We start from the raw sequence: 56475 nt of genomic DNA, 5'->3' as shown, positions 1-56475 counted from the left end.
ACGCTGCAGCAGGATCCGGATCGGCAGCCGGTCACTCGGCTCGACGAGGTGGAACTCCGGGCGCGAGCCGGGGCGCGCGGACCAGCCCGTGAAGGCGGGCCAGAACGCCTTCTCCGCCTCCCACACCGCCGGCGGCACGTCGAGGCACACCTGGTCGAGTCGGCTCGTCGTACCGTCCGGAGCGACCAGCGGCTCAGGGCGGAGCTTCTCGCCCGCCCACGGCACCACGCAGAACAGCTGTCCGCCCGGCGAGCGCATAACCTCCAGGCCCTCCTCCGCGAAGACCGGGGTGGCCCCGAGTTCGCACGCCTCGCGCGCCTTGGCGACGACATCGTCCACGGAGAAGTCGAGGTGCGCGCCGCCGGGTCCTTCGACCGCCTGCGCCTTCAGGAAGGCGTCGGCGCCGTCCGGCAGCAGCGTCACGAACTGGTCGTCCTCGCCCCGGAACGCGGAGAGCCGTGTTCCGGTGACCGCCGCCCAGAAGGCATGGGCCCGCGCGAACCGGTCCTTGGGCCGGTCCACGAAGGCGTACACCCAGTTGATCACTCCGGATGACACCGTCGTACTCCTCAGGTCGTCGCGTCGGCCAGCGCCAGCTCGTGCAGCTGGTCCGGCGGGCCGGGCCTTGCGTAGTACCAGCCCTGCGCCGTGTCGCAGCCCAACTCTCGCAGCTGATCCGCCTGGGCGCCCGTCTCCACGCCCTCGACCGTGACCGCGAGGTCCAGGCTGTGGGCGAGCGCCACGATCCCCTCGACGATCTTCAGGTCGACGGGGTCGGCCGGGAAGTGCTGCATGCCCTGGGTGAAGGAGCGGTCCAGCTTGAGGACGCTCACCGGCAGGCGGCGCAGGTTGGCGAGGTTCGAATAGCCCGTGCCGAAGTCGTCGAGCGCGATGTCCACGCCCATCTCGGCGAGCCGCCGCAACGGCTTGAGCAGGTCGTCGTCGGCGCCGATCAGCGCGGACTCGGTCACCTCCAGGCACAGGGCGCCCGGTTCGAGCCCGGCGCGCTCCAGGATCTCCACGGTGTCCGAGACGAGACCGGGGTGGTTCAGCTGCATGGGCGAGAGGTTCACGTTCACGCGCAGCGGCCCGGCGTCCTTGTGCCGCGCCACCCAGGTGCGGGCCTGGCGGACGGATTCCTCAAGGACCCAGCGGCCGAGCGGCACGATCAGACCGGTGTGCTCGGCGAGCGGAATGAACCGGTCCGGGCCGATGATGCCGTGCTGCGGATGCAACCACCGCACGAGCGCCTCCGCCCCGCGCACGCTGCCGTCACCCAGGTGCACCAGGGGCTGGTACTCGATGAAGAACTCGCCGCGCTCCAGGGCGGCGGGCAGCGCGGTGGTCAGGCCGTGCCGGGTGATGGCGCGGGCGTCGGCCTCGGGGTCGGCGAGCTCGAAGCGGTTGCCGCCCGCGGACTTCGCCCGGTACATCGTGATGTCAGCGCTGCGCAGCACCTCGGCCGCGCCACGCTCACCGGCCGGGCCCTCGACGATGCCGATGCTGCCGCGCACGGTCAGCTCGCGGCCCTCGACGCGGATCGGCGTGGAGAGCGCGTGCATGATGCGCCCGGCGAGGTCGTCCACCTCGGCCTCGGTGTCGCGGCCGGTGGTCAGCGCCACGAACTCGTCGCCGCCGAGCCGCGCGACCATCTCGCCGGGCGCCGTGGCGCACGACTGGAGCCGGTCGGCGACCTCGACGAGGAGCCGGTCGCCCGCCGCGTGCCCGAGGCTGTCGTTGACGGTCTTGAAGCCGTCGAGGTCGAGATAGCAGAGCCCGAAGCGTGCGCCGTCGCCCGCGGCGAGGGCCTTCTCCAGGCGCTCGAAGAACAGGGTGCGGTTGGGCAGGCCGGTGAGCGCGTCGTGCGTGGCCTCGTAGCGGAGGCGCAGATTGAGCAGCCGGCGTTCGGTGGTGTCCTCCATCAACGCCAGTTGGTACTGCGGCACTCCGTCCGCGTCACGCAGCAGCGAGACGGTCAGGTTGGTCCACAGGGCGGTGCCGTCGGGGCGGTAGAAGGCCTTCTCCACGCGGTAGTGCTCGCGCTCCCCGCGCACCAGCTCCTCGTAGAGCTTCCATACGTGGGGCGAGTCCTCCGGGTGCGTCCACTCCGCGACGTTGCGTCCGCGCAGCTGGCTCTCAAGGCCGCCGAACATGCGGATCAGCGCGTCGTTCGCCTCCAGGACCGTGCCCGTGAGGTCGGCTATGCCGATGCCGATCGCCGCACCGTGGAAGACGGCACGAAAGCGCGCCTCGCTCGCGTGCAGGGCCTCGGCGACCGCGCTGCGGGCGTCCAGGGCGGCCCGGGATATCGCCTCCTGCTCGGCGAGGGTCCGCTCGCGCAGGGCTGCCGCGAAACCCGCGGCCACGGCGTGCTGCAGGCGCGCGGACCGGGCCCGCAGCTCCTCCTGGGGTCCGTCGTCGCCGCAGTACAGGACGAGGTAGGCGTCCACGCAGTCGAGCGTGCGGCTCAGCGCCTCGGGATCGGTGCAGTGCGTGCCGACGAGCGCCGCGCCGATCGCCTGGCCCTCGGCCGCGTCGAAGATCCGCTCGTGCAGCGCGGCACGCAACCTCCGTGCGAGCGGCACCAGTTGCAGCTCGAATTCGGGACGGGTCAGCGACGTCGCCGTCACGGGGAAGATGGCGCGGCTCCAGATGGTGGCGAACCTGCGCACTCTGTCCTCGGGGCCGTCCGGTTCCCCGCTCATGCCCTGCGCCCCACGCCGGCGAACCCGGAGAAGGCATAGGGGTCCTCCTCCTCGGGCGCGGTGTCGGGCCGCCAGCGCGGCATCGGCACGAGGCCGGGTTCCACCATGTCGTATCCCTCGAAGAACCGCGCGATCTCCTCGCGCGAGCGCATGATCAGTGGATTGCGGATGTCCTTGTAGACGCCGACGGCTTGACCGGCCTGCTCGGCGGGGATCGGCATCCCTTCGTACGAGGCGTGCGTGAGGGCGATCACGCTGCCGGGCGCGAGTGCGTCCCGCAGTTCGGCGACCGCTGTACAGGGATCGTACGCGTCCTCCACGAAATGCAGGACGGCGACGAGGAGAAGGGCGACCGGCCGGTCCAGGTCGAGCAGCCCCGCCACCTCCGAACTGCCCAGAATGTCCTGCGGTTTGCGCAGATCCGCGGCGACGACGGCCGCCTTATCGTCGCCGTCCAGGACGGCACGGCTGTGCGCCACGGCGACCGCGTCGTGGTCGACGTACACCACGCGGGATTCGGGGTCGGCCCGCCGCGCGACCTCGTGCACATTGCCGAAGGTGGGGATGCCCGAACCGATGTCGAGGAACTGGGTGATGCCCTCGTCCACGGCGAAACGCACCGCTCGGCGCATGAAGGCACGATTCGCCTGCATGATCTTGGGCAGCCCCGGCATGAACTCCATGGCCCGGCGGGCTGCGTCCCGGTCGACCTCGAAGTTGTGCGAACCGCCCAGGTAATAGTCGTAGATGCGGGACACGCTGGGCATCGTGATGTCGATGCCCTGCGGGGCCCAGGCGGGACGCTCCATCAGGACTCCAAGACGTAGGCGAGACGAGCCGGTGTTCGAAGGTGAGGCTACTGATCGTCCGCCAAGGGAGCGAGTCAAAACGGAAATTGGGCGTCCGTTCTCGGTCACTGCCTGTGGCAAGTGCCGAATTTCAACCCAAAGAACCGGTCCGTTCCTCCCCGGGAGGGGGAAAGGAACGGACCGGTAGACCGTACGCGAGGTACTTCTGACCGACCCCCCTTCGTGGCTGACTTCGTCTTCGGACTAGCCCATCGACGCCGACTGCTTCTGTACCTCTATTTCCCGTACGTCTATTTCCTGTACGCCTTCTTCCTGTACGCCTACTTCGGGGCGCCGACAGGCTTTCCGTCAGGGCCGGCGGCGTACCAAGTGCCGCCCACGCCCTGGCCATTGGTGTCGCCGGGCTTCTTGTCACCGGCGAAGGTGTACATCGGCCAGCAGTCGATGGTCTGCTGCCGCTGCCCGTCGGGGCGGTCGAAGACGACGAACCCCTTCTTCAGGATCCCCTTGGTGTCGTTCTTGGCCACGGGCGGAACCACCGGCCACTTCTCCAGACAGGCGCCGGTGCACGCGGACTTCATCGGCCAGGCGGAGTCCTTGGTGAAGCGGTAGACGGTCATGCCGTTCTTGTCGACGACGATCTCCCCGAGCTTGGGGTCCTTGCGGGTGGAGAGACCTGCCGGATCGACGGGAGCCGTCTCGCTGGGCGGTTCGGCCTCGTCGGCCGCGGGCGCGGCCTTCTTGCCGTCGGGGGCGGCCGCGTACCAAGTGCCGCCCACGCCTTGGCCCTTGGCGTCACCGGCCTTGGTGTCCTTGGCGTACCGGTACATCGGCCAGCCGTCGATGGTCAGCTGCTTGCTGCCGTCGGATCGGGTCACCTCGCCGAGCAGGGACTTGTCGACTCCGGCCGGGGCTGCCGCGCCCTCGGGGGAGGCGACGGGCCAGGTCGACGCGCAGGCGCCGTCACAGTTCGACTTGGGGGGCTGGGCCGTGTCCTTGTCGAAGCGGTAGAGCGTGAAGCCCTCGCTGTCGGTGACGACCTTGCCGAGCTTCTTGCTGTCCCACACGGCGAGCTGACCGGCGGCCTTGGCCTTCCCGGCGCCTTCTTTCGCATCGCCCGTGTCGGCGCCGTACCCGTCCCCTGCCCCGTACCCGTCCTGTTCGGCCGGGGCCTGGTTGCCGACGTTCTGCCCGTTCGGCGACTGGTCCCCCTTCTCCTGACCACACGCCGTCGTCAGCGCCAGCATGGCCGCAGCTGTCGCTACGAGTGAGGCGCTTCGCCAGGTCTTCATCGGTAACTCCCGCTGTCTGCTTGGGTGTCGCGCCGCTGAGTTTGCGTCACGCATGGCCCTAGGTACGGGTGGGGACGTCTGATGCGTTCAACCTGCGTTCAAGATTCTTTTCTGCGTCAGGCTCACGCCCGCCCGTTCGTCGGGCTCGCTCCCGCCCATTCGTCAGACTCACGCCCGCCCATTCGTCAAGCCCACGTCCGCCTGTTCGTCAAGCCCGCGCCCGGCGTCTCCTCCCTTCGGGTCACAGGAGGGCGGCATCGGCGTGGCAGGGCGACGCGCTGCCCATGATCCCTGACGTGCATGGATCCACTAGGGCCTCGTCCGGACTGGTCACACGCTTACTGGCGCTCCTGGTGCTGGCCTGGCTGCTCGGTGCGCCGGCGGCTGCCGCGGCGCCTGCCGGCGCACCCGCCATCGCGCCCGCCGACAACTGCGCCTACGCCTCGATCGGTGACGCACCCGGCGGTGACGCCGTGGCCGTCGCGGGCGACGGAGTGGTCTGCCGGGCGGGCCCCACCCGTCGTCCGAAGCCACCGCCTCCACCCCCGCCTCCGCCACCACCACCGCCGCCCGCTCCGGCCCCGCCGCCGCGCCCGGAGCCGCCCGCGCCGGAGCCACCGCCTCCCCCGCCACCGCCGCCGCCACCTCCCGCGCGGCCGACCCCTCCTGAGCCCACGCCGCCCCCGCCCCCACCCCCGCCGCCCAGTCCGAAGCCGACCCCGTCCCCCCCGGCCAAGGTCAAGCCCAAGCCGGTGAGTTACCCCTCGTACCGCATCACGGCACGCAAGGCGCCGCCCCGCAGCGGCCCGTCCCTGGTCTCACTCACCCTGCTCGTCACCGCGCCCGCGGTGCTCGCCGTCGCCGCGCTGCGGCCGCGCTGACCCGTCGGAGGTCCCATGTCGGAATGGCTTGTTCTCACCCTCGCGATGGTGGCCGCGTGCGGCGTCGTCCTGGTCGTCACCTTCCTGCGGCACCGCAGGACCAGCCCGGATTACGACGCTTCGGAGACCCCGGACGTCATCGAGTACATGACGATGATGATCGGCGTGGTGTATGCCATCGTCCTCGGCCTGGCCATCGCCGGTGTCTGGGAGGCCCGCAGCGTCGCCGAGGACCATGTGCACACCGAGGCCCAGGCGTTGCACGAGGTGTCGGAGCGTGCGCGGGTCTATCCGGACGACGTCCGTGAGCGCATCCGCACGGATGTACACGCCTATGTCAGCCATGTCGTGACCACCGAGTGGGACTCGATGACCGACCGCGGCGAACTCACCGACCGCGGCGCCCAACTCCTGGACCGGGTACGCCACGACGTCACCGACTACCAGCCCAAGTCCGACTTCGAGGCCCAGGCCTATCAGCCGCTGGTCGACCAGGTCGCGATCGCCGACGACGCGCGCAACTCCCGCGGCGACAGTGCTGGGGCGACCATGCCCGGCGTGGTCTGGTTCGGTCTCATCACGGGCGGTCTCGTCACCGTCGGCATGATCTTCGCCCTGCAGATCCGCCGTACTCCGCGCGAACTCATCCTCGCGGGGCTGTTCTCGGCCTTGATCGCCTTCCTGCTCTTCCTCATCTGGGACTTCGACGCCCCCTACAGCCGCGGCGTCGCGGCAACCCCCGATCCGTTCCGCGCCCTCTTCGACAACCTCGGGGGATGAGGGATGCGCGGCCCCGCCCTCAATTCCCGGGCGGGGCCGCGACTCTGACGGTCACTCACTCCGCGATGACCGTCGCGACCTGGGTGAGGGAGTCGATCCGCCAGTCAGCGGCTTCGACGACGGCCTGGTCGTCCGCCCACCAGTGACCCCAGGGCCCACGCCGGATGTGCGCGACCCGCAGCCCGGCGGCCTTCGCGGGGTAGATGTCGTTCGCGGGGTGGTCCCCGACGTACAGCGTCCGCTCCGGGGCGGCCTGGGCCACCTCGATCACCTTGGCGAAGAAGGCGGGGTCGGGCTTCGCCACGCCCCACTCCCCCGAGGTCGCGACGACATCGGCGGGCAGGTCGAGGCGGCGCAGCAGCTCGCCCACGCGCTCGGTGCGGTTCCCCGCGATGACGACACGCAGCCCCTGGTCGCGCAGCCCGCCGAGCGCGGGGCGCACGTCAGGGTAGAGGTCGGTCTCGGCCAAGTACTCACCGCGCCCCGCTGCCTCGCGGGCCTGATGGGCGGCGGCGACGTCTATGTCCGGGCTGAGCAGCCGCAGCGCCTCGGTGTTGTCGCGGCCCCGCGTGACGACACCTCCCACGAGCGCGGAGACGGTGTGACGGGGCACGCCGAGCCAATCGGCCCAGGACGCCCAGTAGCGGTCATCTTTGGTGAGGGTCTCCCCCACGTCGAACACGACGGTCTCAATCATCGGGCACAGCCTATGGCGCGACCACGTCCGACCGGCCGTCTGACCCGCGCCGGGAATCCCGGCGCAGTGGGGTACCCCGGTCTTCCGGGACCGGCTTCGCACGCAGGTCCGTAAACCATGCTGCGCGGCGGCCCCGTACAGCGCACTCTGGTGGCATGACCTGGCAGACACCCATCATCGTCCACCCGCCCGCTTCCGACGGCGGACGGCGGGTCACCGTGCGCGGGCGGGCCGTCGGTGTCGCGCGCGACGATCATGACCTGGTGGAGTTTCTGCGCCGCGCGGGCCTCGGCGACGCGGACATGGCCCTGGACGATCCCCACCTCGTGGAGTGGCGAGGCGGCGCGGCGCACGTGTGGGCGCCCGGCTCCTGACGGACTCACCCGCGTCGCCCCTTCGCGTCCGGGCCCGCCCCGACCGGCGGCGCCCGGTCCGGACTTCGCGCCGCGGAGCGCGAGTTGCCCCGGCCGGCCACGGAAGGGGCCGGGCACACGAGTGGCGTTCTGACCTCACCGGGCCGGCCACCGCCCCGGGACCGTGCGGATCACCTGCGGGAGGCCCTCCCCGTACGGCGGAGTACGGAGGATCGCCAGGGCGGGCCCCAGTGGGGCCCAGCTCCCTCGCTGCCCACCTCCACGGACGCAGGGTCCCGCCCCGCCTGCGCCTCTACACGCCTCGCCCCCGGAACCCCGTCACCACGCCCGCGACACCCCGCCCGTTCCCCTGTGCGGCCCACACCGTTGCCCCGTTCGCGCGACATAGATCGCGGGCGCGTGGGTCCCTGCTTAGCGTTTGCGGCATCGAGGTGCATATCAGGTGAAAGCGGAAGAAGGTCCGCGGCTGCTCCTCGGGGACCCGGAGGAATCATCATGCGCGCGATACGCGTCGCCTCGGCCGCTCTTCTCGCCGCCACGACCCTGACCCTCGGCGCCGCCACCGCCGCGCCGGCCGTCGCCGACGAGGGTGACGGCGGCAACAACATCACCTCGTTCGGCTTCCGCGTCACCCCGTCCACGATCGCCGCCGGCGGCCAGGTCCAGCTCAGCGTGGACGGCTGCGAGGGCGACGCGAAGGTCACCTCCGGCGTCTTCGACGACGCCCACATCCCCAAGGGGCAGAATTCCGTCGCCGCGATGGTCTTCCCCGACGCCAAGCCCGGCGCGATCTACGAGGTGACCTTCGACTGCAAGGGCGAGACCGGCACCACGGACCTCACCATCGCCACGGGCCGCCCCACCCATCACCCCACCTCCCACCCCACCGGCCCGGTCCACCACGGGGTCAAGGCGGGCGCGGGCGGCAGCTTCGGCGGGCTCGACCTGCACGAGATCGCCCTCGGCGGCGCCCTGATCCTGGGCACCCTCGGCACCGCGTACCACTGGACGCGCCGCCGCACCGGGGACGGCAACAACTCCTGACCCGCCCGCCGCCCGACCGGCGCGGAAGGGGGACGCGCCGGTCAGGTAGGCGGAACAGTTCAAGCCCGGGGTACGAGCACCCGGCGTACGAGCGCCCGACGTGCGAGTGACAGGCGCACCGAGGCCGGGCCCGCGGTCAGATGCCGCGCCCCGCGTTCTCCGAGCGGCGGCGCATCCAGAACACTCCGCCGCCGACCAGGGCGGCCGTCACGAGCGCCCCGCCGATCGCCATGTCGGTGCCGGTCGCCCCGGAGCTGCTGCTGCCGCCGAGACCACCGCGGACGCCGCCGTGGATCACGGTGAACGCGTCGGGCTTGGTCAGGGTCTTGCCGCCGCAGTGCACGGTGATGCTGTGGGCACCGGGGCTCGCGTGGTGGTAGACCCTGGGGTTCGCGCTGGCCGTGCCGCCGTTCATGGTGTGCAGGGGCGTGTTGGGAAAGGCGTTCGACGTGACCTTGCTGCCCGGAGACGAGCAGGACGAGCCGTCGACCGTGACCGTCAGCTGTCCCCCGCGGGGGATCACGCTCGGCATGGCGACGATGTTGGACGGGTCGGCCCAGGCCGATGCCGTCGGGGCGGCGAGGCCGACGACGGCACCCGCGGTGACGGCGACCGCGAGGGCACGAGTGGTGCGCATACGAGAAGTACGCATGTGAATCCTCCGCGGAAGGCGCCCCGGGGTAACCGTTCCCCGGTCGATCGGCGAGAGCGCCTCCCAGACAGACCCTCAGTTGCCCTGCTCAGACCCGCATTTCGGCGATCGGCCGTCCTGGTGAGGCGACACGCCGAAGCGTGAACGTACAAGCCGATATTGCCGCAGGTCACGGACCGTCAGAAATTTCCTGCCGACCGCGACTCGGATGGCGCATGCCCGGTATGGGCGCCACCCGTTCGCTTCCGCTCTGTCGCCCGTCACGTGCGCCGCGCTTAGCGTTCTTGTACGCGCAACGGACGCGGTTCGAATGCCGCGTTGAGAGGGGATCAGAGAATGCCTTCGTCCCAGCCGGCCGATGAAGAGGAATCGCAGCGGAAGCGCGCGCCGTGGGGCGTGATGGCACTCGTTCTGCTGACCGGCCTCGCGCTGATCCGGAATGGCTCAGGGGAATTCGACGTGGGTCCGCCCCAGCCCGCTTCGGCCGCCGCCGCGGACCAGGCGCCCGACGGCGCGAAGCCGAAGGTCGCGCCGCTGACGTTCTCGCCCGCCGAGCGCGTGGGGATCAAGGGCATCCGGGTGGAGGCGCCGGTCATGCCGGTCGGGCTCGACGAGGACGGCTGGGTGGACGCTCCTCCGGCGGAGGACCCGAATCTCGCGGGCTGGTTCACCGGCGCCGTGTCGCCGGGCGAGAAGGGCACGTCCGTGATCGTCGGCCATGTCGACAACCAGCAGGGCCCCGCCGTCTTCTACGGCCTGGGTTCGCTGAAAAAGGGAAATCGCGTCGAGGTCCTGCGCAGGGACCGCAAGACCGCGGTCTTCGAGATCTATGGAATCGAAGTCTTCGAGAAGGACAATTTCCCGGGCAGCCGCGTCTACAGCGACAAGGGAGCTCCGGAACTGCGCGTCATCACCTGCGGCGGCGGATTCTCCAAGCGGTCCGGTTACGACGGAAACGTCGTCGCCTTCGCCCGCCTGGTGGATGTGCGCTGACGGCGAATGCGTCGGCGGAACACGGCGCCGGGCGGGCGACATTCTTTCTACATTGCGTGGCGGCTCGGCACCGTGATCCGGTAACCCGAGTCGATCAGCTCCGGCAGATACGTCCGCAGGGCCGCGACGCTCTGGGAACGGTCGCCGCCCGCGTCGTGCGAGAGGACCACGACCCCGGGCCCCGCACCGGCCCGTACGCGCCGGACGATGGTTCCGGTGCCCGGCTCCGTCCAGTCCAGGGTGTCCACGGTCCAGGCGAGCGGCTCCATGCCGAGGTCGGCGCCCAGTTGGAAGGCGTTGCGGTTCCAGGCGCCGTAGGGGGCCCGGAACCAGGCGGGGGCTTCGCCCACTGCTTCCTCCACGACGTCGCAGGTGCGCTCGATCTCCTCGCGCATCGCGCTCCGGCTCATCTTCGGGAGGAGCGGGTGCGTCCAGGTGTGGTTGCCGATCAGATGCCCGTCGTCGGCCATCTGCCGAAGCAGGTCCTTGTTGTCGACGGCCATCTCGCCGCAGACGAAGAACGTGGCACGGACGTCGTACTTGCGCAGGGTGCTCAGGATGCCCGGCGTGTAGCGCGGGTCGGGTCCGTCGTCGAACGTCAGGAACATGCTGCGGCCCTGCCCGTCCATGCGCAGGATCGGCGCCTTGCGGACGCGGGGCAGGGCGCGCGCGGCGCGTGGCGGGCCGTTGCCGGCCATGGGCTGGAGGCGGTACGCGGAGGGCTTGCGGGCGGGCGCGGCGGGCGGGCCGCCGGCCGCGGAACCGCCGGAGGCCGTGGGCCCCGGCGTCGCCGTACGCTCCGTGCCCGCGCATCCGGCGGTCGCGACCAGACCGAAGACAGCGGCGCCGCGCAGAAGTGCGCGGCGCCCTGGAGTCATTTGATCCTTTTTCATTACTAATCCGTCGCATGGCGGAAGGCCGACGCCGGACAGCAACACCACGGCGTGCGACGAAAGCACCCGATGGGACCAGCGGAGACAAAGGGAGACAGGGGAGAGACAAGGGCTCAGCGGCGGCGGACCTTGGCCCTGGGGCGAAGCCCCGGACCCGGCCGTGGGCGCCGTCAACAGGAATCGTGCTCTCCGTTAACCTCTCGGCTGTGACTGAAGACCACTCCCATCAGTTCGAACGCGGGACCGACGGCCCGAAGGTGATCGTCGTCGGTGTCGACGGATCGGACTCCTCGCTCCGGGCCGCCGCCTATGCCGGAGGCCTCGCGCGACGGCAGCGCGCCCTGCTCGCCGTCGTCTACATCCAGCCGGTGATGGCCGCGGGCGCCGCCCTGGGCGCCCCGGTGGCCGAGGCGACCGACGAGATCGCCGAGGGGCTGATCGCCGAGATCAGGGAGTCGGCGGAGCGGGTGAAGGACATATTCGACGTGCGCTGGGAGTTCCACACCTTCCGTGGCGACCCCTACAGCGGCCTGGTCACGGCGGCAGACGACCTCAAGGCCGACGCCGTCATCGTCGGCGCCTCCGAGCAGGCGGGACACCGGATCGTCGGCTCGGTCGCGGTACGCCTCGTCAAGGCGGGCCGCTGGCCCGTCACCGTGGTGCCGTAACCTCCGGCGCCCGGACTGCTGAACCCTCACACCCATGAGGGGTGTGGCGTCTTCCGTCCCGGCCGCGCCTGCGCCATCATGATCCGCCATCAGCCGACTGCCGTCCGCGAGAAGGTGGAGCTCATGGCGGGACTCCGGATGGGGCACGGCGTTCTGCGCCGCAAGCCCATCGAACACATCGACGAGACCGAAGAGGGAGCGGGTGGCGGGCTCTCCCGCTCGCTCGGCCTCTGGCAGCTCACCGCGATCGGCGTCGGCGGGATCATCGGCGCCGGCATCTTCACCCTCGCCGGGACGGTGGCCAACGGCACGGCCGGTCCTGCCGTCCTCATCTCCTTCCTCATCGCCGGAATCGCGAGCGCGGCGGCGGCCTTCTCGTACGCCGAGTTCGCGGGCCTGATCCCGAAGGCGGGATCGGCGTACACCTACGGCTATGTGGTCCTCGGCGAGCTCACGGGCTGGTTCATCGGCTGGGACCTGCTCCTGGAGTACACGGCGATCGTGGCGGTGGTCGCGATCGGCATCTCCGGCTACTTCAACTTCCTGCTCAACGACATGGGCGCGCAGCTCCCTGCCTGGATGCTGGGCGCACCCGGCACGGGCGACGGCCACAAGGTGGACCTGTTCGCCGCGGTCCTTTGCCTGCTCATCGCCTATCTGCTGACGCTGGGCATCAAGAACGCGGCACGCTTCGAGATGGTCGTGGTCGTCCTCAAGGTCATCGTCGTTCTCGTGGTGATCGCGGTCGGGTTCTTCCACATCAACACCGGGAACTACGAGCCGTTCTTCCCCTTCGGAGTCAGCGGGGCGTTCACGGGAGCGGCCACCGTCTTCTTCGCCGTGTTCGGCTACGACGCGATGAGCACCGCCGCCGAGGAGTCCAAGGACGCCCAGCGCCACATGCCCAAGGCGATCCTCTACTCCCTGGCGATCTCGATGGTCCTGTACGTCCTGGCCTGTCTCGTCCTCACGGGCATGCAGAGCTACAAGGACATCGACCCGGAGAGCGGGTTCTCCACCGCCTTCAAGTCCGTGGGCCTCGGCGGTCTCGCCGACGTCATCGCGGTCGGCGCGATCATCGGCATCCTCACCGTGATGTTCACCTTCATGCTCGGCGTCACCCGCGTCTGGTTCAGCATGTCGCGTGACGGCCTGCTGCCGAAGTGGTTCGCCAAGACGCACAAGACCCGCCACGTGCCGACGCGGGTGACATGGATCGTCGGGTTCGCCTCGGCCGCCATCGCCGGGTTCCTGCCGATCGGCGAGGCGGCCGAACTGACCAACATCGGCATCCTGTTGGCCTTCGTCGTGGTGTGCGTCGCGGTGATCGTGCTGCGCTACAAGCAGCCCGACCTGCCGCGTACGTTCCGCTGCCCCGGAATGCCGGTGGTGCCCGCCATCGGGGTCGTCTTCTCCATCTGGCTGATCACGTTCCTCCAGTGGCAGACGTGGGCACGGTTCGCGGTGTGGTTCGCGCTCGGCCTTGTCATCTACTTCGCGTACTCGTACCGGAAGTCGGAGCTGGCCAAGACCGACCGCGTTCCCTGACGGTGCCGCTCAGGCGGCGCTCTCGATGGACTTCTGGAATTCCCGGGCCATCTGCTCCAGACCCTTGTTCTTCCACTCCGCCCAGAAGGGCTTCCACTCGCTCAGCTTCTTGCGGCCGCTGACGATGTCGTTGACCAAATCGGTCGCCTCCGTCGACATGCGGCCGTAGTGCTGGGTGTACGCGTCGGAGTAGTGGCCGACGACCGGGTTCTGGATGGCGGTCTCGATGAGCTTCTGCTCGGCTGCGTAGACGTCCTTGACGTCCTGGGCACGGGCGGTGCCCGGGAACGCCGACGCGACCAGCGCGAAGGGTGAGGTGGTCGCCGTGGTCAGTCCGCTGAACAGACCCTCGACCTGCTGCTTGCCCTTCTTGGAACGCTCCGGGAAGCCGTTCTTGTCGTACGTGAAGTCCTCGCCCTCCGTGCCGAATTCGAGGAACTCGCGCTCGGTGGTGCCGAACGGCGCGGCCAGGTAGTCGAGGACACGGAGCAGCATGCGCACCCGCTTCTCGTCGCCCTTCTTGATGGCGGTGTAGCCGATCGTGCCCAGGTGGTAGTGGTGCTTCGGCTTCTTGCCGCCCACACCGAACGGGATCAGGATCTCGGTGGCCAGGGCGGGGTCCTGTACGCGGATGTCCCTGCGCGCGTTGAAGGGGTTGGCGTGGACGGTGGCGCCGATCGAGCCCTGTGCCAGCTTGGTGTTCGCGTCCGCCATCTTGGGGTTGCCGGGGTAGAAGACCCCTGCCTTCTTCAGCTTCAGGACGAAGTTGAGGGCTTCGGTGTACTCGTCGGTCTCCTGGAACCAGGTGAGCGAACCGTCCTTGTTCTGCCGCCACTTGTTGGGGGCTCCGAAACACTGGCTCATCACGCTGGCGGCGTTGACGTAGATCGGCTCGAGGGCCCAGACCTTGCCGCCCGTGACCTCCTTGCATTTGGCGAGGAACTCCTCGGGGCTGCTCGCCGAGAAGCCGTCCGCCTTCTCCCAGATCCTCGGATTGCCGCCGTAGACCTGCCCGAAGGCGGGGTACGGGCTGGGGGCGCCCCAGATCTTGCCGTTGACGACCGCGGTCTTCCAGTGCGCTGGGGTCATCGCGGCGAGGTTCGGATAGTCCTTCACCGCGTCCCCGGAGACGTACTCCGTGATGTCCGCGCACTTGGCCTCGAGCAGTTCGGCGATGTGCTGGATGCCCTGGTTCGGCGGTATCCACAGGAGGTCGGGCAGGTCGCCGCCCGCGATGACCGCGGAGAACTTCTCCTCGTATCCGGGGTCGGTGCCCAGGATCGCTTCCAGGTCGACGCCGAGTTCCTTGTTCACCTTCTTCCAGTGGGCGTTGGAGCCCGCCGGGGCGGGCGGCTGTGTCCAGATCTCGGTGAGCACCGTGATCTTCGAACCGTCACCGGGGGTCTTCGGGACGCTGCGCACCAGGTCCTTGGGGTACGAGAGGAACCCCGCGGACAGGCCCTTCGCGTTCGGCGGCAGATCGGGCTTGACCTTGCCGAAGGGGACGTACGAGGGCAGCTTCACCTTCGCCGATGCCGCCTCGCCCGTCTTCTTCGCACCCGAGCCGCAGCCCGTCAGCGAAGTCGCTGCCGCGCCCGCCGCGACGGCGGTGGAGAGGCTCAGGAAAGTACGTCGGGACATGCCTGTCATGGGAATCTCCGCAAAGGGGGTTCGGGGAACGGGAAAGTCAGCCCTTGATGGCGCCGGTGAGCACGCCCTTGGTGAAGTACTTCTGCAGGAACGGGAAGAGCAGCAGGATCGGGATGAGCGCGATCATGACCACGGCCATGGAGATCGACTGCTGGGGCGGCATGTGGCTGACGCCGAGCTGGTCGCCCGAGATGGACTTGCCCTGGACGACGTAGGTGCGCAGGACCAGCTGGATGGGCCACTTGCCCGAGTCGTTGAGGTAGAGCATGGCGTTGAAGAACGCGTTCCAGTACGTCACCGCGTAGAAGAGACCGACGACGGCCACGACGCCCTTGGACAGCGGAAGCACGATGCGGGTCAGGATCCGCCAGTCACCCGCGCCGTCGATCCGCGCCGCCTGGTAGAGCTCCTCGGGAATGTTCATGAAGAACGCCCGCAGGACGACGAGGTTGAAGGCGTTGATCATGACGGGGAGGATCAACGACCAGTAGGAGTCGAGGAGCCCGAGCTCCTTGACCACCACGTACATCGGCACCATGCCCGGCACGAAGAGCAGCGTGAAGAGCACCATCAGGAGGATCGGCTTGCTGCCGGGGACGCCGCGCTTGCTGAGGCCGTAGGCGAGCGCGATCGTCGTCAGGAGCGAGAGCGCCGTGCCGACGAGGGTGATCAGGACGCTGACGACGACGGCCCGGGAGACGATGCCGCCGGAGAGGATCGTGCGGTACGCCTCCAGGGTCGGGTCCGTGGGGAAGAGGACGAAGCCGCCCGCCTCGGTGATCTCCTCGCGGGAGGCGAGGCTGGTGGAGAGGACCGTGAGGAAGGGCAGGATCATCACGGCGCAGATGACGGTGATGACGACGGCCTTGGCGGTCGAGCCGATCTTCGTCGGCGGCTCTTCCCAGGCGGGCCGCTCCTCGCGGGGGCGTGCCTCGCGGGTCCGCGGTGAACGCAGGGGGAATCCGAAGCTGCTCATTTGGAGCTGACCCGGACGGTGGCGGCGACGCGGCTCGTGGCCTGCGCTGCGTTGCTGGGGATGTCACACGTACTCCCTGGCCTGGCGGCACGACGGAACAGAAAAGTGGCAGCCGACAGCCGGGACGGCCGTCGAGAGCCGGCCAATTAAGAAGCCAACTTGCCGAAAGAGAGCCACATCATCGAAGCGTGACTCCCGCCCGTCAACCACCTTCCGGTCCTAGAGAGTTGGACTTTTCTGCTCGGCGCGCTCGATCTGCTCGATGTGCTCCAGTGCGAGGCGAGCTGCCCCGATTGCGGTGGATTCCTCGCCGAGTACGGAGGTTTGGACCGTCGGCCGATAGGGGCAGAGAGCGCCGAGCCGCGCCGCGAACGGCTCGCTGAGCAGGGCGCCCGCGCGGGAGATGCCGCCGCCGAGCACGACGGACTGCGGGTCGAGCACGGCGACATGGCGGGCCAGGCTGTCGGCCAGGGCCTCGGCGAAGGCACGCAGGGTGTACCTGGCCCCGCCGTCACCCGCGGCCGCCGCGGTCACCACCGCGCGGGCGGCGTTCTCGCGGGTGGGCCTGTCCGCGCCCTCATGTCCCGCGAACCAGTCGAGAAGCCGCTGGTAGCACCGCTGCCAGCCGTCCCCCGCGACCATCTCGCCCGCCGCGCCCCGGTGTCCGCGATGCAACTGTCCGCGCAGCCACAGGCCGATGCCGAGCCGGTTGCCGACGTACAGGTACACGCAGTCGCCGGCGCCCACCGACACTCCCCCGGTGCACTCGGCGAGGGTCGCGAGCTGGATGTCGTTGCCCACGACGACGGGGCCGTGGGCCGGGTCGGCGAGTTCGCGGGTGAGGTCGAGGCCCGTCCACTGGGGCAGCGAGTCGCTCTCCACCACCCGGCCCGCGGCGTCCACCATGCCGCTGGTGCCGACACCGGTCGCCAGCGGGCGCACCTGCGCGGCGGCAGGCTGGGCCAGGCAGCCCGCGATCGCCTCGCGGACGGCGTCGAGGCGCTGCCGTGCCGGGAGTTCGGGCGTGACCGCCACGCGCTGGGTGGCCACGGTGCGGCCGAGCAGGTCAGCGGCGTGCACCAGGATCTTGTGGGCGCCGATGTCCACGCCCAGGACGTGGGCGGCCTCGGCCCGGAAGCGGAATCTGCGGGCCGGTCTGCCCACACTGCCGCTGCCCGGCGTCAGCTCCACCAGGCGGCCCTCGCGCAGCAGCTGGGCCGTGAGGTCCTGGGCCGTGGGCCGCGACACACCGATGAGCCCCGCCAGTTCGGGCACGGTGATCTCGTCGCGCTCGCGCAGCACGCGCAGGGCGGCGGCCGCGTTGAGGCGGCGCAGCAGCGACGGGTCCCCGCTCATGTCTTCCCGATTCAAGGCGTCCCCCTTGACAGCGCGATCGGTTGATCTCCAGTGTGACCCGGAGCGATTGAGAAACTTACCTAATAAATAGCGCCCTTGGGGGAGCACAGATGGGTGAGACTGGTCATCCGGAGCTTGCGTGCGGGATCGGCTCCTGGGACAGCGACGTCTACGGTAACCACCGGCTTCTCGTGCGCGCGGACGCCTCCGACACCGCGGCACCCGCCGTCGCGGCCGAACTGCCGTGGCGGCGCCAGGACCCGGACCCCGGCGCGGTGGACGTGATCGTGATCGGGCCGTCCGGGGAACGCGTGCGCAACACCGTCACGGTCGACGCCACGGCCGAGAGGGGGCGCATCGCCTTCGAGCCGGTGGACGGCCCCGGCACCTACGCCGTGCACTATCTCCCGTACGCGCACACGGGCAAGCCCTACTATCCGCAGGCCGCCTACCGGCCCCCGACGCGGACCGCGGACCCCGGCTGGGTGCACCGCTGCGGCCTGCACGGCGCCGACGGATGGGAGAAGCTGCCCCGCGCCCACGCCTTCGGCTACGAGGCGGCGAGTGCGGTCGACTCCTTCGCGCCGCTCGGCTTCGCGGCGACGGAAGACGAATGCGTCCGGCTGCAACGGGCGCACAGCGGTGCCCAGTTGCTTCTCTTCGGCGAGGACCGCGCCCACCCGCTCGGCCGGTATGAACGGCTGCCCGCACGCTGGGCCCTGGCCACTCCGTTCGCCCCACTCGACGTCACGGCCGACCGCGGGGAGTTCCACGCGGTGCAGGTCGGCGTGTACGCACTCCGGGAGCTGACGGACGTACGCGGCGAGATCCGCGGGCTTCCCTTCTCCGTACGGTGCCTCAGCACGGGCGGCACCGACGCACGCGGCCAGACCTTCGAGCGACGCGTCGCGGTCGGCCAGGGGCACGCGGGGGCCCTGTGGTTCGGCGTGGAGGTGCCGGAGGAGACTCAACCCGGCCTGTACGAAGGGGAGATCGCCGTCCGCGCGGCCGGTGTGCCGGAGCGCGTGCTGCCCCTGCGCGTCACCGTCGGCCAGGACGCCGTGCCAGACGGCGGCGCCGGTGAACCGTGGCGGCTGGCACGGCTGGGCTGGCTGGACTCGACGCTCGCGCAGGACGACGAGCCGTTGGCGCCGTTCACCCCGATCGAGGTGGCCGCCACGGACGGCGGACAGCGGCTGGGGCTGCTCGGCCGCACGGTCGACATCGGCCCGGAGGGTCTCCCCCGGCGGCTGGTCTCCACCTTCACGCCGAGCGTCACGCGCGCCGACGGCCCGCCCCGCGACCTGCTCGCCGCGCCCGTCACCCTGGACCTCGGCCGACCTCTGGCACATGGGCCGCTCAGCCTGGACCGGCCGGGCCCCGCACGGGTCCACTGGTCCTCACGGGCCGCAGGGCAGGACGTACTCCTGCGCACCGAGGGCGAGTTGGAGGCCGACGGCTTCCTCGTCGTGCGCGCCACCGTCGAGGCCACGGCCGACACCGAGCTCGACGTGACGCTGGACGTGCCGGTGCGCGAAGAGGTCGCGCGGTACGCGATGGGCCTCGGTCTGACGGGCCGGGCGTGCCCGGTGACGTACGACTGGGCGTGGGACACACCCACCCGCAACCAGGACGCCTTCTGGATCGGCGATCCGGCTGCGGGGCTCCAGCTGAGCCTGCGTGACGAGCACTACGCGCGGCCGCTCAACACCAACTACTACCGCGAGAAGCCGTTGCGCACGCCGCGCTCCTGGGCGGGCGACGGGGCGGGCGGGGTGCGGCTGCGCACGAGCGAGGGGGTGCGCGACCTCTCCGCGTTCAGCGGTCCGCTCACGCTGCGAGCGGGTGAGAGCCGTTGCTTCGAGTTCCGGCTCCTCCTGACTCCGTTCAAGCCGCTCGACCCGTCGCGGCAGCTCTCCGAGCGCTACTTCCACGCGTACGCGTCGCCCACGGAGATCGCCGGGTACGGCGCGAACGTCGCCAATCTGCACCACGCCACGCCGCCCAACCCGTACATCAACGACCCGCTCCTGGGCGCGGACGCCCTGCGCTCCTACACCGGGGAGGCGCACCGGCTCGGGATCCAGGTCAAGGTGTACGACACCGTGCGTGAACTGACGCGTCACACACCGGAGTTGCCGGTGCTCGCCTCGCTGGGCGACGAGATCTTCGCACCGGGTCCCGGGGGCGGGCACGCGTGGCTGCGGGAGCATCTGGGCGGGAACTACGTGCCCGGATGGGTGGCGCCGGACGTGGGGGACGTCGCGGTCGTCACCTCCGGCGACTCGCGGTGGCACAACTCCTATGTGTGCGGCATCGAGCGGCTGCGGCGGGTGGTCGGCGTCGACGGGCTCTACCTCGACGACGTGGCGTACGACCGGACGACCATGAAGCGGGTCCGCAAGGTGCTCTCCGCTTCCGGCGAGAGGCCGCCGCTGGTCGACCTGCACTCCTGCAACCAGTACCGCGAGCCGGACGGGTTCGCCTCCAGCGCCAATCTGTACGCGGAGCTGCTGCCCTACGTCGACCGGCTCTGGCTGGGTGAGCTCTTCGACTACGAGGGCACGGACGGGGCCGCCGGGGGCGATCCCGCGTACTGGCTCGTCGAGATCTCCGGCATTCCCTTCGGCCTGATGGGCGAGATGCTGGAGGGCGGCGGCAATCCCTGGCGCGGCCTTGTCTTCGGGATGACCGCGCGGGCGCCCATGACGGACGTACGGCCGCTATGGCACGCCTTCGACCAACTCCGGCTCGTGGAAGCCGAGATGACGGGGTGGTGGACCACCGACGCGCCACCGGTCCGTACCGGACGCGCCGATGTCCTCGCCACCACCTGGGAGGGACCCGGAGGGATCGCGACGGCCCTCGCCTCATGGGCCGGGGAACCCGTGGACATCACCCTCGGTACGGCCACGGGCCCCATCAGCGCCTACGCTCCGGCGATCGAGGGCTTCCAGCCGGAACGGAAATTCGCCGCGGGCGAGGCGATACGGGTGGAGCCGGGGCGGGGGTGGCTGTTGCGGCTCGGGTGAGACGCCGTTGGAGGCGTGTGGCCGGGCTGAGATCCAGGCCGGCCACACGCCGCCGGAGCACGGGACACGCGTCCGGGGACGGCTCACCGAACGGCCGCTCCCGCTACTTGCCCATCAGCAGGCCTGCCTTCCCCGCCCCCCGGCTCAGGACGATGCCGCGGATCCGGTCGCGGATGGCCGCGACGTCAGCGCCGCGCTCCAGCGCCGCGTTCAGGTTGGTCACGCGCCCCGTGTCCGTGTTGAACCACTGAGGGATGAACTCGGCCTTCTTGACCTCCCAGCGGCCGCCGGAGGCCGCGGGCGGGGCGAACGTGAAGCGGCCCAGGGTGCCTTGGTTGCCCCGCGGGTCGTTCGCCCCCTCGTGATTGATCATGTCGCCGGCGATCTGGTCGCCCATGCCGTAGAGGACCCAGGTCCCGTTGACCTTCTCGTAGGCCTGCGGGACATGTGCGTGGGTGCCCAGGATCAGGTCGATGTCCGGGCGGCCGCCGGTGCGGGACGCCGTGAGCTGCTTGCCGAGGCTCAACTGGCGGATATCGGGGGCGTCCTGCCACTCCGTGCCCCAGTGCACCGAGACGACGACCACGTCCGCGCCGGCCTTCCGTGCGGCCCGTGCGTCCGCGATGATCCGCTCGCGTTCCATGAGGTTGACCGACCAGGGCTTGCCCGGGGGCATCGGGGCGTCGTTCGTGCCGTACGTGTACGCGAGCTGCGCCACCTTCGCGCCGCCCGCCCGCAGCCAGGCGGGCGATCTGCCCTCGGCGGCCGTGCGGCCCGAACCCGCGTGCTTGACGCCTGCCTTGTCGAGCGCGCCGAGGGTCCGGCTCACCCCCGCGGCGCCGTCGTCGAGCGTGTGGTTGGAGGCGGTGGAGCAGGCGTCGTAGCCGGTGGCCGCCAGGGCCTGGGCGATCTGGGGCGGGGACTTGAAGCTGGGGTAGCCGGTGTAGTCGCCGTTCTCGCCGTAGACCGTCTCCATGTGACAGATCGCCAGATCCGCCTTGGACACGACGGGTTTGACATCCTTGAGCATCGGCACGAAGTCGTAGCCGTGGCCGCCCGCGTCGGCGCTGGCCCGGTCGATGATCGAGGAGTGCGGGAGCACATCCCCGGAGGCGACGAGCGTGAAGGCGCGCGGGGCGTCCTGGCCGCCACCTGCCGCCGACGGGGCGGGGGGCGGAGCGTCCCGATTTCCGCCCTGGGTGTCCTCCCGCTGTCTGTCTTCCCGCTGTCTTTCGCCGCGCTGCTCCGTATTCCGTTCCTGTGTGGGCTCCGTATTCGCCGTACAGGCGGTGGTCCCGGCGAGAGTGGCTCCGATCATTGCTGCGGCCAGAAGGGCTGTTCCCTGGGGTGTGCGGTGCGTCATCGACCATGCTCCGTGAATGGGGGATATTCGGCGAAACGAATCCACATTCGGACACAAGGTCGAGTCAAGCAGCAATGCCGTCATAGTCCCCGAAACGGACTTAAATCATCCAGCCATGTGACACGAAGAACAGAGGGGTCCCTACCTGCGACGAAACCGAGGCCTGGGTCAAGCCTCCGTAAAGCGCCTTGCTCGGAGGCCCCTTCGGGTAATCGGCTGTCCTCATCCGTGTTCCGGATTGGGGGCCAGAGGCCGGCGACGCGCACGGATCGGAGGAAGGCGAGACGGGATGCTGCACGAGAGCCGAGGAAACACGGAGGGCCCGAGTGATGGCGAACTGGCCGTGCCGATGGCGTGGTTGTACGCCGAGTACATCGCGGACGAATTGCTGCGTACCGGCGATTTGATGCCGCCGACATCTTTCGAATACCGCGCGGGGCGTGATGCTCTGGCCCTGACTATTTTCCTTTCCGACACGAATGGCGAGCTTTCGGGCATCCGCGTGGTCTCCCAGCTGGAGACCTGGCTGTCCCTGACGGCGTACGACCAGCCGTGGCTCGACTGGGTGGGCGAGCGGATGGCCCTGCTCACGGCGGACGCGGTCGCCTCCGGCGAACCCGCGCCCGACCTCCTTCTGGCCGACCTGGCATGGCGATGGCTCGAGGAGACGGAGCTGCTCGCGCCCGATCTGGACGCGGTGCCGGGCGGCGGGTCGCCGTGCGGTGAGGACGACGGACCCAAGGTGTGGACGGCGGCCTGGCGCCTGGGGCTGCCGCTGGGACACCTGGCGATCCATCTGTTCTGACGCCCCGGCAGAGACGTTCCGACACCGCCACGGAGTCGCCCTGATACCCCGTGCGAGTGTTCGCGTCCCGTGTCTTGAGTGATTCGACGGTCCGCTGCGTACGGGAGGGCAGGCAACACCCCCTGCCCGTCCCGTCACGCAAGGAACGCCATGAGGCCCCTGGAGCGGCACCGCGACGCCGGCGCCTACGCGCTCGGTCTCCTCGACGCGGCCGACACCTTCCGCTTTGACGACCACCTCATGGACTGCGCCGAGTGCCGGGCCCTGCTGACGGAACTCCGTCCGACAGCACAGCAGTTGGCCGCCTACGAGCGTCTCACGCCACCCCACGTCGAGCCGCTGGCCGTGCCCGGCCCCGGCCTCGGCGAACGACTGCTCGCCGAGGCCGTGCGGCTGCGCAGGGTTGGGCGCAGGCGGTGGCTGTGTGCGGTCGTGGCAAGCGTCGTGCTGGCGCTCGCGGCTCCCGTGACCGCGGCGCTGCGGGCCGAGGGGCCCGGCCCGGATCAGATCACCGCCCGCGACGGCCGGACCGGAGTCTCGGCGACCCTGACCGTGCGGGGCCGCGACTGGGGCACGGACATCGGGCTCCGAGTCCGCGACCCTGAGGGCCCCCACGTCTGCGAGCTCGTCGCCGTCGGCACGGACGGCTCCGAGCAGACGGTGACGACATGGAAGGCACCCGCGGGCGAGTCGTCGGAAGAACTGTCGACGCAAGGCGGCGCGGCCCTGCCCCGCGAGGACATCGCCCGCTACGAGGTGCGCACCACCGGCGGACAGCGTCTGCTGACCTTACGAAGCCCCTGAACCCGCCCGCGTGCAGGGCTACTTCAGCAACCGGGACATCCTCCGGTCCGCCAGCAGCTTTCCGCCCGTCTGGCAGGTGGGGCAGTACTGCAGCGATGAGTCGCTGAAGGAGACCTCGCGGATGGTGTCGCCGCACACGGGGCACGTCTCACCGGCGCGGCCGTGCACGCGCAGACCGCTCTTCTTCTCCGCCTTGAGGCGGCCCGCCGCGACTCCGTGCGAGCGCTCCACCGCTTCGGTCAGCGTGCTGCGCAACGCCGCGTACAGCCCATGGACCTCGTCCTTCGTGAGGCTCGACGTGAGCTTGAACGGAGACATGCGGGCCGCGTGCAGGATCTCGTCGCTGTACGCGTTCCCGACGCCCGCGAGCAGGGTCTGATCCCGCAGCGCGCCCTTGATCTGCCGGCGTTCGTCCGACAGGAGCGCGGCGAAACGGTCCTCGTCGAAGTCCGGGGCCAGCGGGTCGGGGCCCAGGCGCGCGATGCCGGGGATCGTCGCCGGGTCGTCGGTCACGTACACCGCGAGGCGCTTCTGTGTGCCCGCCTCCGTCAGGTCGAAGCCCTCCCCGTCCTCCAGGGCGACCCGCAGCGCGAGAGGGCCCTTGCCGGGGCGTGGCGTGCCGTCGGGGAGGCGGTCCTTCCAGTGCAGCCAGCCCGCGCGGGCGAGGTGGGTGACCAGATGCAGGCCGTCCGCGTCCAGGTCGAGGAACTTGCCGTGCCGCGCCACGGCCGTGACGGTGCGCCCCTCGAGGGCGGTGAGCGGCGGGTCGTACGTCTTGAGGACACTGATCGCCACGGGCAGCACCCGCACGATCTCGTGGCCGACGAGGTGGTCGGTGAGGAAGGCGCGCAGCGCCTCGACCTCGGGAAGCTCCGGCATCCGCTCACTCCTGTCCTGATTCCGACGGTGTCATCCGCTCGCCCCTGTCTGGTTCCGGCCGTGTCATCCGCTCGCCCCTAACCCTCGTTCTCCCGGGCGGGCACGATGAACTCGCACCACACGCATTTGCCGGTGCCACGCGACTCGACACCCCACACATCCGCGAGCATGTCCACCAGCAGCAACCCGCGCCCCGACACCCCCGATTCCCCGGCCTCCCGGCGGCGCGGCAGTGCGCTGGAGGAGTCCTCGACCTCGACGCGCAGGCGCCGTTCGTTGCCGCTGACCACCCGCAGGGTCACGACCGCCGCGCCATCGGTGTGCATCAGTGCGTTGGTGATCAACTCGTCCGCCACGAGTTCGATCTCGTCGGCGCCGTCCCCGGCGCCCCAGGCGCGCACCGCGGCCCGGATCATGTGCCTGGCCTCGGCCAGCGCTTCCGGGTCGCCCGGGCCCACGTGCTGCTGGAGGCGGCCGCCGGACCGGGGGGCGTCGACCATGTGCCGGCGCAGGAGAAGCAGCGCCGCGTCGTCCTCGCCGCCCCGCTCGTCCACGATTCCGCAGAGCCGGTCCGCGAGATGCTGGAGGTCACGCGGCCCCGAGCAGGCAAGCTCGCCGAGGGCCCGCAGACCGTCGTCGAGGTCGGCGCCCGGCGCCTCGACGAGGCCGTCGGTGAACAGCAACAAGGTCTGTCCCGCGTCGAGTTCGAAGGTGGTGACCGGATACTCGAGACGGCCGAACTCCGCCGAGAGCCCCAGCGGCAGACCGCCCTCGACCGGCACCCTGCGACAGGTGCCGTCGGTCCGTTGGAGGAGCGGGTCGATGTGTCCCGCCCGCACCAGCTGGACCACGCCCGACGACAGGTCGGCCTCCGCGTAGAGACAGGTGGCGAAGCGTTCGGTGTCCAGCTCGTGCAGAAAGCCGGAGGCGCGGGCCATGACGGTGGCGGGCGGGTGCCCCTCGGCGGCGTAGGCGCGCAGCACGATGCGCAGCTGGCCCATGACGGCGGCCGCATGGGTGTCATGGCCCTGTACGTCGCCGATGACCGCTCCGACGCGGCCGCCGGGCAGCGGGATCACGTCGTACCAGTCGCCGCCGATGTCCCGGCCGAGCGCCGCCGAGCGGTAGCGGACGGCGATGTCGGCGCCGGGCACGCCGGGGATGGTGCGCGGCAGCATCGCCTGCTGGAGGCCCTGCGCGAGGTCCTTCTCCTGCTCGTAGAACATGGCGCGCTGGAGGCTCTGGGCGATGCCGCTGCCGAGGGCGACCAGGACGTTGCGCTCCTCCTCGGTGAAGCCGGTCTTGTCCTGGTAGAGCAGGCCGAGCACGCCGATCGGCTTGGCCTGCGCGATGAGCGGCAGATACGCGGCCGAGGTGATGCCCAGTTTGTCTATGTGCGGCCACAGATCCGGGTACGAGGCGGCGAACTCCGCCGCCGTCTCGATGAAGCGCGGCGAAAGCGTGCGCACGGCGTCGCTCATCGGGTACCGCTCGTCGATCCGCGTGAACTTGGTGCCCGGCACGAAGCTGCCCACGGGCCCCTCCGCGACAAGGCGGATCCGCCCCGCCTCGACCAGGCCCATGACCAGGTTCGACGCGCCCAGGTGGGCGAGGCCGTGGGTGTCCTTGAGTACGTCGATGACGTCCCGGACGGTACGGGCGTGCGCGAGGGCCGCCGTGGTGCCCTGCACGATGCTCGTGCGGCGGCGGCGGTCCTCCTCCTCGTCGGCGCGCTGATGCCGGGCCGTGCTGTCGCCCAGCTCCTGGGTGGCGTCGCGGACGATGCCGACGATGCGGTGCGGCCGGCCCGCCCCGTCACGGTGGATGAACCCCTGGGTATGGGTCCAGCGCAGCCCGCCTTCCCGCAGCCGGATGCGGAAGTAGATGCCGTAGGTGCGGCTGCCGTCCTTGAGCGCGTGCGAGACATAGGCGTCGAGACGGTGTGCCTCGACCGGCGGCACGCGTACGCCGAGGCTCGTCGGGTGGCCGTCGTACTCGTCGGCCCGTACGTCGAAGACCTCGTGGCCCGCGGCGTCGAGATGCATCAGGCCGCTGTCGAGGTCCCAGTCGAAGCAGCCTGTGTGGTTGGCCGCCAGGATCGACCGGGGATCCGCTGGCCAGTCGTCCGGCAGTGGCGTGGGCGTCATGACACTTCATGATTCTTCGCTGTCGGGACCGAGTGCGCACGCTCAGCCGCCGGGCGTGGGCGTCGGGCAGCCCGGCGGGATGTCGGTCGGGATGCCGGTGGGCGGCTCCGTGCCCGTGGCGGAAGGGAGCGTCGGGCAGTCCGTGGAGGTGGTGCCCAGGTCGCCGGGCGAGTCGCTGTCACTGGGCGTGTCACTGTCGCCGGGCGAGTCGCTTTCGCTGGGCGTATCGCTGTCGCTCGGGGTGTCGTCGTCGCTGGGCGAGTCGCTGTCGCCCGGGGTGTCGCTGTCACTGGGCGTGTCACTGTCGCTCGGAGTGCCGCTGTCACTGGGCGAGTCGCTGTCGTCCGGGTCGGTCGGGGTCGGCGTGGTGGGGGTGGGTGTCGGGGTCGGGTGCGGGTGCGGGGGCGGCACGGTGTGGTCGTGGCCGCCGTCCTCGTCGCCGGTCTTCCGCTCGATCCAGGTGTTGTCGACGATGTTCACGAGGGTGATGTTCACGATGATCTTCGGTGCCGGGGTCACCACCACGACCTGCGCCGGACGGTAGCCGGACCACTGTTCGCCCTGGTGGCTCGGGGTGCCCTTGAGCGCGACCGGCGGCTTCAGGGGGTTCCCGCAGGCGCACCGCACGCGGGGCAGCCCCCGGTTGTCGACGAGGACCGCGGTGCCCGTCTGCAGCACGGACTGGAAGCTGGTGGCACCGCCGTCGCGGTAGCCGTGGTTGGTCACGCGGGTGTCGGCCCGCAGCACGACCGGCGTCAGACCGCGCAGGAAGCCCGGGATCTCCGCCTGGGAGATGCCCGACGCCTGGGCGAAGGCGCGGCTCTTGCCCTGGTCGGCGGTGAGGAAGCGGACCTGGGCACTGACGTCGCAGCTGCCCAGCGAGTGCGTGCCGCCGTACAGACCGGGCGTGCCGCCGGAGAGGGAGCGCACGCCCTGGGCCGTCGCCGAGGACGTACCCGTCGGTGACGGCTGCGGCGAACGGGTGACGGATGAGGGTGTCGCCGTGGACGTCGCGGTGGAGTCGGTGAAGGGATCGGGGCCCTGGGCGGCGACCGGCTGCATGAAGAGCTCGGCGCCGCCGTCGGCGGAGTTCTTCCCGCCTCCGCCCGAGCATCCCGCGACGGCGAGGGCCACGGATATCGCGAAGGCCGTCACATGCGTCCTGGTGTGCCTGGTGGTCACACGCACCATGCTCTCCCGCCTGTTATCGGGCACTTTGCCTCATTCTCTGAGGCAGTCGGAGCCGGTGCGCAAGCCGAGGAGGGGCTCCGGGCCGGTCAGGGCGCAAGATGGTTTCGTGGAGTGGTTCACAGCGGATCAGTACTGGCTCGGCCGCCTCGTCTTCCAGCGGGCTCTCGCCGCGCTCTATCTCGTCGCCTTCCTGGGCGCGGCCCTGCAGTTCCGTGCGCTGATCGGCGAGCGCGGCATGCTGCCGGTACCGCGCCACGTCGAGCGCGTGCCCTTCCGCAAGGCGCCGAGCCTCTTCCAGCTGCACTACTCGGACGGTTTCTTCGCCCTCGTCGCGTGGTCGGGCTGCGGCTGCGCCCTCGCGCTGCTCGCGGGCGCCGACGGTCTGCTCCCCCTGTGGGGCGGCATGCTGCTCTGGCTCGTGCCATGGGTCCTGTATCTCTCGATCGTGAACGTGGGGCAGACCTGGTACGGCTTCGGCTGGGAGTCACTGCTCCTGGAGGTGGGCTTCCTCGCCGTGTTCCTCGGCAACGACGAGACGGCGCCGCCGGTGCTGATCCTCTTCCTGCTGCGCTGGGTGCTGTTCCGCGTCGAATTCGGGGCCGGGCTGATCAAGGTGCGCGGCGACGCGTGCTGGCGCAAGCTCACCTGCCTGTACTTCCATCACGAGACCCAGCCGATGCCGGGGCCGCTGAGCTGGTTCTTCCACCATCTGCCGAAGCCCGTCCACCGGATGGAGGTCGCGGCGAACCACTTCACCCAACTCGTCGTGCCCGTCCTGCTGTTCACGCCGCAGCCGGTCGCGACGGCAGCGGCCTGCCTGATGATCGCCACCCAGCTGTGGCTGGTGCTCTCGGGCAACTTCTCCTGGCTGAACTGGCTGACGATCGTGCTCGCCGCGTCCGTCGTGGACTTCGGCGGCGCGGGAGCTCCGCCGACGGCGCCCGCTCCCCCGCTCTGGTACGAGGTGGTCGTCATCGCGGCGACGGCCCTGATCCTGGGCCTGAGCTACCGGCCCGCGCGCAACTTGTTCTCGCGCCGGCAGATCATGAACTTCTCCTTCGACCCGCTCCATCTCGTCAACACGTACGGCGCGTTCGGCAGCGTCAGCCGCGTCCGTCAGGAGGTGGTCATCGAGGGCACGGCGGACACCACACCTCGCCAGGAGTCGGAGTGGCGGGAGTACGAGTTCAAGGGCAAGCCGGGTGATGTGCGCCGCTGGCCGCGGCAGTTCGCGCCGTACCACCTGCGGCTCGACTGGATGATGTGGTTCGCCGCGCTCTCCCCCGCCTACGCGCGCTCGTGGTTCGGCCCGCTGGTGGAGCGGCTCCTGGACGGCGACCGGGACACGCTGCGGCTGCTGCGCCACGTGCCCTTCCCGCCGGAGGCGCCTCCCGCGTACATCCGCGCCCGCCTCTACCGCTACCGCTACACGACCTGGCGCGAGCTGCGGGAGACCGGCGCCTGTTGGGAGCGGACGTATGTGCGGGAGTTTCTGCCGCCGACGCGGGTGTCGTCGCCCCGGTGAGTCAGAGGCCGTAGACGCGGGTGGCGGTCCCCGCGAAGAGGGCGGCGCGTTCACCTTCGGTGAGCGAGTCGGTCAACCGCTGTGCCACGTCCACGACTTCCGCGTGCGTGGCTGCCAGGGTGCAGACCGGCCAGTCCGAGCCGAACATCAGCCGGTCGGGTCCGAAGGCGTCCAGGACGGTGTCCGCGTAGGGGCGCAGGTCGTCCACCGTCCACGTCCTCGGGGCGGCCTCGGTCACCAGGCCGGAGAGTTTGCAGACGGTGTTGGGGAGCGCGGCGAGCGAGCGGACGGCCGCGGCCCAGGGTTCGAGCGCGCCGGAGGCGACGGGCGGCTTGCCCAGGTGGTCCAGGACGAAGGTGAGCCCGGGATGCTCCCGCGCCGCCTCGACGCAGGCCGGGAGTTGGTGGGGCAGGACCACGAGGTCGTATGCGAGGCCCGCCGCGCCGACCGCGGCCAGGCCCCGACGCACGTCGGGCCGCAGCAGCCACTGGGGGTCGGGCTCGCCCTGCACCTGGTGGCGGATGCCCACGAGGTGCTGGCCGCCCGGGAGTTCACGCAGCCGCCGGAGGGTGTCACCGACATCGGGGCGGGTGAGGTCGGTCCAGCCGACGACGCCCGCGACGAGGTCGCTGTCCGCCGCCAGGGCGAGGAACTCGGGGGTCTCCTCGGCGACGGTGACCGTCTGGACGAGCACGGTCGCGGTGACGTCAGCGGCGCGGGCCTGGGGCAGGAGGTCGGCGAGGGAGAAGGTGCGGCGGATCGGGGCGAGTTCGTCGCCGGTGATCCATTCCTGGTCGCGTACGGAGAGGTCCCACACGTGGTGGTGGGAGTCGACGATGTCCGGGCGCACGGCGGGTTCCACCGTCACGGCAGCTCCCACACGACGGGCAGTCCCGCGTCGGCGCCCTCGGCCGAGTAGTCGTGGACGACGTCGAGCAGCTCGGCCATGCGCGCCTGCCAGGCGACGTTGACCGGCAGCTTGTCAAGATGGGCGAGCAGCCGGGCGTAGTCCTCGCACTCCAGGACGTGGAAGAGGTCGCTGCCGCTGCGCCAGATCGTCCAGGAGGTGGCGCCCGCCGCGCGGATGGCGGCGACCAGTTCGGCGGGCACCTCGCGGTGTGCGGCGTCGTACTCGGCGACGCGGTCGGCACGGACCTTGGTGTGCAGGGCGATTCTCACGCGGGGGCCTCTCCGGGGACGGGTACGTGGGCGGGCAGCAGTCCTTCGGTGCGGGCTTCCTTCCAGAAGTCGTCGGGCACGGCCGCAGCGAACTGCCGTGCGGCGTCCCGAACTTCGTACGGTGAGCGGGCGCCGACAATGACGGTGGTCACCGTCGGGTGGGCCAGGGGGAAGGCCAGGGCTGCGGCGCGCAGTGTGGTGCCGTGCCGCTCCGCGATCGTCCGCAGACAGCGGGCACGGTCCACCAGATCCCGCGGCGCGGTCGTGTAGTCGTACGTCGCGCCGGGCCTGGGATCGGCGAGCAGACCCGAGTTGAACACGCCGCCGATCACGACCGCTCTGCCGCGCTCGTGCGCGGCCGGGAGCAGCTCGGTCAGGGCGCTCTGGTCCAGGAGCGTGTAGCGGCCCGCGCACAGCACGGCGTCGACGTCCGTGTCACGGATGAAGCGGGTGAGCATCGCCGTCTGGTTCATGCCCGCGCCGATCGCGCCCACGACGCCTTCGGAGCGCAGCCGCTCCAGGGCCGGATACCCCTCGCGGAAGGCCTGCTCGGCGTGGTCGTCGGGGTCATGGAGGTAGACGATGTCGACGCGGTCGAGGCCGAGCCGGGTGAGGCTCGCCTCCAGGGAGCGGTGGATGCCGTCCGCGCTGAAGTCCCAGACCCGGCGGTGTGTGGCCGGGACGGCGAAGCCATGGGCGAGGTCGTCACCCGCGGTCCCCCGCACCGCTTCGAGGAGGCGGCCCGCCTTGGTCGAAAGCGTGTACGTGTCCCGGGGGTGTGCCCGCAGTGCCGCGCCGAGCCGCCGCTCCGACAGGCCGATGCCGTAATGGGGGGCGGTGTCGAAGTAGCGGACGCCCGCCTCCCAGGCGGCGTCGATCGCCTCGGCGGCCTCCTCGTCGGTGACCCGCGTGAAGAGGTTGCCGAGGCCGGCGGCGCCGAAGGACAGCTCGGTCACCTCGACGCCGCCGGGTCCCAGGGTGCGCCGCGCCAGGCCGCTCACCGGCCCGCCGGGCGCAGCCGCAGGCCCTGCATGCCGCCGTCGACCGCGAGCGCGGTGCCGGTGGTCGCACCGGACAGAGGGCTCGCCAAGTAGGCGATGGCGCCCGCGACTTCGTCCGCCGAGACGAGGCGCCCGGTGGGCTGGCGGGCCGCGAGCGCGGCACGCTCGGCCGCGGGGTCGGGGGCGGCGTCCAGGAGGCGGCCGACCCACGGGGTGTCCACGGTGCCGGGATTGACGCAGTTGACGCGCACCCCTTCGCGTACGTGATCGGCGGCCATCGCGAGCGTCAGGGAGAGCACCGCGCCCTTGGACGCCGAGTAGAGGGCCCGCTGCGGCAGGCCGGCCGTGGCGGCGATCGAGCAGGTGTTGACGATCGCCGCGCGGGTGGAGAGGCGCAGGTGTGGCAGGGCGGCGCGGGTGGTGCGCACGATCCCGAGGACGTTCACGTCGAGCACCTTGTGCCACTGGGCGTCGTCGTTGTCCTCGACGGTGCCCTGCGCGCCGATGCCCGCGTTGTTGATCAGTACGTCGAGTCCGCCGAGCTCGTCCACGGCGTCGGCCACGGCTTCGCGCACCGAGGCGTCGTCGGAGACGTCGGCGCGGTGGCCGGTGAGCGGCTTCTCCACAGTGGTCGGGTCCAGGTCGAGCACCGCGACCTGGGCGCCTCGCGCGGCGAGCAGCTCGGCGGTGGCCCGTCCGATCCCGGAGGCGCCGCCGGTGACCAGGGCCTTCAAGCCCGCGAAGTCCTGGATGTCCTGGGCGTCAGTCATGCGGCTGCTCCTTTGCCCTGAGCGAGGTCGGCGGCCCAGAAGGCACCGCCCGGATAGGTGAACTCGGCGAGGGACTCGGCCCGCATGGTGGCCGAGAAGCCCGGCGCGGTGGGCGCCATGTAGTGGCCCTCGCGCACCACGACCGGGTCGACGAAGTGGTCGTGGAGGTGGTCGACGTACTCGATGACACGGTCCTCGGTGGTCCCCGCGAGAGCCACGTAGTCGAACATCGAGAGGTGCTGGACGAGTTCGCACAGGCCGACGCCACCGGCGTGCGGGCAGACCGGGACGCCGAACTTGGCGGCAAGCAGCAGGATCGCGAGATTCTCGTTGACTCCGCCGACGCGTGCCGCGTCGATCTGCAGCACGTCGATCGCGCCCGCCTGGAGGAGCTGCTTGAAGATGATGCGGTTCTGCACGTGCTCGCCGGTGGCGACCTTGACCGGGGCGACGGCCTTACGGATCGCCGCGTGACCGAGGACGTCGTCGGGGCTCGTCGGCTCCTCCACCCAGTACGGGTGGTACTCCGCCAGGGCGCGCGTCCACTCGACGGCCTCGCCGACGTTCCAGCGCTGGTTGGCGTCGATCGCCATGCGGATGCCGGGCCCGATCGCCTCACGGGCGGTACGGCAGCGGCGTACGTCGTCCGACAGGTCCGCGCCGACCTTCAGCTTGATCTGGGTGAAGCCGTCGGCGACGGCCTGCCGGGCGAGGCGGGTCAGCTTCTCGTCGCTGTAGCCGAGCCAGCCGGGCGACGTCGTGTAGCCGGGGAAGCCGCGTTCCCGCAGCAGGGCCGTGCGTTCGGCGGCTCCGTGGCGGCCCGACCTGAGCATGTTCAGGGCCTCTTGCGGGGTGAGGGCGTCGGCGATGTAGCGGAAGTCGATCTGGGACACGAGCCACTGCGGCTCGGCGTCCGCCAGGAACCGCCACAGCGGCTTGTGCGCGCGCTTGGCCGCCAGATCCCACGACGCGTTGACCACGGCACCGATGGCCATGTGCATCACGCCCTTCTCGGGCCCGAGCCACCGCAGTTGGCTGTCCCCGACCAGGTCGCGGTTCAACGTGCCCGGATCGGCGCAGAGTTCCTCGACCGACCGGCCGAGCACGTGATGACGCAGCGACTCGATCGCCGCGACCTGGACGTCATTGCCGCGCCCGATGGTGAAGGTGAAGCCGTGCCCCTCCAGACCGTCGTCCGCGTCGGTACGAAGCACCACATAGGCGGCGGAGTAGTCGGGATCCGGGTTCATCGCGTCGGATCCGTCAAGGTCCCGCGAGGTCGGGAACCGTACGTCATAGGTGTCGACCGCGGTGATGCGGGCGGTGGTCGGGGACACAGGAGGCCTTTCCGGAAAGGGGCAAGGAGACGGGGAACCCGGAGCGGGGTCAGTCCTGTGCGCGGCCGGTGGTGACACGCGCGATCATCAGGGCGACCAGGATGATTCCGCCGTAGATGGCCTGGATCCAGAAGGACGGCACCTGGGCGAGGGTGAGCAGGTTCTGTACGACGCCGAGCAGCAGGACGCCGGTGAGGGCGCCGAACATGGTGCCCTTGCCGCCGTCGAGGCTGATGCCGCCGATGACCGCGGCCGCGAACACCGTGAAGATCATGTTCTGGCCCTGGTTGGCGTTGATCGCGCCGACGTAGCCGGTCTGCATGAGCCCGCCGACGGCGGCGAGGCACCCGGCGACGACGAACACGCCGAGCATCACGCGCTCGACGCGGATGCCCGCGGCGCGTGCCGCGTCCGGGTTGCCGCCGATCGCGTACAGGGAGCGCCCGACGCGGTGGTACTTGAGGACGAAGCCGGCGACGCCGAAGGCGATCGCGGCCAGCCACACCGAGAGCGGGATGGTCAGGAACGTCGAGGTGGCCAGGGTGTAGAAGGCATCGGGCATGCCGAAGAGCGTTTTGCCCTCGGTCGCGCCGACCAGCAGCCCGCGCAGCACGATCAGCATGGCGAGCGTGACGATGAATGCGTTGAGCTTGAGCTTCACCACGAGGATGCCGTTGAAGGCGCCGATGACCGCGCCGACGACGACGATCGCGAGGAGCGCCACCGCGGCGGGCATCTCGGTCCCGAATCCGGCCTGTGCGGCGGGCAGCACGAGCAGCGCGCCGACGGCGGGCGCGATGCCGACGACCGATTCGAGGGAGAGGTCGAACTTGCCGGTGATGAGGACGAGGGACTCGGCGAGCACGACCATCGCGAGGGCTGCGGAGGCTCCCAGGATCGAGATGAGGTTCCGCTCCGTGAGGAACGAGTCGTTCACCAGGGTGCCGAGCAGCATGAGGAGCAACAGAGCCGGGACCAGGGCCAGTTCGCGTGCGCGCCTCAGCAGCACGGAGCGCGCCTGGGCGCGGGCGTTGTCGGTCTTCGCGGTCAGGTCCGGTGCGGTCGAGGCCGACGGGGCCTTCGTGTCAGCCACGGTCATTCACTCCTTCTCGAGCTCCTTCGGTTTCTTCCACGCCCTCGATCGAGGCGATCAGATCGTGGTCGGCGAAGCCCGCCCGGTGCTCGGCGACCACCCTGCCGTGGAAGAGGACCAGGACGCGGTCGCAGCGCCGCAGGTCGTCCAGTTCGTCGGAGACGACGAGGACGGCGGTGCCGTCCTCACGGGCGTTGTCCATCCTGGCGAGCAGTGATTCCTTGGACTTCACGTCCACGCCCGCGGTGGGGTTGATGAGGACGAGGAGGCGGGGGTCGGAGGCGAGCGCCCGCGCCATGACGACCTTCTGGGCGTTGCCGCCGGAGAGGTCGGACACGGGCTGGTCGGGTCCCTCGGCGTGGATGTCGAGGCGGTCGATGAGTTCCTCGGCGAAGCCGCGCTTGCGTGCGGTGCCGACGAAGCCGTACTTCCCGAGCCGGTCGAGCACGGTCATCGTGGCGTTGTCGCCGATCGTCATCCCGGAGACCAGGCCCTGGTCGTGCCGGTCGCGCGGTACGCAGCCGACTCCGGCCCGCAGCGTGGCGGTGACATCCCCGAACGGCAGCTTCTGGCCGTCGAGTTGCGCACTTCCGCCGGTCGGCGTGTGCAGGCCCGCGATGGTCTCCGCGAGGTTGATCTTGCCGCTGCCGCTGGAGCCTGCGAGGCCGACGACCTCGCCCTTGCGGACGGTCAGGTCGACGCCCGTGTACGAGTCACTGGTGAGGCCTCTGACGTCGAGCATCACCGGGGCGTCAGCGGGGACCTCGGTCCGGGCCACGGACTCCTCGGCGGCCTCCTTCTCCCGCAGGGCCTCACCCGCCATGGCCTCGACCAGGGCGGCGCGGGGCAGGTCGGCCACGGGCGCGGTGGTGATCCAGCGGGCGTCGCGCAGGACCGTGACGGTCTGGCACACCTCGTACACCTCCTGGAGGTGGTGCGAGATGAAGAGAAAGGTGACTCCCGACTCCTGGAGCGCCCGCATGCGCGTGAAGAGCCGCTCGATCTCACGGTTGTCGAGCTGCGCGGTGGGCTCGTCCAGGACGATGAAGCGAGCGCCGAAGCTGAGCGCCCGCGCGATCTCCACCATCTGCCGGTCCTCGACCTTGAGGTCGGCGGTGCGGGCGTCCGGGTCGACACGTACGTCCCAGGTGTCGAGCACATCGGCGGCCTGGGCGCGCAGCTTGCGCCAGCTGATGAAACCGCCGCGGCCTGCGGGCTGCCGGTTGATGAAGAGGTTCTCGGCGACGGTCAGATCGGGCACGACGGTCGGCTTCTGGTAGACGCAGGCCACCTTGCGGCGCCAGGCGTCGCGGTCGGTGAGCGGCGGGGCGGGCTCGCCGTCGAAGAGGACGGTGCCCGCGTCCGGGGCCTGGAGTCCGGTGAGGATGGTGACGAGGGTGGACTTGCCCGCGCCGTTGCGGCCGACGAGGGCGTGGGACTCACCGGGCAGGACGGTCAGCTGCCCGTCCTGCAGCGCGACGGTGGGTCCGTACCGCTTGACGATGCCGGTCGCCTCGACGAGCGCGGTGGGCGCCGTCGGCCCCGACGTGGAGGGCTTGGTCATCGGCGTACTCATGTGACCGTGTTGCCCCACAGCTCGGAGTCGTCCACGTTCTCCTTGGTGACCAGGGGCGCGGGCAACTGGTCCTCCAGGATGCCGCTGGGCAGCTTCACGATGGTGGAGTCGTGGTCGGTCGGACCGGGCTTGAACTTCTTCCCGTTCATCGCGGCCTTGATGTAGTACATCCCGTACTTGGCGTACGCGTCGGCCGGCTGCGAGACCGTGGCGTCGATCTGGCCCTTGCGGATGGCGTCGAACTCCTGCGGGATGCCGTCGTTCGAGATGACGGTGATGTGGCCCTTCTCGCCCGTCTTCTTCAGCATCTTCTTGGACTTCAGGGTCTGCAGGGTGGGCGCGAGATAGACGCCGCCCGCCTGCATGTAGATGCCCTTGATGTCGGGGTGGGAGTTGAGCAGCGTGTCCAGCTTGGAGGCGGCCGTGTCCGACTCCCACTTGGCGGGGATCTCCAGGACCTTGAGATTGGGGTACTTCTTCTTCACGCAGGTGCGGAACGCCTCGGAGCGCTCGCGGCCGTTGACGGAGGCGAGGTCTCCCATGATCTGGACGACCTTGCCTGTCTTGACCTGCTTGCCGAGGTAGTCGCAGGCCTTCTCGCCGTACGCGACGTTGTTGGCCCGCACCACCATCGCGACCTTGCCCTTCTCGGGGGCGACGTCGACGGCGACCACGGGCACGCCCTTGCGCTCGGCCTGGTCGAGACCGGCGGAGATGGCCGCGCTGTCAAGGGGCGCGACGACGAGCCCCTTGACCCCCTGGTTGAGCTGGTTGTTGATGTCGGTGATCTGCTGCGAGGGGTCGCTGTTGGAGTTGACGGTCTTCATCGCGTCGACGTCCTCGGACTTCGCCATCTTGGGCACGTAGTCGTTGTACGACTGCCAGAACGGCGAGGTCAGCAGGGGCAGGATCACCCCGACCTTGCCCTCCCCGCCGCCCCCGCCGTCCGCGGGCGCGGCGCTGTCCTTCGTGCTGCCGCATGCCGTGAGCACGAGGGACGCGCAGGCCGCGGCGGCGGCGATCCGCACCCCGCCCGAAGTCCCCGCCCTGCTGGTCCTGTTGCGCACTGTTCTGCCGGCCATCTGACGGCTCCTCATCAAGCGTGGGTCGGGAGTCCTGGCGACTGTCCTGGTGACTGTCCGGATGGACTGTCCCAGCGACCGATGGGCGAATATTTATCAGACCACTTGGCGCTCACAACACCCCTCGACGCCAAGTTTTCCTGCTTTCAGGCCGTAGTGGTCCGACCACATCTCTGACTAGACTGCGGCGCACTCGGCTAGTGGAGGAGCGTTACGTGGACCAGTCCGCCCCGCAGAAGGGCACCGTGACGCAGCGGGCCATCGAGCAGATCAAGGCGATGATCGGCGAGGGCCGGCTCGAGCCCGGCCAACGCCTGCCCACGGAACGGGACTTGGCCACGCAGCTGGGCATCTCACGGAGCTCCATGCGCGAGGCGATCCGTGCGCTCACGGTGATGGGGGTCCTCGAGGCCCGGCACGGCTCGGGCATCTACGTCACCCAGCTGGAGGCCGGGGACCTCCTGGAGACCTTCGGCGTCGTCGCCGACCTGTCACGAGGGCCCCGGCTCGTGGAGCTCCTCGAGGTACGCCGGGTCCTCGAATCCACGGCGACGGCGCTGGCGGCGGCGCGGATCTCCGCCGACCAACTGGCGAACGTGGAAAAACACCTGGAGGCGATGAACGCCACGGAGGACCCGGAGGAGATCCTCTCCCACGACCTGGCGTTCCACCGGACGATCGCCCTCGCGGCAGGCAACGACACGATGGCGGCCATCCTGGAGGGCCTGTCGTCCCGCACGTTCCGCGCACGGGTCTGGCGCGGCTACCAGGAAGAGGGCGCCTTCGAACGAACCCGCCGAGAACACGCCCGAATCCACCGGGCGTTGGCCGCCCGCGACCCAGAGGCAGCGAGGGCCGCGGCGGCGGCGCATGTGGGGGAGGTGGAGGAGTGGATGCGGGCGCAGGTGGACGGGTAGAGGCCGAAGCGGTGCGGGGCGGCGCACCTCCGCCACGGCCCTAGCCGATGAGGGTCCTCTTCGGGCGGACCACGCAGAACTCGTTTCCCTCCGGATCGGCGAGGACCGTCCAGGACTCCTCGCCGCTCTGACCGACCTCCGCCCTCCGCGCGCCGAGTGCGAGGAGGCGGTCGATCTCGGCTTCGCGGTCCTCCGCGTCGGACGTCAGGTCGAGGTGCAGTCGGTTCTTGACGACCTTGCCGTCCGTCACCGGCATGAAGCAGATGCCCACCGGCGCGTTCTCGGCGGGGCCGATCACGATCTCCCGCTCGCGCTCGGACAGAATCCGCCAGCCCAGCGCCTCCGCCCAGAAACGGGCCAGGGCCGGCAGGTCGTGGGCGTCGATGACGATGTGGTGCAGGGAGACAGGCATGTGGACCAGTGTGCGCCGTGGCGCGCCTGGCCGCGACGGAACGGAGGCCGGGCGGGCTTGTCGACCAGCCCGCCCGGCTCCTGAGCAGCCGTCCCCTGCCGTTCAGTCAGACATCACGCCCGGGTGAACCGCAGCGTCACCAGCTCGAACGGCCGCAGTGTCAGGGCGACTCCGTCGTCCGAGCGCACCGGGGCCGGCGCGTCGGCGAGGGGGCGCTCGAGGAGGTCCGTCACCTCCACGGAACCGACCGGGAAGCCCGGCGTCAGCGTCGCCTTCGCCCGCCCGCCCCGCGACTCGTGGAAGCGGACGACCACGTCACCGCTGCCGTCGTCGGCGAGCTTGACCGCCGTGACGACCACGGCGTCGTTGTCGAGGGTCACCAGCGGGGCCACCTCCGCGCCGCCCGGGACCTGCCGCTCGGGCAGGTTGATCCGGTAGCCCTCCCGCACCGCGTCGCCGATCGCGGCGCCGGGGACCAGCGCGTGCCGGAAGCGGTGCACACCCTGGTCCGTCTCGGGGTCGGGGAAGCGCGGGGCACGCAGGAGCGAGGCGCGGACCGTCGTGGTCGTGCCGGAGTCCGAGGCGCGTACCGTGCGGGTCACGTCATGCCCGTACGTCGAGTCGGTGACCAGGGCGACACCCCAGCCCGGCTCCTCCACGTGCACGAAACGGTGGTTGCACGCCTCGAACTTGGCGGCCTCCCAGCTCGTGTTGGTGTGCGTGGCCCGGTAGAAGTGGCCGAACTGCGTCTCCGAGGCGTACCGCTCCGCGTGGATGTCCAGCGGGAACGCCAGCTTCAGGAACTTCTCCGTCTCGTGCCAGTCGACCTCCGTGTCGATGTCCAGGCGCATGGAGCCGGGCGACAGGGACAGCGTCTGCGTGAGCCGCGAGTCACCGAAGGTCCGCGTGACACGCACCGAGACGCCGTCCTCGCCGGTCTCCACCCGGTCCGCCTCCGTCAGGTCGGTGACCGTGTTCCGGTAGAACTCGTCGACGTCCCACGCGTCCCACATGTTCGGGAAGTCGGCGTGGATCTGCGGCAGGTTCGCCGCCTGGCCGAGCGCGACGGTCTCCCGGTCCGCCACGACGTCGTACGCCGAGACGATCAGACCGCGCGCGTCGATCTCGACCCGCAGCAGGCCGTTGTCGAGGACGTAGCCGCCGTCGGCACGGGAGGCGATCGCCGACTGGCCGTCGATCGCGGCGGGCCGCGCGCCGCCTGCCGGGACGCCGTCGCGGGTGTGCGGGGTGGAGTTGAAGACGAGGGCGGTGTCCGTGCCGTCGCTCTCCCCGGCGAGCGCCCGCTGAGCCGCGTCGATGATGCCGTTCAGCTCCTCGGCGACCTTCGCGTACGTCGCGCGCGCCTCCCTGTGCACCCAGGCGATGGACGAGCCGGGCAGGATGTCATGGAACTGGTGGAGCAGCACCGTCTTCCAGATGCGGTCCAATTCCTCGTAGGGGTACGAGAATTCGGGCGCCCGCACGGCTGCCGTGGCCGCCCACAGCTCCGCCTCCCTCAGCAGGTGCTCGCTGCGCCGGTTGCCCTGCTTGGTGCCCGCCTGGCTGGTGAGCGTGGCGCGGTGGAGCTCCAGGTACAGCTCGCCCACCCAGACGGGGGCGTTCGGGTACTCCGCCTCCGCCTTCTCGAAGAACGCGGCAGGGGTCTCCCACTCGACGGTCGCCGAGCCCTCCAGGTCACGGAGGCGCCCCGCCTTCGCGATCATCTCGCGGGTGGTGCCACCGCCTCCGTCGCCCCAGCCCGTCGGGGCGAGGGAGTGCCGGGCGACTCCCTTGTCCTTGAAGTTCTTCGCCGCGTGGGCGATCTCGCTGCCCTTCATCGAGCAGTTGTAGGTGTCGACGGGCGGGAAGTGCGTGAAGATGCGGGTGCCGTCGATGCCCTCCCAGTTGAAGGTGTGGTGCGGGAAGCGGTTGGTCTGCGACCAGGAGATCTTCTGGGTAAGGAGCCACTTCGAGCCGGCCGCCTTGATGATCTGCGGAAGCCCTGCCGCGAACCCGAAGGTGTCCGGCAGCCACGCCTCGTCGTTCTCGACGCCGAACTCGTCGAGGAAGAACCGCTTGCCGTGCACGAACTGCCGGGCCATCGCCTCCGAGCCCGGCATGTTCGTGTCCGACTCGACCCACATGCCACCGGCGGGCACGAACCGCCCGTCGGCGACCGCCTTCTTGACCTTCGTCCACACCTCGGGCCGGTGCTCCTTGACCCACGCCCACTGCTGCGCCTGCGACATGGCGAACACGAAGTCCGGCTCGTCCTCGATGAGCGCGGTCATGTTCGACGTCGTACGCGCGACCTTGCGCACCGTCTCGCGCAGCGGCCACAGCCACGCGGAGTCGATGTGCGCGTGGCCGACGGCGCTGATGCGGTGGGCCGAGGGCTCGGCGGGGGTGGTCAGGACGCCTTCGAGCTCGGCGCGTGCCGCGGGCGCGGAGCCGTTCACGTCCTGGAGGTCGACGGCGTCCAGGGCGCGGCCGATGGCGCGCACGATCGCATAGCGGCGTCCGGAGTCCTCGGGGAGCTCCTGCATGAGCTCGCCGAGCACTTCGAGATCGATGACGAGCTGCCACACGGTCTCGTCGAAGACGGCGAGGTCCATGCGGGCGAGCTTGTACTGGGGCTCGCTGCCTGCCGTCTCCTTGTCGCCGAGCTGGGTGGGCAGGAAGGGGTGGTAGTCGAGGATGACGGGGTTGGACGCGGCCTCGATGTGCAGGTGAACGTCTTCGCCGCCGGCCGCGGGGGCGGCGATGCGCACCCACTGGTTACGGGGGTTGAGGCCCTTCACCGGGGTGCCGTCGGGGCGGTAGACCAGGCCCTCGCACTGGAAGCCGGGCATGTTCTCGTCGAAGCCGAGGTCGAGGATGGCCTCGACGGTCTTCCCCGCCCATTCCGTGGGCACGGTGCCGGTCACCTGGAACCAGCTGGTGGCCCAGGGGGCGCCCCAGGCGGCCCCGACCCGCGTCGGCTCGGGGTGCGCCGCGAGCCCCTCCGCTACGGGCACGGGCTCACCCGGGGCGGTCCATACGGCGATGTCCAGGGGGACGGACTCGGGGTAGACGGCGGGGCGGATGCGCTCGTCGAGGACGCGCTTGAGGCGGGCTTCGATGAGGGTGCGGTCGTCGTGCATGTTCTCTCCGAGGGTTGGGCTGTACGGAAGTCTTGCGTGCCGTCATCACCGGCTTCGCCGAGTTCGTCCTCAAACGCCGGACGGGCTGAAAATCCAGCCCCTCCGGTGTGTGGAGAGCGGGGGTCCGGGGGCGGAGCCCCCAGGTAGGCCCCCCGCGCCCAGCGGGCTTTCGGGAAGGGGACAGATCTTGTTCCTAGCCAACCTCCCCCGGCCGCACGACCTCCACGATGCCCCGCGAAGCCAGGTGCTCCTGATCCCCGGCCCGGCCGGCCAGCACCGCCGTGGGACGGACCCCATCCCTCACCAGCCGCATGAACGCCTCGAACACCGCTCCCCCAGGAGCACACGCGGACCGCGCCGCGGTGGAGTCGTCCACGACCACCGCGGTCGTCCGGACGGCAGGCGCGTACTCCCGCCCCCGCCACTCCTTCGCGAGCCGAGCCAGCACCTCACCCCCCGGCTTGACCTTCCCCTCATTGGTCAGCAGACCCAGGCTGTATTCGAGTTCGGGGAAATCGGACAGCGAACGCGATACATCGTGCGAGCACCACCACGTCACCCCCCACACATCCGCACAGTCGAGCGCCGCCTGAACCGTCGCCTCGGTGAAGGACGCCGCGTGCTCGGCCGGGATGAGAGGAGCGGGCGCGCCCACTTCCTGGAGCCACACGGGACGGTGCGGATCGTCCGCGAACGCCTTGGACAGCTCGATCATGTACGCCGCGTGCTGCGCGGTGGCGACCCCCTCGCGCCCGTACCGCTGAGCCGTGCCGTTGAACACCCAGGAGTGCACGGCGGTCGCACCGCCGAGGCGCGCGGCCTGGGCGGGGGTGAAGGGCTGGTCGTCCTGGTACCAGGCGGCGTCGTACTCGGCGTGCAGATGCAGCTTGCCGGGCGCACCCTCCTCGCATGCGGCGAGCACCCGCCGCAGCCACTCCCCCGCCTGCTCCTGCGTGATGCGGTCGGGGTCGGGGTGCGGGCCCGACGAGAACTGGTTGACCTCGTTGCCGATGGTCATGCCGATGAAGTTCGGGCGGTCGGCGAGCGCGGAGGCGAGCGTACGCAGGTAGGCGACCTCCCCCTCCACCACGTCGGGGTCGGTGAAGATGTTCCGCCGGTGCCACGTCTGCGTCCACGCGGGCAGGAAGTCGAAGCTGGACAGGTGCCCCTGGAGCCCGTCGACGTTGACGTCGAGTCCGCGCTCGGCCGCCGCGTCCGCGAGGGCGACGAGCTGCTCCACGGCGCGCGGCCGGATGAGGGTGCGGTTGGGCTGGAAGTACGGCCAGATCGGGAAGACCCGGATGTGGTCGAGGCCGAGTGCCGCGATGGCGTCGAGATCGGCGCGCACGGCGTCGATGTCGAAGTCGAGCCAGTGGTGGAACCACCCCTGGCTGGGGGTGTAGTTCGCGCCGAAGCGCGGCGCTGCGGAAGGCTCACGGGTCGTACGAGACATGCGAATCCTGGTTCTCGGTGGTGCGGTGGGGGGCGGTTCGGACGCCGGCTCAACCCTTGACCGCGCCCTCGCCCACCCCGCGGAAGAAGTACCGCTGGAGACAGGCGAAGAGCACGATCAGCGGCAGCACGGCGATGACCGTGCCCGCGGCGACGAGCCGTTCGTCGTTGGCGAAGGTGCCGTGCAGATAGTTGAGGCCGATGGTCAGGGTGAACCGGTCCGGGTCGCTCAGCACGATCAGCGGCCAGAGGAAGTCGTCCCAGGCGCCCATGAAGGCGAAGATCGCCACCACGGCGAGCGTGCCCTTGACCGCGGGCAGGGCGATCCGCAGGAACCGCTGCCAGACATTCGCGCCGTCGACGTACGCGGCTTCCTCGATCTCGTACGGCAGGTTCAGGAAGGCGTTGCGCATCAGCAGGACGTTGAGCGCGGAGACGCAGCCGGGCAGCAGCACACCGATGAGGGTGTTGTTCAGGCCCAGCTCCCGCATGGTCGTGAACTGGGCGATGATGATGCCCTCCACGGGGACCAGCATGGCGAGGACGAACACGATGGTGGCCGCGCGGCGGCCCCGGTAGCGCAGGCGGGCGAGCGCGTAGCCGGCGAGGGTGGCGCCCACGCAGTTGGTCACCACGTTCGCGGCGGCCACCTTCAGGGAGTTGAGCGCGTAGTCCCAGACGGGGATGGTGTCGGCGACGCGTTCGTAGTTGTGGAAGGTCGGGCTGCTCGGCAGGAACTCGGGTGGGGAACTGAAGATGTTCTCGTGCGGGCCCTTGAGGGAGGTGGACAGCTGCCAGAGGAAGGGGCCGATCATCAGGGCCAGTACGGCGAGCAGGAGGCCGTAGCGCAGGATGATCTCCCACACGGGCATCCGGCGGCCGTTCTCGTCGGTGATCCGCCCGCGCCTGCGGGTGCCGCCCTTCCCGGCCTTGCTCTCCGTCTTCCGCGGCGCCTGCTCGGTCTCGCGTGTGTCCGTCGTGATGCTCACGCGTCCTCCTTCCGGTCCGCGCGCAGCACGAGCAGCATCAGCGCGACGGTGACGACGAAGACGACGACCGAGATGGCCGACGCGTACCCGACGCGGCCGGTCAGGCCGGTGCCGACGCGTTGCACCAGCATCACCAGCGTGGTGTCCTCGCCTGCCGGGCCGCCGTTGGGTCCGGCCATCAGGTAGACCTCGGAGAACACCTTGAAGGCGGCGACCGAGGACAGCGCGGCCACAAGCACCATGGTGGAGCGCACGGCGGGCACGGTGACGGTGAAGAAGCGGCGGACGGAGCCCGCGCCGTCCACCGAAGCGGCCTCGTGGAGTTCACGTGGCACGTTGGCGAGCGCCGCCAGATAAATGATCATGTAGTAGCCGAGGCCCTTCCAGACCGTGACGGTCATGGCGCTCAGCAGGAGCAGCCACTGGTCGCTGAGGAAGCCGACCGAGCCCACGCCCACGGCCTCGAGCACCGCGTTGACCAGGCCCCGTTCATCCAGCATCCACACCCAGATCAGGCCCACCACGACGATGGACGCGACCACCGGCGTGTAGAAGGCGGACCGGAAGAAGGTGATGCCGGGGATGTGTTTCTGGACGAGCATCGCGAGCAGCAGCGGCAGCAGGACGAGCGCGGGGACGACCCCCACCATGTAGAGCGTCGAGTTGCGAAGCCCGATCCAGAACATGTCGTCGTGCAGCAGCTCACGGAAGTTGTCCAGGCCGACGTACTCGCCCGGGATGAGGGTGCGCTTGTCGGTGAAGGAGTTGATGAGCGTGCTGACGAACGGATAGAGGATGAAGATGCCGACGATCAGCAACCCGGGGGCGGCGAACAGCCAAGGGCTGGACGGCAGTTGCCGCCTGATGCGTCTGCGCGGACCGTCGGCGGCGCTGCGGGGAGCGGTGGCGGCGCTGGAGCTTTTCATGGTGGTGGTCCCGTGTCGTCTTCTCAGCTCTGCTGGAGCAGCCGGTCGCAGTTCTTGACAGCGTTGTCAAGCGCTTCCTCGGGGCTCTCCTTGCCCTGCAGGGCCTTGCCCACGCTGTTGCGCAGCTCGATCTTCATCTGCTCGCTGAACAGCACGGGCGTGTAATTCACCGCGGTCTTGATGGACTTGGCCGCGGCGATGCGCACGCGCGTGTCATCCGTCCCGTCCTCCTTGGTGAAGTACGGGTCGTCGAGCGAGCCCTCCGTGCTGGGGAAGATCGCGACCTTCTTGGCGAAGGACATCTGGCGCTGGGCGTCCGTCACGTAGTGGGCGAAGGCCACGGCGGCGGGCGTCTGCTTGGTGCGGGAGTTCACCATCACCCCCATCACGTACATGTTGTCCTTGCCGGTGTTCGTGATCTGCGGGGTGATCCCGATGTTCTTGTAGAGGGAGGGCGCCTCCTTCTTGAACTTGCCGAGATCCAGCGCGCTTCCGGGGTTCATGGCGACGGCCTCGGTGAGGAACTTCTTGCCCGTCGACTCGGGCGTCGCGTTGAGCGCCTGCCCGTCGAGCGCCTTGGCGTCGTACAACTCCTTGTACTTCTTGAGGAGTTCGACCCCCTTGGGCCCGTTGAAGGTGAACTTGGTCCCCTCCTTGTCCATCAGAGGAACGCCGTAGCGCCCGAAGTCCTCGATGGTGGGGATGTTGGCGAGCGTGGCGGTCCTGCCCTTGCTCTTCTTCGACAACTGCAAGGCGGCGTCGAAGAGTTCGTCGTACGTCTTCGGGGGCTTGTCGGCGTCGAGCCCGGCGTCCTTGAAGATCCGCTTGTTGTAGAAGAGCGGGCCGGTGTTCAGGTACCAGGGGAAGGCGTACGTCCCCTCCGTGCCCGGTATCTGGTGGCTCTTCCACGCACCCGGCAGGTACTCCTTCTCGTACTTGCCCGCGGCCTTGTCGAGGTCGAGCGCGAGACCGGCCTTGGCGAGCGGGGCCACCAGGTCGGGCGAGACGTTGACGACGTCGGGCAGCGTACCGGCCGCGGCGTCGGCGCTGATCTTGTCGGCGTAGCCCTCGCCGGGCTGGTCGACCCAGTTCACCTTCGTGCCGGGGTACTTCTTCTCGAAGCCGTCGACGACGCCCTCGAAGTACGGCTTGAAGTTCGCCTTCAGGTTCCAGGTCTGGAAGGTGATCTCGCCCTCGATCTTGCCGGACGCGTCGGTCGAACCGCCGCCGTCGCCGCCGTCGCCACAGGCGCTCAACGGCAGGAGCACGGCGAGGACGGCGGCAGCGGCGGCTGCCCTTCTGGGGATGCGGGGGTGGTGGGAGATGCGCACGGTGAAACGGCTCCTTTGCTCGGCCCAGCGTGAGGCAGACCTTGCATGGGACTCCGGCAAAAAGTCAATGGATTCGTTGAATGATCCTGGTCGGCCACGCCTCAGCCTCCTCAACTGTGCAGGTCAGAGCGGTGTGTTCAACTCCTTGCGGGGATCGACTAATGCGCTTTAGAGTGTGCGGGCTCAAGCGCATTAGTTGGAGCGCCACAGGAAAGGGGCAACACCGGTGCAAGGCAAGCGGTCCCCGGCACGACGGCCGACCATGAAGGACATCGCGCGCCGCGCCGGAGTCTCCGAGAGCGCCGTTTCGTTCGCGCTCAACGACCGGCCGGGCGTCTCCGACATCACCCGCGACCGTGTCCGCAGGGTCGCCGAGCAACTGGGATGGCACCCGAGCACGGCGGCGCGCGCACTGTCCGGCGAGGGTGCGGCGACGGTGGGCCTCGTGGTGGCGAGGCCGGCCGGGACACTGGGCGTCGACTCGTTCTTCCTGCAGCTGATCTCGGGCATCCAGGAGGTTCTGGCGGAGCGTCAGCTGGGCCTGCTCTTCCAGGTGGCCGAGGACGTGACCGCCGAGTGTGCCGTCTACCAGCGGTGGTGGGCCGAGCGCCGGGTGGACGGCGTCCTGGTGGTGGACCCGCGCACGGACGATCCGCGCCCGGCGCTCCTCGACGAGCTGGGGCTGCCCGCCGTGGTCACGGGCGGCGTACCGGACCCGGACGCGCACCACCCCGGGCTCTCCACCGTATGGGCGGACGACGCGGGCGCGATGGCGGCGATCGTGGACCACCTCCACGCCCTCGGTCACCGCCGCATCGTGCACATCGCGGGGCTGCCCGGCCTCGCCCACACCGAGCGGCGGATCCGCACGCTGCGGGCCGAGGCCGGGCGGCGCGACCTGTCGGAGGTCCGCTCGGTGACCACGGACTACTCGGACACGGAGGGTGCCGCGGTGACCCGGCGGGTGCTGTCCGCCGCGTCACCGCCGACGGCTCTGGTGTACGACAACGACGTGATGGCCGTCGCGGGGATCGCCGCGGCGGCCTCGCTGGGCTTCTCCGTCCCGGGAGACATGTCGGTGATCGCGTGGGAGGACTCGGCGCTGTGCCGCATGGTGCACCCCTGGCTCACCGCTCTGTCACGCGACACGGTCTCCTTCGGGCGTACGGCGGCGCGCGAACTCCTCTCCCTCCTTGATGACGGCCCCGCGGCCACGGTCCAGGTGCCGCTGCCCACGCTCATCGAGCGGGAGAGCACGGGCAGGGTGACCGAGGGCGCGGGGAGGGCGGCCGGGGGCTGAGTGGCCCGGCCTGGCGGCGGCTCTGTCGTACCCCGCCGTTACGGTGCCGGTATGGCGGACATCTACGAACTCACGATGGCGCTGGACCTGCGTGACGATCTCTCCGAGGGGGAGGTCGCCGAACTCCGGTGGCACCTCGGCCTCGGCCCCCGGCCGACGGCCCTGACCGTGGTGCGCGAGTTCCCCGTCGTGGTGGAGGACGCCCGGGGAGAGCTCGTCACCGAGGACGACCCCGCACCGCTCCTGGGATGCCATGACACGGCCCTCAAGGTGGCCGGAGCCCTCACCTCCGTACTGCTCCCCCGCGAAGGCGGCTGGGCGCTGACGGCCCGGCAGGAGATCCACCCGGACGCGTTCGATCGCGTCGGCGAACTGCTCACGTGGCTCGCGGCCAGGGCCGAGGGCCACCACGCGCGGCTCGACGGGTCCGTCCGCGTCGGCTGGACGAGGTTCTACGAGCAGGACGAGCCCCGTCCTCTGGTGGTGCGCGACGGCGGTGTCGACTGGCCCTCGTAGACACCTCAGCGCCCTAACTCGTCAAGCGGTGGCGGAGATTGGGGTGGGGTATGCGGTCTGTTCGTCGAACAGCTCGCCTGCCTGGAGGCAGTGGTAGAGCTGGCCGAGCATGCGGTTGAAGAGGTTGCGTTGAGCGGCTGCGTGCCAGTCTCCAACCTCGCGGCGTCGCCGGTAGTGTGCGTTGGCCCCAGATGATGCCCGGAGTGCGGCGAAGGCCCAGAGGTAGCCCGCGTGGTTGAGGCGGTCATTCTTGACCCAGCGGCGGGTGATGGACGACTTCTTGCCCGAGGCCCGGGTGACGGGCGAGGAGCCAGCGTAGGCCTTGAGTCCGCGGGCGTCGGCGAAGCGGGCGTGGTCATCGCCGATCTCGGCGAGCACCCGGGCGCCGAGCTGGATTCCGAGTCCGGGGAAGCTCAGGATCACGTCAGCGTCCGGGTGCTGGGGGAAAGACTCCTCGACCGCCTGGGCGAGGTTATCGGCGGCGGTGCAGGCGGCTTCCAGCTGGATGAGGAGGGCGAGCATCTGCTTGCCGAGCGCGCCCTCGACCAGCGGCGGCTGGTGGGCATAGTCCGCGCGGAAGACTTCGCGGATCCGGTCGGCTTCGGTGTCGATGCTGCGTTTGCGGCCGGCCCGCTTGAGTGCGGCCTGGAGTTGTGTGCGGGTCAGCCGTGCGGCGCGGGAGGGCGTCGGGGCGGTCTTGAGGAGCTCGCGAGCTTCGGGGCGGCAGAGCCCGTTGGTCCAGGTGGCGAAGGCGTCCAGGGCGGCGGGGTAGTACTCGCGGAGCAGGGAGCGGAGCTGGTTGGAGATCTGCTGCCGGTTCCAGAGAGCGTCCTGCTGGGCGCGGGCCAGGACGGCGATGGCTTGGCCGAGGTCGCTGTCGTTCGGCAGGGGGCGGTGGGCGTGCATGTCGGTGCGCAGGATGTTCGCCAGGACCAGGGCGTCGCCGGGGTCGGATTTCTTGCGGGAGACAGACGTGCGGTCGCGGTAGCGGGCGGCGGCCATCGGGTTGATCGCGTAGACCTTCCGTTTGCCGGTCCGCAGCACTGCGACGAGCAGGCCGCGGGAGGTCTCGATGGCGATCGGGATCGGGTTGTCTTCGGTGTCGCCGTACTCGGCGAGCAGGTCCAGCAGGAGGGTGTAGCCAGCGGCGTCATCGGTGATGTGCCGCTTGGCCAGTAACTCCCCGGCGTCGTTGACCAGGGCAACGTCGTGCGTCTTCTCTGCCCAGTCGATTCCGCAGTAGATCACGGTGTTCCTCCCCAAGCGTTCGGGTGTTTGCGCTGGTCACGAGCGCATGCGGAACCACGCGGCTCCCTAATCCCAGGACTCGGTCCCTTGGACTGGTCCTCCACCTCAGTAGCCGTTCGTGGCACCAGCTCACCCCACGGGCCCCGGTCTATGCGGGAGCTCAGACGGCTCGGGCATCACAAGAGGTCACCATGCGGCGGGCTCGCACCACCAACACCAACGAGTGATCAAGTAGTCGGTGTTGACGCTTGACGGGGCCGGACGTTGCGCGCTCTACGAGGAGGCCTCAAAGCCCTGTGCCAGTTAGGCATCCGTCCGGCACCGACAAGCGCCAACATCGACCTGCTGGTGGTGGTGTCCCGCAGACGCCGAACACCGCATGATCTACCGCTAGGCATCATGGCCGGTGTGTTGTGAGCATCCGTCCGGCGCCCACGGCACCGCCGCCACCGATTGCGTACCAAGATCGCGCACCCGGTCTACGTTGAGGAATCAGTGACCCGGCTGCCCCTAGATGTCACGATCCGGTACTCGAACATCCCGAGGAACACCCGCTCCATCGGAACGTCCATAACTACGGATTAGGCGCCGGTCAGGCCTTGTCGTACCAGGAGAACGCCGCGATCCGCCAGCCCTCAGGGGTGCGCACGAACTGAATGGTCTTGGTCCCGCCGCCTTCGAACGGCGCACCGTCCAATGTCCCGGATTTGCGGTACTCACCGAAGCGCGAGGCGATGTCACCTTCGATCTCGGTCCGTTCGGAGGTCTCCCACTCGGAGAACTCCGTCAACCGGCCCTCGGACAGGAGCCGTTCGCGGGGCTCGACGAACTCGTCCACCGTGTAGACCGTGAACTTCGGCCCGGTCGAGACGATCACGCCCCCGGGGAGCATCAGACGGCGGATCCGGGCCACATCGGCGGCCCGGCCGCCCCGGTTGTCGAAGGCGCCGAAGAACTCGGCGGTGATGGCGTCGATCTCGTTCTTGGACATGGCCGCGACGGTAACACCGGCGCGGCTCAGCCCACTTGAAGCTTCCGAAGAGGCTCGCTACACCCGCGACCGGTACAGGCCGAACTCCGCGAGGCGTACCGCCCCGCGCGACCCCGTCACCCGAAGCCGCCACTCCCGTGCCCGTACCGGCGTGGCAAGGGTCAGGACCCGGCTCGCCCCCACCGTGTCCACCTGGGACACGAGCGTCCACCCGGAGCCGCCGGTGACCCGCGCCTCGATCACCGCGTGCTCCAGCCGCTGGCCCTGCCGGATCTCCTCCCCCAGCCGGATCCGGTCGACGTCGCGCGCCTCGCCCAGGTCGACGGCGAGCGTTCCCCGGGAGGGCGCCGGGCACGCCCAGGCCGTGTCCGGGTCGCCGTCGACCGCGTGCGCCGGGCGCCGGCCGTCGCCGCGGGCCCGCGCACCCCGCGCGAAGTCCTCGGGCAGCTCGCGCCCGATCCGCTCGCGGAACTCCCGCAGCCGCGCCACGTCCGCCTCGGGGAGCAGGCCCCGTTCGTCCGGCGGAATGTTCAGGAGCAGCACGGAGTTGCGGCCCACCGAGCGGAACCAGATGTCCGTCAACTGCTCGACGGATTTGGGCTGTTCGTCCTCGTGGTAGAACCACCCCGGCCTGATCGACACGTCGCACTCCGCCGGCCACCACTGCACGTACTGGGCGACCCCCCTCGCCTCGGCGAGCGCCTGGCGGCTTCCCTGGTCGGGGGCGTCGTACTGCAGGGCATAGTCGATGCTGCCGTTCCCCGAGTCCTTGACGGGGACGACGCTCCACTCGTTCTCGCGCGCCAGACCGCCCTCGTTGCCGACCCACCGCACGTCGGGCCCGCGTACGGCGACCGTCGCGTCCGGGGCCAGGGCACGGATGACCGCGTACCAGCTGTCCCAGTCGTACGTCTCGACCTTCTCCGGCGGGATGCGCCCCTGCGCCCCGTCGAACCACACCTCGTCGATGGGCCCGTACTCGGTGAGGACCTCGTACAACTGGTTGAGCATGTGTGCGCCGTAGTCGGTCGCGTCGAGCGTGAACGACTGTACGGCGGCGGCCTCCGCCCGGTCGTCGCCCTCCACCGGCGTGGGGATGGTGCGCCGTGAGCGGGCGCTGCCGTTGGCGTAGACGCCGTGCAGGTACTGATTCTCGTCGGCGGGCGAGACGTAGACGCCCACCTTGATCCCGTGCCGTCGCAGCGAGTCGGCGAACGAGCGCAGCACATCGCCCTTGCCGCCGCGCCAACTGCTGCTCACCACACTGTGCTTGGTGTAGCGCGAGGGGTAGAGCACGAAGCCGTCGTGGTGCTTGACGGTGAGGATGGCGAGCTTGAATCCGCCGTCGCGCAGGGCCCGCGCCCACTGGTCGGTGTCGAGTCCCGTCGGCTGGAACACGTCGGGGTCCTCGTCGCCCGTGCCCCATTCGAGTCCGGTGAAGGTGTTGACCCCGAAGTGCAGGAACGCGGTTTGCTCAAGGCGCTGCCAGGTGATCTGCCGTTCCGTCGGCCGGACTTCAGCGGCCTTGGCGACGACTTCTTCCGGGGAGTCCTCGGGGCTGATCGGGATGCGGTAGGGCGGTTGCGGGGTGGCGGTGGCGGCCGTGCCGACGGAGCCGGGCGTCGCGCGTGCGAGGGAACTGCTCGACGCGGCGACCGCCGTGGTGACGGCGGCGGTCACGAAGATACGTCTGCTGACAGTCATGGGTGCGGGTCTCCCTGTCGGGGTTCGGGTCGAAGGCGTCGGGCGGTCGGGTCAGCCTTCGGTCAACGCCCAGCTCGCCGGACGCCGTTGATCCGCCGGGTACTGCTGGAGCCGCCCGTCGTCGGTGACGTACACGGACATCTGGGTGATCGCGTTCGTCAGCCGGTAGCCGTCCGCCGTCTTCGTCAGCTGCCAGCGCTGCAAGGTGTTCGCCGGGCCGCAGGACCCCCGCGTCACCGAACTGCCCGGCTCAAGGGGCACGTTGAGCGTGAGCTTTCCGCTCCGGGTCTCCAGGCAGGTGCCGTCCGCCGTGGACTTCAGCGTGACGTAGCCGTCGGCGGTGCGCTTGATCTCGTACGCGGCGGGCTCGGCATGCCCCTTGCTGTCGCGCAGGGTGTACGTCCCGTCGGCCACCGGCGCCTTCGTCAGGTCCCGCCAACCGGGCGCGTGCCCTACCGACTTGGCGCGCGCGACGAATTCGGCGTACGTCGCGTCCGGGTGCGGGGAACCCCAGGTGACCTGGGCGACGTGACTGAGCGGCATCGCCATGGAGGCCGCGACCTCGTTCTCGGTCTCGCCCCGGCCGTTGTCCGGCCACAGGCTGATCTTCGCCCCGGTGATGCCGTCACGTGACGCGAGCTTCTCGCCCTCGAAGCTGCGCGGGTCCCACGCCTTGTCGTACAGCGCCTCGGTGTCGGTGTGGAAGCCTCCGCGGACGAGGTAGAGCGCGTAGGCGGCGTTCTGCAACGGGTGGCCCTGGGCGATGAGCTGGCTCGGCTTGGTCTTCACGTCGAGCCAGTGCTCCACGCTCGTCCCCGCCGCGACCGGCACCGTGTTCGCGCCGGTCAGGCCGTCGTTCCAGATGCGCAGCTGCTTGCCCTCGCCCTTCGCGTACGCGTGCACCCGGTTGACGAAGTCGACGAAGGCGTCCTGCGGGGTCGCGTTCTCGCCGTACTTCTTCTTCGCGTATTCGAGGATGTGGGGGTACTTGGCGAAGTCGGAGCCGAGCATGTACTCGTCGGCGCCCATGTGCCAGGACTTCGCGGGGAACACCTCGGCGTACTCGTCGATGAGGCTCGTGTAGTACGCGAAGGCCTCGTCCTTGGTGATGTCGAGGCGTGACGGCTGCGGCTTTCCGTCCGAGTCGGTGAGCTGGAGATCGGTGCGCTTCTCCAGCCACGGGTCCATGTGGCCGGGCGAGTTGATCTCCGGAATGATTGTGACGTGGTACTTCTCGCCGAGGGCGACGATGCGGCGTATCTCGCTCTTGGTGTAGTAGCCCCAGCTGTTGGCCTCGGGGTGCTTCTCGCTCTTCACCTTGAGTTCGAGGAGCAGCTGGTTCTGCTTGTTGTACGCCATGTCGCGTACGAGGTTCTCCAGCCAGGGCGTCGAGATGTGGATGTAGCAGGCGCAGACGCCCACCCCGCGTTCCTCGTACCGCGGCACGTCCACGGTGCGCCCGGCCGGTACGCGGTGGCTCCGGGCCAGGAGTTGGAGGAGGGTGCGGGTGCCGTAGAAGGCGCCGGCCTCGCTCGCGCCGGTGATCTCCAGGCGTTCGCCGGCGCGGAGTTCATACCCTTCGGCTCCGAGGGCCTTGCGGGCGGGAGCGACGTCGATCACGATGTCGCCGTCGCGTGGGGTGCCGCCGGTGACCGGCACCCGGCCCTCGCCCGCGGCGCGCAGATCGTCGGCGAGGGTACGGGCGACTTCGCGGGCCGCCTGCCCGTGCGCGACGAGCCGGGTGTCCGGCCCGTAGGCGTAACTTCCCTTCCCCGGCGTCCAGTCGGCCAGGGCCGGGACGGTGCGGGGCACGTCCGCGGCGGGCCGCGAGGTCCCGGCGGCCTGGGCCGCCGGGACCGGCGCCGCGAGCAGCAGCAGGGCCAGCGCGGCGCCCCGCAGTCTGCGGAGCCGCGCGCGGGGCGGCGCGAAGATCATGCGCATGTCAGTCATGACATCCGATGATTCAAGCGCCCCCGAAGGGTGTCAATGCATTGCTCGCAGCGGGGACTTGGACATTTACGCTGCCCCGCAGCGACTCATCGGATGAATGCTGAGCCCAGGCCAGTCGCAGGTCAGCCGGGCCAGGCGCCCGTCAGCCGACGCGTCGCGACAGCGCCACCACGGTCGACAGCCGCCTTGACCAAGGCGAAGATCGCACCCTGCAGCGTGGCCGCGAGCAGGATCTCGCCCCAGTCCCGGTCCTCGTCGGTGGCGTCGGGCGCGTCCTCGTCGTGGCCGACCACCTTCCACGCCTGCTTGAACAGTCCGCCCGCCGCCACACCGGCGAGCGCGCCGAGCGCCATGCCGACCGGCTTGTACGCGATCTTCGAGGCCTTCACCGTGCGCTCCCGTGCTTCCGCTTGCGCCGCACCAGCACGTAGGCGACCACCAGCGACGCGCCACCCGCGAGGAAGGCGGTACGGCGATTGCGGACCTGCTCGGGCGCCTTGTCGTGCCACACCTCATGGGCCTGTCCGGCCACGGCCTTCACCTGCCCGGTGGCGGCGACGGCCTTGTCCTTGACCTGGTCGGGCACCTTGTCCTGCAGCACATGGGCGGCCTCGGAGGCCTTGGCCCTGGCCTGCTCGCCCAGCTCCGCGGCCTTGGTGGCGGTCTGCCCCTTGATCGCGACCGCCTTCTCCTGCGCGCGGGCCTTGACGTCGGCCTTGGCAGCCAGCGCCTCGACCGTCTCCCCCAGGTCCTGCCGGGTCTGCTCGACCTTCGCGCGCAGCTCGCCGGGGTCCGCGGCGTGCTTGTCGTCGGGCTGGTTCATCGCTGTGCACTCTCCTTGATCTCTGCGACGTCGGCCTTCACGCCGTCGATCGCCTGCTCGGGCATCGGCGGGGCAGCCCGGCCGACCTCCTTCTTGCCGGTCAGTGCCAGTACCGCGGCGATCAGACCGAGGACAGCGGTGACGATCAGCCCCGCGGCCCACACCGGAAGCGGCACGGCGAGCGCCGCGATCGCGGTGGCGACAAGCGCCTGCAGGGTCAGGAAGCCGACGAGACCGGCTCCGCCGAACAACCCGCTGCCCTTGCCGTAGCGCCTGGTCTTCTCCTTCATCTCCGCCTGTGCCAGCCGCATCTCGCCGCGTACCAGCTCCGTCAGCTGCTGTGAGGCGCGCTGCACAAGATCGCCCACCGGCTCGTTGTGGGGGGCGGTCTGTCCGGCGCTGTCACGGCCGGTGGAGTGCGGGCCTGTCTGGGCCATCGTCATCAACCTCCTGTCTGTTCAGCGGCCGAGTACCCCGATCTTCGGCATCGGCACATGGTCGAGGGCCGCGGTCGTCGCGGACGGCGTCACCCTGGTCACTCGTCCAGGTGGCGGCGGTCCTCTTCGTCCCACGCGCGGGTGTCGCGTGGCGGTACGTAGGGCTCCTCCTCGGGGGGAAGCCCGCCGGCGATGGCACGCTGCCGGGAGAGCTCCGCGTCAAACTCCAGGCCGAGCAGGATCGCGATGTTGCTGAGCCACAGCCAGACCAGAAAAATGATCACTCCGGCCAGCGCGCCGTAGGTCTTGTTGTAGGAGCTGAAGTTCCCGACGTAGAAGGCGAATCCGGCCGACGCGATCAACCAGATCACCAGGGCGATCACGCTGCCGGGGGTGATCCACTTGAACCCGCGGCCCTTCACGTTCGGCGTCGCCCAGAACAGCAGCGCGATCATGGAGGTCACCAGCACGACGAGCACCGGCCACTTCGCGATCGACCACACCGTCAGCCCCGCGTCCCCGACCCCCAGGGCCGAGCCCACGGTGCGGGCGAGACCGCCGGTGAACACCACGATGACCGCGCTGACGACCGCCAGCAGGAGGAGCACCACCGTCACGCCCACCCTGACCGGGAGCACCTTCCACACGGGCCGGCCCTCGGGCATGTCGTAGACGGCGTTGGCGGTGCGGATGAACGCCCCCACGTACCCGGACGACGCCCACACGGCCAGCACGATGCCGACGACCGCCATCAGCGAGCCGATGCCGCCCTGACCCTCCAGCTGTTTCACGGCGTCGCCGATGATGTCCCGCGCCGAACCGGGCGCGAGCTTCTCCAGGTTCTCCAGAAGCCAGTCGATCGCCGACTTGCCGACCACGCCGAGCAGGGAGACCAGTACCAGGAGCGTCGGGAACAGCGACAGCACCCCGTAGTAGGTCAGTGCCGCGGCCCGGTCCGTCAGCTCGTCGTCCTGGAACTCCTTGACGACGCCGGTGAGCACCGCTCGCCAGGACCGCTTGGGCAACTGCGTGGGTTCTTCCGGCGCGCGGTCCACGTCGCGGTCCACGTCGCGCTCTGCATCCGATGTTCCGTCCATACTCCCCGGAGTAACCCGCAACCGCCGGGCCATGCGCGAGCGGGCCCACCCACCTGCGTGGTCGAGTAGATCGCATGTTCGGTTTTTGAGGCAGTCGGCCGGCCGGGCACGGGAACGCCGCGCGCCCCCGGCCGGAC

The 56475-nt window shown here is 70.1% G+C and carries 50 protein-coding genes (1 of these 50 only partly in view); 14 read left to right on the top strand and 36 right to left on the bottom strand.

The genetic code is table 11. The features are described from left to right. From ACWGIH_RS21170 to ACWGIH_RS21155, 4 genes are all read right to left on the bottom strand, one after another. Nucleotides 1–558, bottom strand: partial view of a VOC family protein gene (locus ACWGIH_RS21170; protein WP_453447039.1) — the 5' portion only. Its footprint begins 207 nt before the window's first position; the window shows 558 of its 765 coding nt (coding positions 1–558); its start codon is at nucleotides 556–558; its stop codon lies beyond the left edge, outside the window. A gap of 11 nt (nucleotides 559–569) precedes the next feature. Continuing rightward, nucleotides 570–2705, bottom strand: coding sequence for a putative bifunctional diguanylate cyclase/phosphodiesterase (locus ACWGIH_RS21165; protein WP_453447040.1), 2136 nt, complete (start codon nucleotides 2703–2705; stop codon nucleotides 570–572). Continuing rightward, entirely contained in the window at nucleotides 2702–3514 is an 813-nt protein-coding gene (locus ACWGIH_RS21160) for an SAM-dependent methyltransferase (protein WP_453447042.1), read from the bottom strand. Before ACWGIH_RS21160 ends, ACWGIH_RS21165 begins: the two co-directional genes overlap by 4 nt. 320 nt (nucleotides 3515–3834) lie before the next feature. Next, nucleotides 3835–4806: an SCO0930 family lipoprotein gene (locus ACWGIH_RS21155; RefSeq protein ID WP_453447044.1), complete on the bottom strand. Its 972-nt coding sequence runs from the start codon at nucleotides 4804–4806 to the stop codon at nucleotides 3835–3837. 296 nt (nucleotides 4807–5102) lie between these two features. On the opposite strand from ACWGIH_RS21155, the gene ACWGIH_RS21150 reads away from it, so the two are divergent. Continuing rightward, complete coding sequence (locus ACWGIH_RS21150; RefSeq protein ID WP_453447045.1) at nucleotides 5103–5687, top strand: hypothetical protein; 585 nt, start codon at nucleotides 5103–5105, stop codon at nucleotides 5685–5687. A gap of 15 nt (nucleotides 5688–5702) precedes the next feature. Then, nucleotides 5703–6467, top strand: a complete 765-nt coding sequence (locus tag ACWGIH_RS21145) for a bestrophin-like domain (RefSeq protein WP_453447047.1) — start codon at nucleotides 5703–5705, stop codon at nucleotides 6465–6467. A 55-nt stretch (nucleotides 6468–6522) separates the two neighbouring features. Here the strand turns inward: ACWGIH_RS21145 and ACWGIH_RS21140 are convergent, their stop codons facing one another. Then, nucleotides 6523–7164 (bottom strand): HAD family hydrolase, encoded by a 642-nt coding sequence (locus ACWGIH_RS21140; protein ID WP_453447049.1) that lies wholly within the window; start codon nucleotides 7162–7164, stop codon nucleotides 6523–6525. Nucleotides 7165–7319: 155 nt separating this feature from the next. Here ACWGIH_RS21140 and ACWGIH_RS21135 point away from each other — a divergent pair, with 155 nt between their 5' ends. After that, nucleotides 7320–7538, top strand: coding sequence for a hypothetical protein (locus tag ACWGIH_RS21135; RefSeq protein WP_453447051.1), 219 nt, complete (start codon nucleotides 7320–7322; stop codon nucleotides 7536–7538). 495 nt (nucleotides 7539–8033) lie between these two features. Further along, nucleotides 8034–8582 carry a hypothetical protein gene (locus ACWGIH_RS21130; RefSeq protein ID WP_453447052.1) on the top strand — a complete coding sequence of 183 codons (549 nt, stop codon included), beginning with the start codon at nucleotides 8034–8036 and terminating at the stop codon, nucleotides 8580–8582. Between the two features lie 136 nt (nucleotides 8583–8718). Here ACWGIH_RS21130 and ACWGIH_RS21125 read toward each other — a convergent pair whose 3' ends face one another. Beyond that, nucleotides 8719–9219, bottom strand: coding sequence for a hypothetical protein (locus ACWGIH_RS21125; RefSeq protein ID WP_453447054.1), 501 nt, complete (start codon nucleotides 9217–9219; stop codon nucleotides 8719–8721). 351 nt (nucleotides 9220–9570) lie between these two features. On the opposite strand from ACWGIH_RS21125, the gene ACWGIH_RS21120 reads away from it, so the two are divergent. Next, nucleotides 9571–10227, top strand: coding sequence for a class F sortase (locus ACWGIH_RS21120; RefSeq protein ID WP_453447056.1), 657 nt, complete (start codon nucleotides 9571–9573; stop codon nucleotides 10225–10227). Between the two features lie 47 nt (nucleotides 10228–10274). On the opposite strand, the gene ACWGIH_RS21115 is transcribed toward ACWGIH_RS21120, so the two are convergent. Continuing rightward, complete coding sequence (locus ACWGIH_RS21115) at nucleotides 10275–11120, bottom strand: polysaccharide deacetylase family protein (RefSeq protein WP_453447058.1); 846 nt, start codon at nucleotides 11118–11120, stop codon at nucleotides 10275–10277. A gap of 206 nt (nucleotides 11121–11326) precedes the next feature. Between ACWGIH_RS21115 and ACWGIH_RS21110 the strand changes: the two genes are divergently transcribed. Together ACWGIH_RS21110 and ACWGIH_RS21105 are read left to right on the top strand one after the other, a co-directional pair. Beyond that, a complete protein-coding gene (locus tag ACWGIH_RS21110; RefSeq protein WP_453447060.1) occupies nucleotides 11327–11788 on the top strand; it encodes a universal stress protein in 462 nt (153 codons plus the stop codon). 123 nt (nucleotides 11789–11911) lie between these two features. Continuing rightward, the gene (locus ACWGIH_RS21105) at nucleotides 11912–13336 is read left to right on the top strand and encodes an amino acid permease (RefSeq protein WP_453447061.1); all 1425 of its coding nucleotides are present in this window, start codon (nucleotides 11912–11914) and stop codon (nucleotides 13334–13336) included. A 9-nt stretch (nucleotides 13337–13345) separates the two neighbouring features. Here ACWGIH_RS21105 and ACWGIH_RS21100 read toward each other — a convergent pair whose 3' ends face one another. The 3 genes from ACWGIH_RS21100 to ACWGIH_RS21090 form a co-directional block, all read right to left on the bottom strand. Next, entirely contained in the window at nucleotides 13346–14977 is a 1632-nt protein-coding gene (locus ACWGIH_RS21100) for an extracellular solute-binding protein (RefSeq protein ID WP_453447063.1), read from the bottom strand. Nucleotides 14978–15023: 46 nt separating this feature from the next. Next, nucleotides 15024–15962: a carbohydrate ABC transporter permease gene (locus ACWGIH_RS21095; protein WP_453447064.1), complete on the bottom strand. Its 939-nt coding sequence runs from the start codon at nucleotides 15960–15962 to the stop codon at nucleotides 15024–15026. Between the two features lie 219 nt (nucleotides 15963–16181). Further along, on the bottom strand, nucleotides 16182–17333 hold the full coding sequence (locus ACWGIH_RS21090) for an ROK family protein (RefSeq protein ID WP_453447066.1): 1152 nt from the start codon (nucleotides 17331–17333) through the stop codon (nucleotides 16182–16184). 95 nt (nucleotides 17334–17428) lie between these two features. On the opposite strand from ACWGIH_RS21090, the gene ACWGIH_RS21085 reads away from it, so the two are divergent. Next, a complete protein-coding gene (locus tag ACWGIH_RS21085) occupies nucleotides 17429–20350 on the top strand; it encodes a glycoside hydrolase domain-containing protein (RefSeq protein WP_453447068.1) in 2922 nt (973 codons plus the stop codon). A gap of 103 nt (nucleotides 20351–20453) precedes the next feature. On the opposite strand, the gene ACWGIH_RS21080 is transcribed toward ACWGIH_RS21085, so the two are convergent. Continuing rightward, nucleotides 20454–21713, bottom strand: a complete 1260-nt coding sequence (locus tag ACWGIH_RS21080; RefSeq protein ID WP_453447070.1) for a CapA family protein — start codon at nucleotides 21711–21713, stop codon at nucleotides 20454–20456. Between the two features lie 289 nt (nucleotides 21714–22002). On the opposite strand from ACWGIH_RS21080, the gene ACWGIH_RS21075 reads away from it, so the two are divergent. Beyond that, nucleotides 22003–22518 carry a hypothetical protein gene (locus ACWGIH_RS21075; protein ID WP_453447071.1) on the top strand — a complete coding sequence of 172 codons (516 nt, stop codon included), beginning with the start codon at nucleotides 22003–22005 and terminating at the stop codon, nucleotides 22516–22518. A gap of 150 nt (nucleotides 22519–22668) precedes the next feature. Next, entirely contained in the window at nucleotides 22669–23322 is a 654-nt protein-coding gene (locus tag ACWGIH_RS21070; protein ID WP_453447073.1) for a hypothetical protein, read from the top strand. An 18-nt stretch (nucleotides 23323–23340) separates the two neighbouring features. Here the strand turns inward: ACWGIH_RS21070 and ACWGIH_RS21065 are convergent, their stop codons facing one another. From ACWGIH_RS21065 to ACWGIH_RS21055, 3 genes are all read right to left on the bottom strand, one after another. Beyond that, nucleotides 23341–24201 carry an Fpg/Nei family DNA glycosylase gene (locus ACWGIH_RS21065; RefSeq protein WP_453447074.1) on the bottom strand — a complete coding sequence of 287 codons (861 nt, stop codon included), beginning with the start codon at nucleotides 24199–24201 and terminating at the stop codon, nucleotides 23341–23343. A 77-nt stretch (nucleotides 24202–24278) separates the two neighbouring features. After that, the gene (locus ACWGIH_RS21060) at nucleotides 24279–26348 is read right to left on the bottom strand and encodes a SpoIIE family protein phosphatase (RefSeq protein WP_453447076.1); all 2070 of its coding nucleotides are present in this window, start codon (nucleotides 26346–26348) and stop codon (nucleotides 24279–24281) included. 42 nt (nucleotides 26349–26390) lie between these two features. Continuing rightward, the gene (locus ACWGIH_RS21055) at nucleotides 26391–27530 is read right to left on the bottom strand and encodes a DUF6777 domain-containing protein (RefSeq protein ID WP_453447077.1); all 1140 of its coding nucleotides are present in this window, start codon (nucleotides 27528–27530) and stop codon (nucleotides 26391–26393) included. 115 nt (nucleotides 27531–27645) lie between these two features. Here ACWGIH_RS21055 and ACWGIH_RS21050 point away from each other — a divergent pair, with 115 nt between their 5' ends. Next, nucleotides 27646–29064 carry a lipase maturation factor family protein gene (locus tag ACWGIH_RS21050; RefSeq protein WP_453447079.1) on the top strand — a complete coding sequence of 473 codons (1419 nt, stop codon included), beginning with the start codon at nucleotides 27646–27648 and terminating at the stop codon, nucleotides 29062–29064. Between the two features lies 1 nt (nucleotide 29065). Here the strand turns inward: ACWGIH_RS21050 and ACWGIH_RS21045 are convergent, their stop codons facing one another. The 8 genes from ACWGIH_RS21045 to ACWGIH_RS21010 are packed head-to-tail and all read right to left on the bottom strand — an operon-like array spanning nucleotide 29066 to nucleotide 37102. Beyond that, the gene (locus ACWGIH_RS21045; protein WP_453447080.1) at nucleotides 29066–29932 is read right to left on the bottom strand and encodes an amidohydrolase family protein; all 867 of its coding nucleotides are present in this window, start codon (nucleotides 29930–29932) and stop codon (nucleotides 29066–29068) included. After that, entirely contained in the window at nucleotides 29929–30243 is a 315-nt protein-coding gene (locus tag ACWGIH_RS21040) for an L-rhamnose mutarotase (protein ID WP_453447082.1), read from the bottom strand. Before ACWGIH_RS21040 ends, ACWGIH_RS21045 begins: the two co-directional genes overlap by 4 nt. Then, nucleotides 30240–31244, bottom strand: coding sequence for an aldo/keto reductase (locus ACWGIH_RS21035; RefSeq protein WP_453447084.1), 1005 nt, complete (start codon nucleotides 31242–31244; stop codon nucleotides 30240–30242). The genes ACWGIH_RS21040 and ACWGIH_RS21035 overlap by 4 nt, the downstream gene beginning before the upstream one ends. Beyond that, nucleotides 31241–31996, bottom strand: a complete 756-nt coding sequence (locus tag ACWGIH_RS21030) for an SDR family NAD(P)-dependent oxidoreductase (protein ID WP_453447113.1) — start codon at nucleotides 31994–31996, stop codon at nucleotides 31241–31243. The genes ACWGIH_RS21035 and ACWGIH_RS21030 overlap by 4 nt, the downstream gene beginning before the upstream one ends. Nucleotides 31997–32010: 14 nt before the next feature. After that, on the bottom strand, nucleotides 32011–33351 hold the full coding sequence (locus tag ACWGIH_RS21025; RefSeq protein WP_453447086.1) for an L-fuconate dehydratase: 1341 nt from the start codon (nucleotides 33349–33351) through the stop codon (nucleotides 32011–32013). Nucleotides 33352–33400: 49 nt separating this feature from the next. After that, the gene (locus ACWGIH_RS21020) at nucleotides 33401–34444 is read right to left on the bottom strand and encodes an ABC transporter permease (RefSeq protein ID WP_453447088.1); all 1044 of its coding nucleotides are present in this window, start codon (nucleotides 34442–34444) and stop codon (nucleotides 33401–33403) included. Beyond that, nucleotides 34437–36020, bottom strand: coding sequence for a sugar ABC transporter ATP-binding protein (locus ACWGIH_RS21015; RefSeq protein WP_453510242.1), 1584 nt, complete (start codon nucleotides 36018–36020; stop codon nucleotides 34437–34439). The genes ACWGIH_RS21020 and ACWGIH_RS21015 overlap by 8 nt, the downstream gene beginning before the upstream one ends. Next, entirely contained in the window at nucleotides 36017–37102 is a 1086-nt protein-coding gene (locus tag ACWGIH_RS21010; protein ID WP_453447091.1) for a sugar ABC transporter substrate-binding protein, read from the bottom strand. Before ACWGIH_RS21010 ends, ACWGIH_RS21015 begins: the two co-directional genes overlap by 4 nt. A 215-nt stretch (nucleotides 37103–37317) precedes the next feature. Here ACWGIH_RS21010 and ACWGIH_RS21005 point away from each other — a divergent pair, with 215 nt between their 5' ends. Beyond that, on the top strand, nucleotides 37318–38019 hold the full coding sequence (locus ACWGIH_RS21005; protein WP_453447092.1) for a FadR/GntR family transcriptional regulator: 702 nt from the start codon (nucleotides 37318–37320) through the stop codon (nucleotides 38017–38019). A gap of 40 nt (nucleotides 38020–38059) precedes the next feature. On the opposite strand, the gene ACWGIH_RS21000 is transcribed toward ACWGIH_RS21005, so the two are convergent. The 6 genes from ACWGIH_RS21000 to ACWGIH_RS20975 form a co-directional block, all read right to left on the bottom strand. Continuing rightward, nucleotides 38060–38431 (bottom strand): VOC family protein, encoded by a 372-nt coding sequence (locus tag ACWGIH_RS21000; RefSeq protein ID WP_453447094.1) that lies wholly within the window; start codon nucleotides 38429–38431, stop codon nucleotides 38060–38062. Between the two features lie 113 nt (nucleotides 38432–38544). Beyond that, nucleotides 38545–41574, bottom strand: coding sequence for an alpha-mannosidase (locus ACWGIH_RS20995; protein ID WP_453447096.1), 3030 nt, complete (start codon nucleotides 41572–41574; stop codon nucleotides 38545–38547). Nucleotides 41575–41767: 193 nt separating this feature from the next. Further along, entirely contained in the window at nucleotides 41768–43027 is a 1260-nt protein-coding gene (locus ACWGIH_RS20990) for a glycoside hydrolase 5 family protein (protein ID WP_453447098.1), read from the bottom strand. 49 nt (nucleotides 43028–43076) lie between these two features. After that, nucleotides 43077–43922: a carbohydrate ABC transporter permease gene (locus ACWGIH_RS20985; RefSeq protein WP_453447114.1), complete on the bottom strand. Its 846-nt coding sequence runs from the start codon at nucleotides 43920–43922 to the stop codon at nucleotides 43077–43079. An 89-nt stretch (nucleotides 43923–44011) separates the two neighbouring features. Beyond that, entirely contained in the window at nucleotides 44012–44941 is a 930-nt protein-coding gene (locus ACWGIH_RS20980; RefSeq protein WP_453447100.1) for a carbohydrate ABC transporter permease, read from the bottom strand. 23 nt (nucleotides 44942–44964) lie between these two features. After that, nucleotides 44965–46272, bottom strand: a complete 1308-nt coding sequence (locus ACWGIH_RS20975) for an extracellular solute-binding protein (RefSeq protein ID WP_453447102.1) — start codon at nucleotides 46270–46272, stop codon at nucleotides 44965–44967. Nucleotides 46273–46534: 262 nt separating this feature from the next. Between ACWGIH_RS20975 and ACWGIH_RS20970 the strand changes: the two genes are divergently transcribed. Both ACWGIH_RS20970 and ACWGIH_RS20965 read left to right on the top strand, forming a co-directional pair. Beyond that, nucleotides 46535–47572 carry a LacI family DNA-binding transcriptional regulator gene (locus tag ACWGIH_RS20970; RefSeq protein WP_453447103.1) on the top strand — a complete coding sequence of 346 codons (1038 nt, stop codon included), beginning with the start codon at nucleotides 46535–46537 and terminating at the stop codon, nucleotides 47570–47572. 51 nt (nucleotides 47573–47623) lie between these two features. Continuing rightward, nucleotides 47624–48088: a hypothetical protein gene (locus ACWGIH_RS20965; protein ID WP_453447104.1), complete on the top strand. Its 465-nt coding sequence runs from the start codon at nucleotides 47624–47626 to the stop codon at nucleotides 48086–48088. A gap of 21 nt (nucleotides 48089–48109) precedes the next feature. On the opposite strand, the gene ACWGIH_RS20960 is transcribed toward ACWGIH_RS20965, so the two are convergent. From ACWGIH_RS20960 to ACWGIH_RS20925, 8 genes are all read right to left on the bottom strand, one after another. Then, nucleotides 48110–49336, bottom strand: a complete 1227-nt coding sequence (locus ACWGIH_RS20960; protein ID WP_453691680.1) for an IS110 family transposase — start codon at nucleotides 49334–49336, stop codon at nucleotides 48110–48112. Between the two features lie 592 nt (nucleotides 49337–49928). After that, a complete protein-coding gene (locus tag ACWGIH_RS20955) occupies nucleotides 49929–50327 on the bottom strand; it encodes a DUF4440 domain-containing protein (protein WP_453449000.1) in 399 nt (132 codons plus the stop codon). Between the two features lie 57 nt (nucleotides 50328–50384). Further along, nucleotides 50385–52031 (bottom strand): alpha-L-fucosidase, encoded by a 1647-nt coding sequence (locus ACWGIH_RS20950; RefSeq protein WP_453449001.1) that lies wholly within the window; start codon nucleotides 52029–52031, stop codon nucleotides 50385–50387. A 51-nt stretch (nucleotides 52032–52082) separates the two neighbouring features. After that, on the bottom strand, nucleotides 52083–53972 hold the full coding sequence (locus ACWGIH_RS20945) for a family 20 glycosylhydrolase (RefSeq protein ID WP_453691685.1): 1890 nt from the start codon (nucleotides 53970–53972) through the stop codon (nucleotides 52083–52085). Between the two features lie 131 nt (nucleotides 53973–54103). Then, on the bottom strand, nucleotides 54104–54370 hold the full coding sequence (locus ACWGIH_RS20940; protein WP_453449003.1) for a DUF4235 domain-containing protein: 267 nt from the start codon (nucleotides 54368–54370) through the stop codon (nucleotides 54104–54106). Next, entirely contained in the window at nucleotides 54367–54804 is a 438-nt protein-coding gene (locus ACWGIH_RS20935; protein ID WP_453449004.1) for a DUF3618 domain-containing protein, read from the bottom strand. The genes ACWGIH_RS20940 and ACWGIH_RS20935 overlap by 4 nt, the downstream gene beginning before the upstream one ends. After that, nucleotides 54801–55241: a phage holin family protein gene (locus ACWGIH_RS20930; protein WP_453449005.1), complete on the bottom strand. Its 441-nt coding sequence runs from the start codon at nucleotides 55239–55241 to the stop codon at nucleotides 54801–54803. Before ACWGIH_RS20930 ends, ACWGIH_RS20935 begins: the two co-directional genes overlap by 4 nt. 98 nt (nucleotides 55242–55339) lie before the next feature. Further along, entirely contained in the window at nucleotides 55340–56338 is a 999-nt protein-coding gene (locus ACWGIH_RS20925) for a YihY/virulence factor BrkB family protein (RefSeq protein ID WP_453449006.1), read from the bottom strand. Between the last annotated feature and the right edge of the window lie 137 nt (nucleotides 56339–56475).

It is taken from the genome of Streptomyces sp. NPDC054872 (assembly GCF_053610705.1).
The sequence above is the reverse complement of the archived record's forward strand: the minus strand, read 5'-3'. Positions and strand labels throughout refer to the sequence as shown.

Excerpts from the sequence above, each read along its gene's own strand:
- ACWGIH_RS20955 (WP_453449000.1), bottom strand. The coding sequence starts at position 50,327 with ATGTCCAAGAACGAGATCGACGCCATCACCGCCGAGTTCTTCGGCGCC.
- ACWGIH_RS21060 (WP_453447076.1), bottom strand. The coding sequence starts at position 26,348 with ATGACGCCCACGCCACTGCCGGACGACTGGCCAGCGGATCCCCGGTCG.
- ACWGIH_RS21145 (WP_453447047.1), top strand. The coding sequence starts at position 5,703 with ATGTCGGAATGGCTTGTTCTCACCCTCGCGATGGTGGCCGCGTGCGGC.
- ACWGIH_RS21105 (WP_453447061.1), top strand. The coding sequence starts at position 11,912 with ATGGCGGGACTCCGGATGGGGCACGGCGTTCTGCGCCGCAAGCCCATC.
- ACWGIH_RS20930 (WP_453449005.1), bottom strand. The coding sequence starts at position 55,241 with ATGGCCCAGACAGGCCCGCACTCCACCGGCCGTGACAGCGCCGGACAG.
- ACWGIH_RS20970 (WP_453447103.1), top strand. The coding sequence starts at position 46,535 with ATGAAGGACATCGCGCGCCGCGCCGGAGTCTCCGAGAGCGCCGTTTCG.
- ACWGIH_RS21130 (WP_453447052.1), top strand. The coding sequence starts at position 8,034 with ATGCGCGCGATACGCGTCGCCTCGGCCGCTCTTCTCGCCGCCACGACC.
- ACWGIH_RS20925 (WP_453449006.1), bottom strand. The coding sequence starts at position 56,338 with ATGGACGGAACATCGGATGCAGAGCGCGACGTGGACCGCGACGTGGAC.
- ACWGIH_RS21160 (WP_453447042.1), bottom strand. The coding sequence starts at position 3,514 with ATGGAGCGTCCCGCCTGGGCCCCGCAGGGCATCGACATCACGATGCCC.
- ACWGIH_RS21095 (WP_453447064.1), bottom strand. The coding sequence starts at position 15,962 with ATGAGCAGCTTCGGATTCCCCCTGCGTTCACCGCGGACCCGCGAGGCA.
- ACWGIH_RS21010 (WP_453447091.1), bottom strand. The coding sequence starts at position 37,102 with ATGGCCGGCAGAACAGTGCGCAACAGGACCAGCAGGGCGGGGACTTCG.
- ACWGIH_RS21015 (WP_453510242.1), bottom strand. The coding sequence starts at position 36,020 with ATGAGTACGCCGATGACCAAGCCCTCCACGTCGGGGCCGACGGCGCCC.
- ACWGIH_RS21165 (WP_453447040.1), bottom strand. The coding sequence starts at position 2,705 with ATGAGCGGGGAACCGGACGGCCCCGAGGACAGAGTGCGCAGGTTCGCC.
- ACWGIH_RS21085 (WP_453447068.1), top strand. The coding sequence starts at position 17,429 with ATGGGTGAGACTGGTCATCCGGAGCTTGCGTGCGGGATCGGCTCCTGG.
- ACWGIH_RS21135 (WP_453447051.1), top strand. The coding sequence starts at position 7,320 with ATGACCTGGCAGACACCCATCATCGTCCACCCGCCCGCTTCCGACGGC.
- ACWGIH_RS20935 (WP_453449004.1), bottom strand. The coding sequence starts at position 54,804 with ATGAACCAGCCCGACGACAAGCACGCCGCGGACCCCGGCGAGCTGCGC.
- ACWGIH_RS21100 (WP_453447063.1), bottom strand. The coding sequence starts at position 14,977 with ATGTCCCGACGTACTTTCCTGAGCCTCTCCACCGCCGTCGCGGCGGGC.
- ACWGIH_RS21115 (WP_453447058.1), bottom strand. The coding sequence starts at position 11,120 with ATGAAAAAGGATCAAATGACTCCAGGGCGCCGCGCACTTCTGCGCGGC.
- ACWGIH_RS21070 (WP_453447073.1), top strand. The coding sequence starts at position 22,669 with ATGAGGCCCCTGGAGCGGCACCGCGACGCCGGCGCCTACGCGCTCGGT.
- ACWGIH_RS21155 (WP_453447044.1), bottom strand. The coding sequence starts at position 4,806 with ATGAAGACCTGGCGAAGCGCCTCACTCGTAGCGACAGCTGCGGCCATG.
- ACWGIH_RS21120 (WP_453447056.1), top strand. The coding sequence starts at position 9,571 with ATGCCTTCGTCCCAGCCGGCCGATGAAGAGGAATCGCAGCGGAAGCGC.
- ACWGIH_RS20950 (WP_453449001.1), bottom strand. The coding sequence starts at position 52,031 with ATGACTGTCAGCAGACGTATCTTCGTGACCGCCGCCGTCACCACGGCG.
- ACWGIH_RS21000 (WP_453447094.1), bottom strand. The coding sequence starts at position 38,431 with ATGCCTGTCTCCCTGCACCACATCGTCATCGACGCCCACGACCTGCCG.
- ACWGIH_RS21080 (WP_453447070.1), bottom strand. The coding sequence starts at position 21,713 with ATGACGCACCGCACACCCCAGGGAACAGCCCTTCTGGCCGCAGCAATG.
- ACWGIH_RS21140 (WP_453447049.1), bottom strand. The coding sequence starts at position 7,164 with ATGATTGAGACCGTCGTGTTCGACGTGGGGGAGACCCTCACCAAAGAT.
- ACWGIH_RS20990 (WP_453447098.1), bottom strand. The coding sequence starts at position 43,027 with ATGTCTCGTACGACCCGTGAGCCTTCCGCAGCGCCGCGCTTCGGCGCG.
- ACWGIH_RS21065 (WP_453447074.1), bottom strand. The coding sequence starts at position 24,201 with ATGCCGGAGCTTCCCGAGGTCGAGGCGCTGCGCGCCTTCCTCACCGAC.
- ACWGIH_RS20980 (WP_453447100.1), bottom strand. The coding sequence starts at position 44,941 with ATGAAAAGCTCCAGCGCCGCCACCGCTCCCCGCAGCGCCGCCGACGGT.
- ACWGIH_RS20945 (WP_453691685.1), bottom strand. The coding sequence starts at position 53,972 with ATGCGCATGATCTTCGCGCCGCCCCGCGCGCGGCTCCGCAGACTGCGG.
- ACWGIH_RS20995 (WP_453447096.1), bottom strand. The coding sequence starts at position 41,574 with ATGCACGACGACCGCACCCTCATCGAAGCCCGCCTCAAGCGCGTCCTC.
- ACWGIH_RS21075 (WP_453447071.1), top strand. The coding sequence starts at position 22,003 with ATGCTGCACGAGAGCCGAGGAAACACGGAGGGCCCGAGTGATGGCGAA.
- ACWGIH_RS21125 (WP_453447054.1), bottom strand. The coding sequence starts at position 9,219 with ATGCGCACCACTCGTGCCCTCGCGGTCGCCGTCACCGCGGGTGCCGTC.
- ACWGIH_RS20965 (WP_453447104.1), top strand. The coding sequence starts at position 47,624 with ATGGCGGACATCTACGAACTCACGATGGCGCTGGACCTGCGTGACGAT.